General features: G+C 33.0%; 50 protein-coding genes (2 of these 50 cut by a window edge). 28 read left to right on the forward strand and 22 right to left on the reverse strand.

Annotated features, from left to right (window positions below):
* Window positions 1-232 carry the start of a DEAD/DEAH box helicase gene (locus A5893_RS16900; RefSeq protein ID WP_068823777.1) on the reverse strand. 1079 nt of this gene lie to the left of the window's left edge, so only the first 232 of its 1311 coding nucleotides appear in the window; it begins with the start codon at window positions 230-232; its stop codon lies beyond the left edge, outside the window.
* A gap of 346 nt (window positions 233-578) precedes the next feature.
* Between A5893_RS16900 and A5893_RS16905 the strand changes: the two genes are divergently transcribed.
* Window positions 579-1067: a hypothetical protein gene (locus A5893_RS16905; RefSeq protein ID WP_068823778.1), complete on the forward strand. Its 489-nt coding sequence runs from the start codon at window positions 579-581 to the stop codon at window positions 1065-1067.
* A gap of 182 nt (window positions 1068-1249) precedes the next feature.
* Window positions 1250-4561 (forward strand): preprotein translocase subunit SecA, encoded by a 3312-nt coding sequence (secA, locus tag A5893_RS16910; protein ID WP_068823779.1) that lies wholly within the window; start codon window positions 1250-1252, stop codon window positions 4559-4561.
* Between the two features lie 84 nt (window positions 4562-4645).
* Here the strand turns inward: secA and A5893_RS17955 are convergent, their stop codons facing one another.
* A complete protein-coding gene (locus A5893_RS17955) occupies window positions 4646-5749 on the reverse strand; it encodes a hypothetical protein (protein ID WP_068823780.1) in 1104 nt (367 codons plus the stop codon).
* Window positions 5750-5756: 7 nt separating this feature from the next.
* Complete coding sequence (locus A5893_RS16920; protein ID WP_068823781.1) at window positions 5757-7103, reverse strand: T9SS type A sorting domain-containing protein; 1347 nt, start codon at window positions 7101-7103, stop codon at window positions 5757-5759.
* Between the two features lie 130 nt (window positions 7104-7233).
* Between A5893_RS16920 and A5893_RS16925 the strand changes: the two genes are divergently transcribed.
* From A5893_RS16925 to hemA, 4 genes are all read left to right on the forward strand, one after another.
* Entirely contained in the window at window positions 7234-7647 is a 414-nt protein-coding gene (locus tag A5893_RS16925; protein ID WP_094336744.1) for an SPOR domain-containing protein, read from the forward strand.
* Window positions 7640-8833 carry a M20 metallopeptidase family protein gene (locus A5893_RS16930; RefSeq protein ID WP_068823783.1) on the forward strand — a complete coding sequence of 398 codons (1194 nt, stop codon included), beginning with the start codon at window positions 7640-7642 and terminating at the stop codon, window positions 8831-8833. Before A5893_RS16925 ends, A5893_RS16930 begins: the two co-directional genes overlap by 8 nt.
* A 69-nt stretch (window positions 8834-8902) precedes the next feature.
* The gene (locus A5893_RS16935; RefSeq protein WP_317040606.1) at window positions 8903-9868 is read left to right on the forward strand and encodes a hypothetical protein; all 966 of its coding nucleotides are present in this window, start codon (window positions 8903-8905) and stop codon (window positions 9866-9868) included.
* A gap of 116 nt (window positions 9869-9984) precedes the next feature.
* Window positions 9985-11214: a glutamyl-tRNA reductase gene (gene hemA / locus A5893_RS16940; protein ID WP_068823784.1), complete on the forward strand. Its 1230-nt coding sequence runs from the start codon at window positions 9985-9987 to the stop codon at window positions 11212-11214.
* Between the two features lie 48 nt (window positions 11215-11262).
* Here hemA and A5893_RS16945 read toward each other — a convergent pair whose 3' ends face one another.
* The 3 genes from A5893_RS16945 to A5893_RS16955 all read right to left on the reverse strand — a co-directional run bounded on the left by A5893_RS16945 (window position 11263) and on the right by A5893_RS16955 (window position 14740).
* Entirely contained in the window at window positions 11263-12039 is a 777-nt protein-coding gene (locus tag A5893_RS16945) for a DUF3108 domain-containing protein (protein ID WP_068823785.1), read from the reverse strand.
* Between the two features lie 28 nt (window positions 12040-12067).
* Window positions 12068-12583 carry a DUF2480 family protein gene (locus A5893_RS16950; protein WP_068823786.1) on the reverse strand — a complete coding sequence of 172 codons (516 nt, stop codon included), beginning with the start codon at window positions 12581-12583 and terminating at the stop codon, window positions 12068-12070.
* Window positions 12584-12649: 66 nt separating this feature from the next.
* Window positions 12650-14740 carry a SurA N-terminal domain-containing protein gene (locus A5893_RS16955; RefSeq protein ID WP_317040607.1) on the reverse strand — a complete coding sequence of 697 codons (2091 nt, stop codon included), beginning with the start codon at window positions 14738-14740 and terminating at the stop codon, window positions 12650-12652.
* Window positions 14741-14913: 173 nt separating this feature from the next.
* On the opposite strand from A5893_RS16955, the gene A5893_RS16960 reads away from it, so the two are divergent.
* Complete coding sequence (locus A5893_RS16960) at window positions 14914-15630, forward strand: YqjF family protein (protein ID WP_232456885.1); 717 nt, start codon at window positions 14914-14916, stop codon at window positions 15628-15630.
* A gap of 4 nt (window positions 15631-15634) precedes the next feature.
* Here A5893_RS16960 and A5893_RS16965 read toward each other — a convergent pair whose 3' ends face one another.
* Together A5893_RS16965 and tilS are read right to left on the reverse strand one after the other, a co-directional pair.
* Window positions 15635-16117 (reverse strand): hypothetical protein, encoded by a 483-nt coding sequence (locus tag A5893_RS16965; protein WP_068823788.1) that lies wholly within the window; start codon window positions 16115-16117, stop codon window positions 15635-15637.
* Between the two features lie 2 nt (window positions 16118-16119).
* Window positions 16120-17460, reverse strand: coding sequence for a tRNA lysidine(34) synthetase TilS (gene tilS, locus A5893_RS16970; RefSeq protein ID WP_068823789.1), 1341 nt, complete (start codon window positions 17458-17460; stop codon window positions 16120-16122).
* A 50-nt stretch (window positions 17461-17510) separates the two neighbouring features.
* Between tilS and A5893_RS16975 the strand changes: the two genes are divergently transcribed.
* From A5893_RS16975 to aspS, 4 genes are all read left to right on the forward strand, one after another.
* Window positions 17511-19631, forward strand: coding sequence for an OstA-like protein (locus A5893_RS16975; protein WP_068823790.1), 2121 nt, complete (start codon window positions 17511-17513; stop codon window positions 19629-19631).
* Between the two features lie 99 nt (window positions 19632-19730).
* A complete protein-coding gene (locus A5893_RS16980) occupies window positions 19731-20192 on the forward strand; it encodes a hypothetical protein (protein WP_157687590.1) in 462 nt (153 codons plus the stop codon).
* A gap of 2 nt (window positions 20193-20194) precedes the next feature.
* On the forward strand, window positions 20195-20461 hold the full coding sequence (locus tag A5893_RS16985) for a hypothetical protein (protein ID WP_068823792.1): 267 nt from the start codon (window positions 20195-20197) through the stop codon (window positions 20459-20461).
* A gap of 223 nt (window positions 20462-20684) precedes the next feature.
* Window positions 20685-22475, forward strand: coding sequence for an aspartate--tRNA ligase (aspS, locus tag A5893_RS16990; RefSeq protein WP_068823793.1), 1791 nt, complete (start codon window positions 20685-20687; stop codon window positions 22473-22475).
* 100 nt (window positions 22476-22575) lie between these two features.
* On the opposite strand, the gene A5893_RS16995 is transcribed toward aspS, so the two are convergent.
* The 4 genes from A5893_RS16995 to A5893_RS17010 form a co-directional block, all read right to left on the reverse strand.
* Window positions 22576-24369: a DUF4153 domain-containing protein gene (locus A5893_RS16995; RefSeq protein WP_068823794.1), complete on the reverse strand. Its 1794-nt coding sequence runs from the start codon at window positions 24367-24369 to the stop codon at window positions 22576-22578.
* 190 nt (window positions 24370-24559) lie between these two features.
* A complete protein-coding gene (locus tag A5893_RS17000; RefSeq protein ID WP_068823795.1) occupies window positions 24560-26425 on the reverse strand; it encodes a M1 family metallopeptidase in 1866 nt (621 codons plus the stop codon).
* 9 nt (window positions 26426-26434) lie between these two features.
* A complete protein-coding gene (locus A5893_RS17005) occupies window positions 26435-27673 on the reverse strand; it encodes a carboxypeptidase-like regulatory domain-containing protein (RefSeq protein ID WP_068823796.1) in 1239 nt (412 codons plus the stop codon).
* Window positions 27657-28232, reverse strand: coding sequence for an RNA polymerase sigma factor (locus tag A5893_RS17010; RefSeq protein ID WP_068823797.1), 576 nt, complete (start codon window positions 28230-28232; stop codon window positions 27657-27659). The genes A5893_RS17005 and A5893_RS17010 overlap by 17 nt, the downstream gene beginning before the upstream one ends.
* A gap of 93 nt (window positions 28233-28325) precedes the next feature.
* Here A5893_RS17010 and A5893_RS17015 point away from each other — a divergent pair, with 93 nt between their 5' ends.
* From A5893_RS17015 to A5893_RS17755, 4 genes are all read left to right on the forward strand, one after another.
* A complete protein-coding gene (locus A5893_RS17015; RefSeq protein ID WP_068823798.1) occupies window positions 28326-30194 on the forward strand; it encodes a vWA domain-containing protein in 1869 nt (622 codons plus the stop codon).
* Entirely contained in the window at window positions 30187-30927 is a 741-nt protein-coding gene (locus A5893_RS17020) for a DUF4197 domain-containing protein (protein WP_068823852.1), read from the forward strand. The genes A5893_RS17015 and A5893_RS17020 overlap by 8 nt, the downstream gene beginning before the upstream one ends.
* A 91-nt stretch (window positions 30928-31018) precedes the next feature.
* Window positions 31019-31453, forward strand: coding sequence for a hypothetical protein (locus tag A5893_RS17025; RefSeq protein WP_068823799.1), 435 nt, complete (start codon window positions 31019-31021; stop codon window positions 31451-31453).
* A gap of 15 nt (window positions 31454-31468) precedes the next feature.
* A complete protein-coding gene (locus tag A5893_RS17755; RefSeq protein WP_157687591.1) occupies window positions 31469-31621 on the forward strand; it encodes a hypothetical protein in 153 nt (50 codons plus the stop codon).
* Here A5893_RS17755 and A5893_RS17030 read toward each other — a convergent pair.
* Window positions 31616-31846, reverse strand: a complete 231-nt coding sequence (locus A5893_RS17030; RefSeq protein ID WP_068823800.1) for a hypothetical protein — start codon at window positions 31844-31846, stop codon at window positions 31616-31618. The two genes, A5893_RS17755 and A5893_RS17030, sit on opposite strands and share 6 nt — an antisense overlap.
* Before the next feature lie 213 nt (window positions 31847-32059).
* Between A5893_RS17030 and A5893_RS17035 the strand changes: the two genes are divergently transcribed.
* Together A5893_RS17035 and A5893_RS17040 are read left to right on the forward strand one after the other, a co-directional pair.
* Entirely contained in the window at window positions 32060-32785 is a 726-nt protein-coding gene (locus A5893_RS17035; protein WP_068823801.1) for a DUF4197 domain-containing protein, read from the forward strand.
* 132 nt (window positions 32786-32917) lie between these two features.
* A complete protein-coding gene (locus A5893_RS17040) occupies window positions 32918-33496 on the forward strand; it encodes a hypothetical protein (RefSeq protein ID WP_068823802.1) in 579 nt (192 codons plus the stop codon).
* 89 nt (window positions 33497-33585) lie between these two features.
* On the opposite strand, the gene A5893_RS17045 is transcribed toward A5893_RS17040, so the two are convergent.
* The 7 genes from A5893_RS17045 to A5893_RS17075 all read right to left on the reverse strand — a co-directional run bounded on the left by A5893_RS17045 (window position 33586) and on the right by A5893_RS17075 (window position 42302).
* Complete coding sequence (locus A5893_RS17045; protein WP_068823803.1) at window positions 33586-34833, reverse strand: sulfate adenylyltransferase subunit 1; 1248 nt, start codon at window positions 34831-34833, stop codon at window positions 33586-33588.
* Window positions 34833-35723: a sulfate adenylyltransferase subunit CysD gene (gene cysD, locus A5893_RS17050; protein ID WP_068823804.1), complete on the reverse strand. Its 891-nt coding sequence runs from the start codon at window positions 35721-35723 to the stop codon at window positions 34833-34835. The genes A5893_RS17045 and cysD overlap by 1 nt, the downstream gene beginning before the upstream one ends.
* A 133-nt stretch (window positions 35724-35856) precedes the next feature.
* A complete protein-coding gene (locus tag A5893_RS17055; RefSeq protein WP_068823805.1) occupies window positions 35857-36579 on the reverse strand; it encodes a phosphoadenylyl-sulfate reductase in 723 nt (240 codons plus the stop codon).
* Window positions 36580-36713: 134 nt separating this feature from the next.
* Window positions 36714-38231 carry a TSUP family transporter gene (locus tag A5893_RS17060; RefSeq protein WP_068823806.1) on the reverse strand — a complete coding sequence of 506 codons (1518 nt, stop codon included), beginning with the start codon at window positions 38229-38231 and terminating at the stop codon, window positions 36714-36716.
* Window positions 38209-38976 carry a uroporphyrinogen-III C-methyltransferase gene (gene cobA / locus A5893_RS17065; protein ID WP_068823807.1) on the reverse strand — a complete coding sequence of 256 codons (768 nt, stop codon included), beginning with the start codon at window positions 38974-38976 and terminating at the stop codon, window positions 38209-38211. The genes A5893_RS17060 and cobA overlap by 23 nt, the downstream gene beginning before the upstream one ends.
* A gap of 1 nt (window position 38977) precedes the next feature.
* Window positions 38978-41074, reverse strand: coding sequence for a HEPN domain-containing protein (locus A5893_RS17070; protein ID WP_068823808.1), 2097 nt, complete (start codon window positions 41072-41074; stop codon window positions 38978-38980).
* Between the two features lie 283 nt (window positions 41075-41357).
* Window positions 41358-42302 carry an MBL fold metallo-hydrolase gene (locus A5893_RS17075; RefSeq protein ID WP_068823809.1) on the reverse strand — a complete coding sequence of 315 codons (945 nt, stop codon included), beginning with the start codon at window positions 42300-42302 and terminating at the stop codon, window positions 41358-41360.
* A 467-nt stretch (window positions 42303-42769) separates the two neighbouring features.
* Here A5893_RS17075 and rplM point away from each other — a divergent pair, with 467 nt between their 5' ends.
* The 9 genes from rplM (at window position 42770) to A5893_RS17120 (ending at window position 52654) form a co-directional block, all read left to right on the forward strand.
* Window positions 42770-43213, forward strand: a complete 444-nt coding sequence (rplM, locus tag A5893_RS17080) for a 50S ribosomal protein L13 (RefSeq protein WP_068823810.1) — start codon at window positions 42770-42772, stop codon at window positions 43211-43213.
* An 18-nt stretch (window positions 43214-43231) separates the two neighbouring features.
* Window positions 43232-43618 carry a 30S ribosomal protein S9 gene (gene rpsI / locus A5893_RS17085; RefSeq protein WP_068823811.1) on the forward strand — a complete coding sequence of 129 codons (387 nt, stop codon included), beginning with the start codon at window positions 43232-43234 and terminating at the stop codon, window positions 43616-43618.
* A gap of 18 nt (window positions 43619-43636) precedes the next feature.
* Window positions 43637-44533 carry a 30S ribosomal protein S2 gene (gene rpsB / locus A5893_RS17090; protein WP_068823812.1) on the forward strand — a complete coding sequence of 299 codons (897 nt, stop codon included), beginning with the start codon at window positions 43637-43639 and terminating at the stop codon, window positions 44531-44533.
* A 133-nt stretch (window positions 44534-44666) separates the two neighbouring features.
* Window positions 44667-45506, forward strand: coding sequence for a translation elongation factor Ts (gene tsf, locus A5893_RS17095; protein WP_068823813.1), 840 nt, complete (start codon window positions 44667-44669; stop codon window positions 45504-45506).
* A 304-nt stretch (window positions 45507-45810) separates the two neighbouring features.
* Window positions 45811-46299 carry a sigma-70 family RNA polymerase sigma factor gene (locus A5893_RS17100; protein ID WP_068823814.1) on the forward strand — a complete coding sequence of 163 codons (489 nt, stop codon included), beginning with the start codon at window positions 45811-45813 and terminating at the stop codon, window positions 46297-46299.
* A complete protein-coding gene (locus tag A5893_RS17105; RefSeq protein ID WP_068823815.1) occupies window positions 46292-47161 on the forward strand; it encodes a FecR family protein in 870 nt (289 codons plus the stop codon). The genes A5893_RS17100 and A5893_RS17105 overlap by 8 nt, the downstream gene beginning before the upstream one ends.
* The gene (locus A5893_RS17110) at window positions 47109-49667 is read left to right on the forward strand and encodes a TonB-dependent receptor (protein ID WP_068823816.1); all 2559 of its coding nucleotides are present in this window, start codon (window positions 47109-47111) and stop codon (window positions 49665-49667) included. The genes A5893_RS17105 and A5893_RS17110 overlap by 53 nt, the downstream gene beginning before the upstream one ends.
* A gap of 82 nt (window positions 49668-49749) precedes the next feature.
* Window positions 49750-50664, forward strand: coding sequence for a hypothetical protein (locus A5893_RS17115; RefSeq protein WP_068823817.1), 915 nt, complete (start codon window positions 49750-49752; stop codon window positions 50662-50664).
* Window positions 50665-50950: 286 nt separating this feature from the next.
* Complete coding sequence (locus A5893_RS17120; RefSeq protein ID WP_068823818.1) at window positions 50951-52654, forward strand: S41 family peptidase; 1704 nt, start codon at window positions 50951-50953, stop codon at window positions 52652-52654.
* Window positions 52655-52881: 227 nt separating this feature from the next.
* On the opposite strand, the gene A5893_RS17125 is transcribed toward A5893_RS17120, so the two are convergent.
* Window positions 52882-54756: a M56 family metallopeptidase gene (locus tag A5893_RS17125; protein ID WP_068823819.1), complete on the reverse strand. Its 1875-nt coding sequence runs from the start codon at window positions 54754-54756 to the stop codon at window positions 52882-52884.
* A 2-nt stretch (window positions 54757-54758) separates the two neighbouring features.
* Window positions 54759-55136: a BlaI/MecI/CopY family transcriptional regulator gene (locus A5893_RS17130; protein ID WP_068823820.1), complete on the reverse strand. Its 378-nt coding sequence runs from the start codon at window positions 55134-55136 to the stop codon at window positions 54759-54761.
* Between the two features lie 146 nt (window positions 55137-55282).
* Here A5893_RS17130 and A5893_RS17135 point away from each other — a divergent pair, with 146 nt between their 5' ends.
* Window positions 55283-56686: an MBL fold metallo-hydrolase RNA specificity domain-containing protein gene (locus A5893_RS17135; protein ID WP_068823821.1), complete on the forward strand. Its 1404-nt coding sequence runs from the start codon at window positions 55283-55285 to the stop codon at window positions 56684-56686.
* A gap of 351 nt (window positions 56687-57037) precedes the next feature.
* Window positions 57038-57671, forward strand: the 5' end (the start) of a protein-coding gene (locus tag A5893_RS17140) for a M20/M25/M40 family metallo-hydrolase (protein ID WP_068823822.1). Its footprint extends 716 nt past the window's final position; only the first 634 of its 1350 coding nucleotides appear in the window; the start codon lies at window positions 57038-57040; its stop codon lies off the right edge, out of view.

Below are 57671 nucleotides of genomic sequence, written 5' to 3' on the forward strand. Positions count from 1 at the left end.
TCTTTATTTTTCTTGATCCTTTTTGTTGAGGACCTTTTTGATGTAATAATTGTAAAATTGGGATTGCAAATGCGGCAGTTTTACCTGTACCCGTTTGTGCGCAACCTAATAAATCTCTTTCCTGTAATAATAATGGGATGGCTTGCGCTTGTATTGGAGTAGGTTTTTCGTAACCTAATAATTTTAAAGCCTTTTGTATGGGCTCAATTAATTCTAATTCTGAAAATGTCATAACTTTTTTTAATGGAGGGAAGCATGAAACATTTCAATTTAGAAAGCAAAGCAAACCTCTGTAATTTTTGCAAAGGTACGTTTATTATTTTGATGGTTTTTAATTGCTTATTAATTGTGAAACTATAAATGCTTTTGGCATTTAGCTTTAGGCTTTAATAAGTACGCTCTGCCAATTTTACCAAACACAACCCCACTTCATTTGTTTGCTGGTTTCTTTGGGATCTCCGTAACTTTTATTGGTGTAAAAAAAGCACTAACAAAAATGCACCAAGCCCTGCACATCCCTAGCGCAAAAAATCAAAATAACCCGATGATTTAAACCGATTAAATTTTTATTTTCGAGGATGAAAAAACAGCTACTTATCATTTTTGGGATATTATTATTCAGCATCAATTTCGCCAAAGCGCAAACAATAAAAGACACTATCCAAATCCGAAAAAGCACATTTGGTACTATATATTTAAAGGACGGAAAAAGCTTAAATACTGGAAGAAAACTTCATAAGCTAATAAAGTCAAATCCAGAAAACTATTCAGAAATAACAATAATAAAAACTAACTGGGTTTTCGCCACAATATTTGGCGGGGCAGCAGGATATATTTATGGCAATCAATATGCTACCAGATACAGAAGGTCATCGCCAGATTGGGTATCACTTAGTGCTGCAACTGCTTTATTCGGATTATCTATCCCATTTGAGATTGGAAGGGCTAAACACATTAAAAAAGCAGTTCTAATTTACAATAAAGGTTTAATGGAAACTAGTAAGAATAAAACCCTTTATAATTTCGGAATCTCTAATAATGGGATTGGAGTTAAAATCGCTTTTTAAGCTCAAAACAAGTTAAATAATATAAATATTTTAACTAAAATTTTTACACAATAACTCCCATTCAAAAATTACCTAAACCCCATATAAAATATTAATTTTGCAGCCCAACAATGCCAATATGACTTATAAAAGCCCATGGCTTAATTGTTGATTTTAAAACGTTTTAATACAAGAAAATAACGATGTTAAGTTTTATCAATAAAATATTTGGTAGTAAATCTGATAGAGATGTTAAAGCCGCCAAACCATTAGTAGAAAAAATTAAAGCCGAGTATGAAAAATTAAGCGGTTTAAGCAATGACGAATTAAGAGCAAAAACCGCAGATTTTAGAAATAGGATAAAAGAAGGTTTAAAAGAAATTGATGATAAAATTGCCGAAATCAAAAGCAATGTTGAAGCCTCACCAGATATGCCTTTGCATGAAAAAACAGATTTTTATGATGAGGTGGATAAATTGGAGAAGGATAGGAATAAATCTTTAGAAATTATTTTATTAGAAATTCTTCCAGAAGCTTTTGCAGTAATGAAAGACACTGCGAGAAGATTTACAGAAAACGAAACTATTGAAGTTACTGCTACGGATTTTGATCGTGAACTAGCAGCTAAAAAACCAAACGTATTGATTAAAGGCGATAAAGCCGTTCACCATAATTCTTGGTTAGCAGCCGGCACCGAAGTAAAGTGGAACATGGTGCATTACGATGTTCAGTTGATTGGTGGTATCGTATTGCATGAAGGTAAAATTGCCGAAATGGCAACTGGTGAGGGTAAAACATTGGTAGGTACGTTGCCTATTTATTTAAATGCCCTATCAGGTGAAGGTATTCATGTTGTTACTGTTAACGATTATTTAGCAAGAAGGGATAGTGAGTGGAATGGGCCAATTTTCGAGTTTCATGGTTTAGCTGTTGATTGTATTGATAAGCATCAACCAAATTCGCCACAAAGAAGAAAAGCTTACCAAGCAGATGTAGTTTACGGAACTAATAATGAGTTTGGTTTTGATTACCTGCGTGACAATATGACACGCTCACCAGAAGAATTGGTGCAAGGCAAATTGCATTATGCAATTGTGGATGAGGTGGATTCTGTTTTAATTGATGATGCCCGTACCCCCTTAATTATATCTGGGCCAATTCCTAAAGGTGATGAACATGAATTTTATGATTTAAAACCACGAATAGAACGTTTGGTAAATGCACAAAAAAATTATGTTCAAGGTGCGTTAAATGAAGCAAAAAAATCTATCGCTGATGGTAAAAACGGACCTGGTGAGGGCGAAGGTGGGTTAGCTTTATTTAGAGCTTATCGTGGTTTACCAAAAAATAAGGCATTAATTAAGTTTTTGAGTGAGCCAGGAATGAAAGGTATCCTTAATAAAACCGAAAACTATTATATGCAGGATCAAAACAAAGAAATGCCTTATGCAGATCAAGAGCTTTTCTTTGTTATCGATGAAAAAAACAACCAGGTAGAACTTTCTGAAAAAGGAATTGAATTAATTACAACTTCTGGCGAAGATCCTCACTTTTTTGTGATGCCAGATGTGGGAACAGAAATTTCTGATATTGAAAAATCAGCGTTAAGCGTAGAAGAAAAAGCGATTAAGAAGGATGAATTAATCAGAGATTTCTCTATAAAATCAGAACGTATTCACTCTGTAAATCAATTGTTAAAAGCTTATACTTTATTTGAAAAAGATACAGAATATATTATTGATGAAGGTAAGGTCAAAATTGTAGATGAGCAAACAGGTCGTATTATGGATGGCCGTCGTTATTCTGATGGTTTGCACCAGGCGATTGAAGCTAAAGAGAATGTAAAAGTGGAGGATGCTACTCAAACTTACGCCACCATTACCTTACAAAATTACTTTAGGATGTACCACAAATTAGCTGGTATGACGGGTACAGCGGTAACAGAAGCGGGAGAGCTTTGGCAAATCTATAAATTGGATGTGGTTGAAATTCCTACCAACCGTCCAATTGTGCGTGATGACAGACAGGATAAGGTTTATCGTACCATGCGAGAGAAATATAATGCTGTTGCAGAAGAGATTGTGGAATTGACAGAAGCTGGTCGCCCGGTTTTAGTGGGTACAACATCTGTAGAGATTTCTGAATTATTAAGCCGTATGCTAAAGATGAAAGGAATTAAGCATAATGTATTAAACGCAAAACTTCATCAAAGAGAAGCTGATATTGTTGCCGAAGCAGGTAAGCCAGGTCAGGTAACTATCGCTACAAACATGGCCGGACGTGGTACGGATATTAAATTAGGAGAAGGTGTAAAAGCTTCTGGCGGTTTGGCCATTGTGGGTACAGAGCGTCACGAATCTCGCCGTGTGGATAGACAGTTGAGAGGTCGTTCTGGTCGTCAGGGAGATCCTGGTTCTACTCAATTCTTCGTTTCTTTAGAAGATAACTTAATGCGTCTTTTTGGATCAGAACGTATTGCCGGTTTAATGGTGAGAATGGGAATTGAAGAAGGAGAAGTGATTCAACATTCTATGATTACCAACTCTATTGAAAGAGCGCAAAAGAAAGTAGAAGAAAACAACTTTGGTATTCGTAAGCGATTATTAGAGTATGATGATGTGATGAATTCGCAACGAAGCGTTATTTACACCAAACGTAAAAATGCACTTTTCGGAAACCGTTTAGATGTGGATATCGAGAATATGATTTTAGATGTTGCCGATGATGTTGTTGTAGAATATAAAGAAGAAAATAATTACGAAGGCTTAAAATTAGAACTTTTAAGATTATTCGCCTTTGATACTGAAGTTACTGAGGATGAATTTACAAGTTTAAATGTAGATAAATTGTCTGATCAGGTTTTTGCGGAAGCCATGGCTTTTTATAGACGTAAGTCAGAAGCAATTGCAAATCAGGCTTATCCGGTTTTAAAAGAAATCTATGATACCAGAGGTCAAAATATTGAAAGTATCATTGTTCCTTTTACTGATGGTTCACATGGTATCCAGGTTGCAGCACCATTAAAAAAATCTATCGAAAGTAAGGGTAAAGAAGTTGTAAAATCATTTGAAAAAACAATTACGCTTTCGCTGATAGATGATACCTGGAAAGAACATTTACGTGAAATGGACGATTTGAAACAATCAGTTCAAAATGCAGTTTATGAGCAAAAAGATCCATTAGTAATTTATAAAGTGGAAGCTTTTAATTTATTTAAAGGAATGCTTTCTGTAGTAAATAAAGATGTAGTGAGTTTCTTATTTAAAGGTGGAATTCCGGTACAACAAAACGAATCTTCTTTGAAGGAAGCTCGTCCACAACCAAAAACAGATATGAGTAAATTAAAAGTTTCTAAAGCAGAAACAGCTCAAGAAAGCAATGGTGTATTAATGGAAGATACTCGTGAATTACAAAAACCACAACCTGTAAAGGCAGAGGTTAAAATTGGAAGAAACGACCCTTGCCCTTGTGGTAGTGGTAAAAAGTATAAAAGTTGTCACGGCTTAAATGCATAAACTATTTAAATAAATTTTTGATAACAAAAAAGCCCCAAGTTTTAAAACTTAGGGCTTTTTTTATAAGATATTATTTTCTGAAACTTATTGTAAAATGAGGGCTGAGAAAACAAGGGCAGAGGTATTTGCTTTTGAGTTTACCTTGTAACTAATAAAACTACCTGCCGGTATATAAATATTTGAAGTAGATGACCCTGTCGAATTAGCAGCAATAGTAACGGCTAGAGCGGTATCGTTCATTGAAGTGGGGCTTGTACCAACCCTTAATGTTAAGGTTAAACTTTGTGAAGTACCATTAAAGACAGTTAGTTTTTTTGCCTTACACGCTACAGGAATTAATGATGAAACATAAGAATTTTCAGTTGCAGCATTCGAATTTGAAGAAGTTACAGATGTAAATCTACTGCTATTATTTAAATTTCTGCTTGTTGTAAATAATGTTGGGATACCTAGAGTAAATTCGCTTATTGCATCTTCTCTTAAATAATTGTTAGAATTTGCTGCTTCAGAATTGATATTATTTGCACTAAAAGTTGTAGGACTTGTTAAACTTGTACCTACTGGTCCAGTAGTTCCGGTAGCTCCTGTAGCCCCAGTAGAACCAGCAACTCCTCCAGTTGCACCAGTTGCACCAGTTGCTCCAGTAGCGCCCGTTGCTCCAGGAGTACCTACTATACCTGTAGCGCCGGTTGCGCCTATAGCGCCAGTAATACCAGTTGCACCAGTTGCTCCGGTAGTTCCTGTAACACCAGTTGCTCCCGTTGCTCCCGTTGCTCCTGTAGTGCCGGTAGCGCCAGTAGTTCCAATTGCTCCAGTAATACCAGTAGCACCTTGTGCTCCAGTTGCTCCCGTTGTTCCTATAGTTCCAGTAGCACCTTGTGCTCCAGTAGCGCCAGGAATGCCTTGAAGCCCTTGTGCTCCAAACAAAATCCAAGCTGATCCATTATAATAATAAAATCCAGAAGTTCCGTCTGTTTGATATATTAATAATGCTAATGCAGGATTTGTTATCGCATTTTTTTGAGCTGCTGTCATTCGTGGAATTAACATTCCTTTTGTTGTACTCTTTATATCTAAAATTGAACTATTATCTGCAGTAGAACCATCAGCATTGATGGCAATACTTTGCGCTTTTATAGTAAGTGAAGCACATAAAATGATGGCTAAGTAGAAAATTTTTATTTTCATTTGGTATTTAATTTTTAATGAATTTAAATGTTTTATTTAAGGAGTTATTAGATGCTTTTAAGAAATAAGTTCCACTTGGAATTTGTGAAACATCTAGAGAAAAATTGTTCAATCCAGCTTCAGCAGAAAAAGATTTTGAAATTTCTATTTTACCTATGCTAGATATGATTTGAAATGTTGTCAACTGTTTGTCTACTAAATAAAATGAACAAGATAGATGATGAGTGGTGGGATTGGGATAAATAACAACCGAATTATCTATTGATAAATCATAATTTATAGCAATAGGAGAAGAGGTGTAATTGCCGCCATCATAATCAATGGATTTAATTTGATAGTAGTTTAAACCTTTAAAAGGATTTCTATCCTCAAATTCATAATTATTATCTCTTCTTATACTGCTTAATGAAGTGGTTTTATTGATATCAATAAATGTTTTACCATCAGTACTTTTCTGTAATATAAAATGGCTCACATTATTTTCACCTAAAGTTGCCCATTTTAATATTATGCTATTGATATTTTGTTTAGCTGATAATTGAAGCGAAGTAATTGGTAAAGTAGTAAAGTTATTTGCTAATGACAATAAGTTCAGATTTGAAAGCCCTGAAGCTTCAACATAATTATTAGTTGTATTTAAAGTTTGAAAATTTATATTATTCCAGGTGATTCCTCCATTAGCTGAGGATATCAATTTCAATTGATTTTCATCTAAAGAACCAATTTCAGCATCCAGATAATTGAATCTTACAGTTGCATTTATGTTTGAATTATTAGTTGGAGTGATATCAAAAAATCTTTTTAAAGTGAAGTTTGTTCCATCTGAAAGTGAATAGTTGCCTCTCTTTATAGTTGTTAAACCCAAATTTGAAGAAGAAGTAATACTTAAACCTAAATTACCAGGATTGGTTGACGATGGTGCATTTAAGGTGGCCTGTCTGATTATAAATCCTGAACTCCCAGTTATAAAACTAGTTTCTGTTTCTCCTAATAGTTGACCATTTGTCCCTAAATCTAAATTATAACCGTTTAAATCTAATTTACCGCTAACTAGTTCTATAGTGCCATTTAAATCTACAGAGCTCAGTAATTTTACGCTAACACCCCCAGATTTATTAATGCTTAAATTTTTTATTGAACCATTTGTCATAATGGTATTATCTGGGGATAATCCGGAAAGTATTAATTTTCCGTCTCCAGATATAGCTGTGGTGCCATTTATTAATGATAAATTATCGATAACCAAATTAGCACCATTGCTAATAACTAGGTTGGTATTATTTGCTATTTTGATTTGTCCTTTTGTAAAAAAAGGTGATAGAATGATTAGAATTAAGCCAATATAATATTTCATAGATAGGGATGTAATACAAAAGTAAGCTAAAAAATTAAATTTTAATATTTTTAGCTTGTACTATAAAATAGAATGCCGATTTTTGTGGTGGCTGCAAATTTGTATCAATTCAGCAAAATTGCTGTAAATAATGAAAAAAACTCTATACATATTTTTTATTTTTTTTAGTTCTTATGCATTTGCACAAAATGATGCTAAAGTTACTGTAGTAAAAGATCCATTGATTGATAGTTTAATCGCTAGAAGAATTGCGTTAACAAAAGGGGTTTCTAAAGATGGTACATTAATAACAGTATACGGTTTTAGAATTCAGATTTACTATGGCCCGGATAGAAAGGAGGCTTATAATGAACAAGCAAAATTTAAATCTTATTATCCAGAATATGAGACCTACTTATCATACATGCAGCCTAATTACAGCGTTAAAGTGGGCGATTTTAGGAGTAAGTCTGAAGCTCAAAATTTATTAAATAATTTAAGATCAACTTTTCCAACTGTTTTTATATTTAACCAACCTATTAATCCGCTTAAAGCCGATGAATAACTCCTTAAAAGAAAAGATTTCTGCTCTTGCCCATCAAATTCATAACGAAGTAACACAAAACAGAAGGCATCTTCATTCGCATCCCGAACTTTCATTTGAGGAATACAATACGGCTGCATTTGTAAAAAACGAACTGGAGAAATTGGGGATTTCTTTTACTGAAATGGCTGGAACAGGAGTAGTAGGCGTTATAAAAGGTGGAAAAATATCAGATAAGGTTATCGCTTTAAGAGCAGATATGGATGCTTTGCCCATATTTGAAGCTAATGAAGTAGAATACAAATCGAAAAACGAAGGCGTGATGCATGCTTGTGGGCATGATGTGCACACTTCTTCTCTTTTGGGTACAGCAAAAATTTTAAATGAGCTTAAATCAGAGTTTGGAGGAATAGTTAAGTTGATCTTTCAGCCAGGAGAAGAAAGATTACCAGGCGGAGCAAATTTGATGATTAAGGAAGGCGTGTTAGAAAACCCAAAGCCAAATGCAGTAATGGGGCAACACGTGATGCCTTTAATAGAAGCAGGGAAAATTGGAATGCGTTCTGGTAAATATATGGCCTCTACTGATGAAATTTATGTCACCATCAAAGGTAAAGGTGGGCATGGCGCACAACCTCAGCAGAATATAGATCCGGTGGTAATAATGGCGCAAATGATAACCGCTTTGCAAACCATTATCAGCAGAAGTTCTGATCCACGTTTTCCTTCTGTCTTATCTTTCGGGAAAGTGATTGCCCAAGGTGCAACAAATGTTATCCCTAACGAAGTATATTTAGAAGGAACTTTTAGGACTTTAAACGAAAAATGGAGAGCTGAAGCGCATATAAAAATGAAAAAATTGGCAGAAAGTATTGCCGAAGGAATGGGCGGAAGTGTTGATTTTAGGATTGAAAAGGGTTATCCATTTTTAGTTAACGAGGAACATTTAACCGCCAGGACCAAGGAAGCTGCCATAGAATATCTAGGTGAAGAAAACGTTTTAGATTTAGATATTTGGATGGCTGCTGAAGATTTTGCTTATTTCTCGCAAGCTGCTGATGCTTGTTTCTATAGATTAGGAACCAGAAACGAAGCAAAAGGAATTACCTCTTCTGTTCACACACCTACATTTGATATAGATGAAAAAGCCTTAGGTTTAAGTACTGGCTTAATGGCTTATTTAGCGATTAAAGAATTAGGGAACTAAATCCCTTTAAATTTGTTTAAAATATTAAACTCCTTTTAGTAGAGGATTCACTTGTCTTAATTTATTATTTTGAAAATTTCCTCCATTAAAATTATTCTTCTTTCTGCCTTTAGTTTTATATTTTTTTACTCAAATGCTTATTCTCAAGCAATTCCTCGCTTTAATCCTGATACCGTCCTAACCATGAAAATGGATAAAGATGCTGTTGTAAAAGTTGGTAAGGCAGGTTTAGACATAGAAGATTTTATCCAAGAGATTTTAATAGACACTAGCTTTTACCAAGCTTTTAGAAATATGAAAAAGTATGCTTTTACAGCAGAAAATAGAGTGTACACCTATGATAAAAAAGATAAAGTAACTGGTAAGATTTACAGAAAATTATACCACAGCAACAATAGTACTGGCCATAATATTAAAACCTTAGTAAAAGAAGATACCGGAGACCTTTTAAAGAAAAACGGAAAGTATGAGTTATATACGGTAGAAATGTTCGATTATATTTTCATGAACGCCTATAATTCTGATTTTGTACCAAATAGTAGTTCTTCTGCGCCAGGTAAAGGGGGCAGTAACGAATCTTATAAAGACAAACTGAAAACATTGATATTTACGCCAGGAAGACCCATAAAAGGAGTTCCTTTTATCTCTAATAAAACAGAAATTTTTACGGCAAATAGCCGTGAAAACTATAACTATCAATTTTTTAGGGGAACATATTTAGATTCTATTCCGGTTTATCGTTTTAAAGTTACGGTAAAACCTGATTTAAGCAATTGGACAAAAGATGGCATTATGATTAAAGAATTGACTACCATTTTTGATCAGCGCAATTTCCAAATTTTAGGTAGATATATAGATATGAAGTTGGATAATTTAGCATTTGATTTTGATGTGCAGATGAACATTGAAATGAGTTATTTTGGCGAAGATTTATTACCTACTAAAATCAGCTATCAAGGCAATTGGGATATCCCATTTAAAAAAGAAGAAAAAGCAAGCTTTTTAGTGCTTCATAAAAACTATAAATTAGAATAAAACAATCCTGTCAAATAGCTTGTAATTTATACTCCTTCTAAATAACCTCAATTGACAAAGGATTGACACATGCTAGCCCTCGCTATTATACTTTTGTGGAGTCTAAAAAAATCTAATTGAAGTATTTAAAAGTTATAGCATTCACTCACAAACTCATCGATTTGAAAGAGTTGGGATGTTTGGTTTTATGTGAAGAGGCTATAGATAATAGACTTCAATTATTAAAATCTATCTACGATATTCCCGAAATTTTTTATTTAGCTACTTGTAACCGTGTAGAATTTGTTTTTACTGCTGAAGAAAAATTAGATAAATCGTTTGTTAAATCTTTCCTTCAAACATTACATGCAGATAGTTTAAGCGAATCTCAATTAGAAAGTATCACTGATAATAGTGAGCTTTTTGAGCAGGAAGATGCTTTAAATCACTTGATGAGGGTTTCTAGTTCTTTAGAAAGTTTAGTGGTTGGAGAGAAAGAGATTTTAGCACAAGTAAGAAAATCATATGAAAATTGCCGTTCTAAGCAATTCACAGGTGATTATTTGCGAATGATTATGAATACTGTTGTAAAAACAGCAAAAGAGGTTTATACTTTTACAAATATTTCTAAAAATCCTATTTCAATAGTTTCTTTAGCTTACCGTAGATTGAGGGATTTACAAGTTTGCTCTAACTCTCGTATTTTAATAATTGGAGCAGGCGAAACCAATCACAATATTGCGAAATATTTAAAAAAACACACTTATACTAACTTTTCTATATTTAATAGAACCTTAAGCAAAGCACAAGATTTAGCAAACGAACTTGGGGGTTTTGCTTATCCTTTAGAAGATTTAAAAACCTTTGATAAAGGTTTTGATGTCATCATCACCTGTACTTCATCAACCGAGCCTATTATCACACAGGAAGTTTATCAACATTTACTAGCTGGGGAAACTACTTCTAAAGTTATTGTTGATTTGGCCGTTCCTGGCGATGTTGCTCCCGATGTGATCGAAAATAATAATATCCAATATATTGAGATTAACTCTTTAAAGGAAGTTGCCAATAACAATCTTAACGAGCGATATCAAGAACTTATAAAAGGGGAAGCTATTATTGCTGATAACATTGTTCAGTTTAGACCTGTTTTGCAACAGAGAAGAGTAGAATTGGCGATGAGAGAAGTTCCTCAAAGGATTAAGGAAATTAAAGAAAGAGCTTTAAACTCAGTTTTTGCAAATGAGATTGAAGGTTTGGATGAAAACTCACGTCAGGTTTTAGAAAAGGTAATGACTTATATGGAGAAAAAATACATCAGCGTTCCCATGGTGATGGCAAAAGATATTCTTATCAATTGCAAATAGATTTGCTTCTAGTTTAAAACTAAAATTTATAGAATAATAAAGCCTATTTTATAATTTTTTTAAAGTTGATTTTAAACCCTCTGCCGTATTAATTTCTAGAATAATAGAACCTACTAAAACTTCAGCTTTAGCCCTAACTGGGATCCTGTTCGCATCATCACTAATCCATAAATAAAGTTTGCTTTCTCGTTTAAAAATTCTTCCAGGCCTAATTGATGGGCTAAATTTTAAACAAGCAATTTTACCTAAACTGGTTCTGATCGTTTCTTTTCCAACATATTGTATAGTTAATGGAGTAATCTCATCATCTAAAAAATAATTGACACTAAACTTATCGCCAATTTTTGCTCCTGTTAAATCTAAATTACGAGCAAAATAATAAGCTGAAACTAAATCGAATGTTTGTGTAACTGGAGATTTAAAAGTGCCTTTAGATGCCACAACTTTTTTTTGATCTTGATAAAAACGAGCCTTATCATTTCTTGTATATTTATCTTCCCTAACATTTTCGGTATATAAATAAGGAGTAAAATCTTTTTGGTCAATATAAGAATCGTACCTATTTCTTACTTTATAAAAAACATCAAAGCTACCAGAAGTGCTTCCATCTACCATTAAATGATAGGTTGGTTTATTATCAAATTTTATATCGGTTGGTAATACTTGTATGGTTGCTTCTGCTGCAGTAAAAAAACCGTATTTAAGTTTGTAAGTGATTTTTTCGCCAGCTTTAAAAGACGAACGGCTTAAAAAATCTAACTCCTGAGCAGATGATAGATTTGAAATAAATAATGACAAAAAAAAGATTGAAAAAAGCTTCTTCATAATTGGGATAAAAAATAAACGAACCAAACTAGTCTTTTCTTTTATAGATTGGGACAGTAGAACAAGGTTCGCCATACATAATACTTTTAGCTACATTGTTTAATTTATTTGTTATTGCCATAAACGCCGTGATGGGTACATATATTTCTCCGCATCCTTTAATTACAATACGCTGATCTTTAAAATGTGATACATCCATAGCATCTATAGCCTTTAAATATAACGCAGTTTCTAAAACTTCTAAATCGCCAAAAACAAATAAGTTGGCAAAAGGACTAAGTTTAGAAGCGATCAGCATATAAGCCCATGTTGGTACAATTGCATCTGCAGAACAAATTACACTTACATTTTTATCCTGATATTGCGCCCAATTATGTTGCTTAATAAACTCTCTAAAATCTTTTTCCCTTAACATTAATCCGTGAAAAAGATTATCCTTAATATCATAAACAACAAGTTCTCCACTGGATTTTAGTGTTGCTAAATCAAATGAAATCAATCCACTTTGTGCAACCTTATTAACTATATTTTCTTGAATGTCCATTTTCTCTAAAATAAAAAACCCGAAGATAGCTGTATATCTTCGGGTTTAAATTTAAGCAATTTACTATTAATAGAAATTTGCTCTATTGTCTTTAACTTTTGCTTTTTGTTTTAAAACTTCAAATACAGCACCGTCAACTTGTTGTGCTATAGCCTGTTCCATTTGTTCTTTCACTTTTAAAACGTTTGCTAAAGGTGCAGGGTTGGTAAAACTTTTTACAGTATAAACATAAATCCCTCTATCACCCTCTATTGGCTTAGAAACTTTATTAGGTTGTGATCCAAAAATGCTACCAATCACTTTGTTTTCCTGGGCAACACCTGGTATTACAGGGTTTGCAAAAACAACGTTTTCTACAGGTGTAACCTGAACACCTATTTTTTGAGCTATTTGCGCAAGGCTTGTTGCACCACTAACATTTTTCTCGAATTGAGCTTTTAAAACTTTTCCTTGGGCCAATCTTTTAACATCAGGCTCAATTTGTTTTTTAACATCTTCTAAAGATAAAGTACCTTCAGGTTTGATAGCTGTTAATACTGCCACTACGTATTTATCACCAATGTCAAAAATTTCGTTAGAAACATCCCCCTTATCTGCTTTATATGCCCAACGCACCAAATTTCTAGCGTCTTCTAATCCTAGTAAAGATCCTTGAATTGGAGTTACATTTTCTCCTACCAATTTGTTTAAGCCTTCTTTTTTAGCGTTTTCATCAAACTGTTTTGCATTACTTGCATTGCTTAAAAAGCTTTGCGCTTTTTGATAAGCACCTTGCTCTGTTACAGAACTTGGTGCCAAAGCTTTATCTACAATTGCTAATTTAACTACCTGAGAAGATCCAATTTGTTTTTCAATTTCTATTACGTGAACACCAAATTGAGTAGCTACAGTAATAATTTGACCCGTTGTTCCTGCAAAAACAGCATCTTCGAATGCTGGAATCATTGCTCCTCTTCCAAATGTTCCTAAATCGCCACCTTTATCTTTAGAAGCGTCGGTGCCAAACTTAGCGGCTAATGCGGCAAAGTCAGCCCCATTTTGTATTAAATTTTTCAAAGAATCTGCAGTAGCTTTTGCTTTATCTAATCCTCCAGAAGATGCTGGATTAATTAAGATATGACGAGCCTTTACAGAATCTGGACTAATACGTGAATCTATCAATTTGGCGATTTTATAAGTGCCATTAGAGAAAAACGGACCATATATAAAACCTTTACTAGCTCCAAACATAACTGAGTCTAATGCTGGTTCTAATTGTCCTTTCTTTTGATAAACAATTGGAGATTTTGTGTCAGAATTAATAGCAACAAATAATGAATCATTTGTTGAAGTTCTTAAACCTTCTGCAATCTTATCAATTTTAACTTTTGCATCTAAGGTATCTTGTTTAGATGGGGCGGCATTAAAAGCTACATATTCAAAAGTTCTAGTTTCTGTAGCATTTTTGAATTTATATTTATTTTGCTCGTAATATTCTTTATAATCCGCATCGGTAACAATTACGTCTTTTTCTGGTACGCTTGCATATTCTTTAAAAACATACTCAAAATTCACTAATTTATTACGGTTTGTATAATCGTCTTTAGCGTCTAAAGAATTTACATAAATACCATTTTTTACTAAATTGATGTACTTCTCGTTTACACGTTGTTGTTGAACGTTATCTTCTAAAGCAACCCATTGTGCTTTTAATTGACCACTTGGATCTGTATCTGCACTTTTTCTTGAACTTAAAGCACTTGCTCTATCAAACTCACCAGTTTGTTGGTTAGTGAAAATCTGCTTTACTTGTTGAGTAGGATTATTGAATAACAAATCAACAATCTCATCTCCGCCTACTACCAAACCTAATTTTTCTGTTTGTTTTTTTAATATAATTCCAGAAACAGTTTGGTTCCAAGTGTTTTCTACTACATAGCTCGTCATTTGGCTATTCAAACTTCCCATTTGTTGCTTAAACTGCTGAGAGTTTTGGTCTACACGTTGGTTAAAATCTTTGTAGGAAACAGATTCTCCTGCTACTTCTCCAACTTCTGTTCTAGAATCAGAAATAAAACCCTGTCCGCTTCTAATCGCATCACTTAACAAGAATGCCACAATCGCAAAACCGATAGCAATCACAATGATTACTCCTGCTCGGTTACGCAAAAAACCCATTATACCCATATTGTATTGTATATTTTATTTTTAGAGGGCGCAAGATACAAATTTACTTAGTAAAGTGTAAAATTTCTAAAGCCTTATATGTACAAGTAAATTAAGTACTTAGGGATTTAATATTTTTAAGTGATTATTTAAAAACAAATATCCTCTTAAATTGCTTTTTAATTGTGAAAAAACCTGTTTTCTTAACGGCACAATGGCGTAAATTAGTAATGGCAAACTATAAAGTTAACGCCGAAATTTTAGAGAAATACGTCCCTCCAAATACTCAATTAGACAGTTATAATGGCAATTATTATGTGAGTTTAATTGGTTTTATGTTTCTAGATACCCGCATAAAAGGAATTAAAATTCCTTTTCACGTCAATTTTGAGGAAGTTAATTTGCGGTTTTATGTAAAATATAATGATAGAGAAGTATGGAAAAGAGGAGCTGTTTTTATTAGTGAGGTAGTAAGTAAACCAATGATTGCTTTGGTAGCAAATACTTTATTTCATGAGCATTATGAAGTATTAAAAACCAAACATTGTTGGGAAAAGCATAGCGATTATCAAAAAGTAAGCTACCAATGGAAAAAGAAAAACTGGTACGAACTTTCTGTTTTGGCAGATATTAACGCTAAGAAAATCATCAGCGGAAGCGAAGAAGAATTTATTACCGAACATTATTTTGGGTATACGAAAACAGGAAAGAATAAATCTTTAGAATATGATGTGGAGCATAAAAAATGGGAGATTTATAACGTAAAAGAATTTAATGTTAAAACTGATTTTGAAGATTTATATGGAAAGGATTTTGCTTTTTTAAACGAAGCCAAACCAAATTCTGTGTTTTTGGTAGAAGGGTCAGAGATTTTAATTAGGGACGGAAAAAAAGTTTATTAAATCGCTATTTTGCCATTTCTTCTTTTACAGCATTAAAAAGTTCTGATTGTTTTTGTGTACCTATAATATATACCAAACCGTCTCTATCTACTAATTTTACGGCGTCTTTTCCGCCGGCATAAAATCTGATGGTTCCATTTCGATGTAAATTATAAACTGGGTTATTTAAAAAATAGGTGCTATAATTTGTTTTTTCTACGTTAACAATGCTATTCAAATCTATCTTAACAAGTCTGGTTGTCCATAATCCGTCTAATATCAATGCTTTGTTTTTGATAACCGTTTTATAATGGATCATAAAAAGCATTAGAATACTAACTACCAAAATGCCACAACCTACAACTAACAATAAATCGCCATTGCGCTCACGGTTTTCTGTCCAATAATAAGCTAAAAAACAAAAAGTAGCCATCACCATTCTTATGCTGATGTAATTATAATCGCGACCTAAATATTGTTTTTCGTGAAATGGATGTTGGTTTGGCATTTTTAATATTTCTCTACTGTGAAGATAATTATTTTTTTGGTTTTTGGTTTAATTTTAAATCTATCGTCGCTACGTAAGCCACAAACCCAAATAATTTTGCCATCTCCGTTAATTAAAATTGGGATGTTATTTTTCTGTTGGATATTGATTTTTTGGTTAATAAAAAAATCACTCAATTTTTTTACGCCATTCATCCCGAAAGGTTTGAAAGAATCACCTTGTTTCCAAAATCTTAATGTTAACGGATAAATCAGCAAATCAGAATCTACATAAATATTGTTTGTATCTACTTTAAATGATGACGGGAAAGTTTTTAGAAGTGTTTTTTTAAAATTAAATCCAGCGAAATATAATTGATTTTCATCTTCTGAAATAGTAATCTCTTCAATGCGATTTTCTTCTATTACATGAATCAGGATATTTTCTCTATCGATAATGATTGAATGCGTATTAGAAAAAAACTGCTTCCCAGAAATTCCATTTAATGTATCTATGATGTCTTTAACAACAGATTCTTTAAAATTGAAAGGTTTTAAAATCTCGAATAATAAAAGATTTTGAGGTTTTAAATTTTGGATGTCAGCGATTTTAATTAAAAATCCAGCATCGGTTTTAACCAAAATAATGGATCTTAATTTTTCTACTTCTAAATTTAAAAATTCTTCTAATTCATTAAAATGATAAAGGTTCCTGGTAAATGTCTGCTCTAAAGAAGGATTGATTTTTTTCATCTCTGGGATGATATCTAACCTAATTTTGTTACGGATATATTTGTTTGAAGCATTAGAACTATCTTCCACAAAAGCCAAATTATTTTCTTTAACGATGTTTACAATATCATCGCTGTTAAAGCAAAGCATTGGTCTGATAATATTCTCTCTTAGTGCTTTTATGCCATGCAAACCCGCAATTCCGGTTCCTCTAATTAGGTTTTGCAAAACGGTTTCAATAGCATCATTTTGATGTTGTGCAATGGCGATTTTCTGATAATGAAATTGAGTTCTAATTTCGTCGAAATAAGCATATCTTAAATCTCTTGCTGCCATTTGGGTGCTGATTTTATTTTCCTCAGCAAATTTTTGGGTCTCAAAAGAAGTAAGGTGAAATGGGGCATTAAACTGCTCGGATAAATTTTTTACAAAATCTTCGTCACGTTTAGACTCCTCTCCCCGTAAATTGAAGTTACAATGAGCTATCGCAAATTTGAAATCGAGAGAAAAAAACAAGTGTGCCATGGCAACAGAGTCTTTTCCACCGCTAACCGCTAACAGAATTTTATCTGTTGGGTTAAACAGGGCATTAGATTTGATAAAATCTTGTAGTTGTTTTGCTGCCAATAACATCAATCAAAATTAACCGTTTAAAATCGATAGCAAAAAACTAATTTTGCCAAGTGAAAAAATCATTGCTGTTTTTCTTCTTTATTTGCATTTCTGCATTGGCTTTTGCTCAACAAGTTACGCAAGTACAACTATTACGTTCTGACTCTTTTATCGGCTTAAAACGTAATGGGGAGAACACCAACAAAGTAATTAACCCGGTTTTTCAGCAAGATAATGCTACTTTAACCTGCGATAGCGCTTACTTTTATCTTACCAAAAATAGTTTTGAAGCTTTTGGAAATGTCCATATAAACCAAGCTGATACCATAAATATCTATTCGGATAAGCTGAATTATGATGGTAATACCAAAATTGCCATCTTAAAAAACAACGTAAAATTAACTGATAACGACGCCGTTTTAACCACAAACGATTTAGATTATAACCTTGGGACAAAAATTGGCCAATATTACAATGGTGGTAAAATTGTAAACGATAAAAATACGCTTACCAGTAGAAACGGTTATTATTTCACCAATAATAAGGATGCTTATTTTAGGTATAACGTAATCGTTAAATCGCCGGATGTACTTATAAAATCAGATACTTTAAAATATAATACACAGTCGAAAATTGCATATTTCTTTGGTCCTACAAATATTTATGGCAAAACCGATACACTTTATACGGAGAACGGACAATATAATACAAGTAACGACCGAGCTGCTTTCGGGAAAAATAATTTGTACACCCAAAAAGCAAAAAGCCTAAAAGGAGATAGTTTATTTTATGATGGTGTTGCTGGCTATGGACGAGCGGTAAAAAATATCTTGTTTATAGATACCGCACAAAAAATAGAGCTCCGAGGTAATCTAGGAATTTATAAAAAAGGCGATGAAAGTATCACGGTTTCTAATAATGCTTACATGACTTTTATCACCGAAAAAGATTCAGTTACGAAAGATAGTGTTTGGCTTACCGCTGATACTTTAAAGAGCAGAGTGTTAAGGAAGTTGGATTTGTATGCGATGCAACAAGCTAAAATTGAAAAGGAAAAAATAGCTAAAGCCGATAGTACAGAAACAGGTGAAGTCGCAAAAAAAATAGATAATAATGTTACCATAATTACCGATAGTCTAACTAAGGATAGCTCAAAAAATAAGCAGATTATAATCGATAAAAGTAAAATTGATTCGGTTAAAAAAGTTGCAATAGAAAAGCCAAAGAAAGTATCTGAAAAACCCAAAAATAGCAGGACCGAAGCAATTGCTATTGAGATTGCAACTCGAGCACCAAACAAAACCTTTAATTATCAAAATATAAAGGCAGTGAATGAGAATAAGTTAGGCTTGTATAGAGTAAAGCCAAAAGTAATTGCTGTGCCTAAAATATTTGATATAGAGTTACCGCCAGAAGCTACCGATACCGCAAAAATCAGGATTGTTTTGGCTTATCATAAAGTAAAAATCTTTAAATCAGATTTTCAGGCTAAAGCCGATTCTGCCTTTTTTAGCTATGGCGATAGCATCATGAGGATTTACAAAAACCCTTTGGTTTGGGCTCAAGGAAGTCAGTTAGGAGCAGATACCATGTATGTGCAAATGAAGAATAAAAAGATTGATAATATGGATTTAATTAGAAAATCTATAATTGTGAATTCCGATAAAGATTCTGTTAAATTTAATCAGGTTGCAGGGAAAAATATGAAAGCGTTTTTCAAGAACGAAAAACTAGATGTTGTTTTTGTAAATGGCAATGCCGAAAGTATTTATTTCCCTACGGATAGCGCTAGCAGTAATGGAATGATGCGTTCCATTACCTCAAGAATGAGGATTAATTTTGATAAAGATAGTGTGATGAGCATTGCATTTTTAAGAAAACCAGAACACAATTATTATCCTTTTGAACAGTTAACGGAGGAATTAAAAACGCTGCCCAATTTTAGTTGGAAACCAAAAGAAAGACCAAAATCCAAAGAAGATATTATCCCAAGTTTAGCGGTTAAAAAAACAAAACCAACTGTTAAAAAACCTTTTAAAGAAGTGCCAAAAGTAGAAAAACCACTTTATAACGATAAGGTGAAGCAAGCCAAACCAGCTTTCGAACCGCCAAAAGAAGAAAAGCCTTTATATAATGATAAACTGAAGCAGGCGAAGCCTGCTTATGAGCCGAAGAAGGAAGGTATGGAGTAGCGATTAAAGATATTCTAATGTTTATCAAGGATTTATTTCCACTTTAGAATTATTAGTTTGACAAAAAATGTATTATACTTACAAAGTTTTATTATAATTTTGAATTTAGAAAATAACTTAATCGTAATTAAAGTGAAAATCGATAACGAAAAACAACCAACTTACATCAATATTACAACAAAAAATAATGGTGTTAATATAACTTACGCTTATCATGTCCTTCAAAGTGATAAGAATGAATTTGGAAATATCAATTGTTATATCCCGGCTTTTGACATTTATTTCTTTGCAAAATCAGAAGAGGAAGGTGTATTAATTGGAAAAGCTTTAACTAAAACTTTTTTTAGCTATTGGTTTTCGAATCAAGGGATGGAAAAATTTGCATTGGAAATTAATAGATTGGGGTTTACTTCTAAAAACCATCAAACTGCTATGTTCCAGCTTGTGAAAGAGAAAAAAATTAAGAATTCTATAAGATTTAATTCTATTAGAGAAAATATACCAGCTGGTTTTGAAACTGCAAGAAAAAAGATTCAAACAGGAGAATTAAATGCTGCTTAGTAATGCAAGAAATATCTTTAGACCTTTTTTTAAATACATTACAAGATGCAGGTGTAGATGTTAAATTTTCCGAAACAATTGAAGGGTTTTTAATCCACATATTGAGAGGTCCAAATCAAGTTTCAATTGAATTATTAGCTCATTATGAAGATTTAGACCCTTATTATGCTGCTAATTGTTTGTCACAGTTAGGAGTGCTGCATCTTTTGCCAATATTAATTCCAAACCATCCAGCGGCTAAACAAGCGTCAAAATTAATAGCGCCTTAAAAATATTTTAAATTCCTATTCCTTTTATATAAATATTGAATTTATCTAATTATTGATGAGTTCAACATTTATTTCTTTTAATCACCATTTGAGGAATGGATTTATTGTAAACTAAAGTAACCCTTGCTTTGCCAATAACCCTTCTACAACATTCCCATCAATTAAAATTGAGTAAAATTATTTTTAAACTTATATTCGCAACTCTTACAAAAAAGGAAACGAAATGCACAGAACACACACCTGCGGGGAATTGAACCTCTCAAATTTAAACCAAGAAGTAGTTTTAAGTGGTTGGGTACAAAAATCTCGTGATTTAGGCGGGACCACTTTTATTGATGTTAGGGACAGATATGGTTTAACGCAATTGGTGGTTAATACGGATGATGCTGATGATTTGCGCACTAAAGTGAAAGATTTAGGTCGTGAGTTTGTGATAAAAGTAACCGGAACTGTGGTAGAACGTTCTAACAAAAATCCAAAAATGTCGACAGGCGATATTGAAATCAAGGTTTCTGACTTGGAAATTTTGAACATTGCTAAATTGCCTCCGTTTATGATTGAAGATGAAACCGATGGTGGCGATGAACTGAGAATGAAATATCGTTATTTGGATTTGCGTCGTAATCCTGTTCGTAATAATTTGATTTTGCGCCATAAAATGGCGCAAGAAATCCGTAAATATTTAGATGCGGAAGGATTTTTAGAAGTAGAAACACCTGTATTAATAAAATCTACACCAGAAGGCGCAAGGGATTTTGTGGTACCAAGTCGGATGAATCCAGGTGAGTTTTATGCTTTGCCACAATCGCCACAAACATTTAAGCAGTTGTTAATGGTCTCTGGTTTCGATCGTTATTTCCAGATTGTAAAATGTTTTAGGGATGAAGATTTAAGGGCGGATAGACAGCCAGAATTTACACAAATTGACTGTGAAATGGCTTTTATTGAGCAAGAAGATATTTTAAATATGTTTGAGGGTTTAACCCGACATATGTTTAAAAACGTAAAAGGTATTGAGTTTGATGCTTTCCCAAGAATGCATTATGCCGATGCGATGCGTTTATATGGTTCTGATAAGCCTGATATCCGTTTCGGGATGGAGTTTGTTAGCCTCACCCCAACCCTCTCCAAAGGAGAGGGAGAAACAGGAGAGGGAGCTGAAGACTTGGTAAAGGGTTTTGGATTTCCCGTTTTTGATAATGCGGAATTTGTGGTGGGTATAAATGCAAAAGGTGCCGCTTCTTACACTCGTAAACAATTAGACGAGTTAACAGACTTTATAAAAAGACCGCAAATTGGCGCCACAGGCTTAATTTATATGCGCCATAATGAAGATGGTTCTTTAAAATCTTCGGTAGATAAATTTTATAACGAAGAGCAATTGCAAAAATGGTCGGTAGCGTTTAAAACAGAGCCGGGCGATTTAGTTTTAATTTTATCAGGGGTAAAAGAAAAAGCCAGAAAACAATTAAACGAATTGCGTTTAGAAATGGGTAACCGTTTAGGTTTACGCGATAAAAATAGGTTTGCACCACTTTGGGTCATCGATTTTCCTTTATTGGAGTGGGATGAAGAAACAGAGCGTTATCACGCCATGCACCATCCATTTACTTCGCCAAAGCCAGAAGATATTGAAATGTTAGATACCGACCCAGGAAATGTGAGAGCAAACGCATACGATTTGGTGATTAACGGAACTGAAATTGGTGGTGGTTCTATCCGTATCCACGATAAAAAACTGCAATCTTTAATGTTTAAGCATTTAGGATTTTCGCCCGAAGAAGCTCAAAAACAATTTGGTTTCTTATTAGAAGCTTTTGAGTATGGCGCACCTCCGCATGGTGGTATTGCTTTTGGATTTGATAGATTGGTTTCTATTTTGGCTGGTTTAGATAGTATTAGAGATGTAATTGCTTTCCCTAAAAATAATTCTGGTCGTGATGTGATGATTGATTCTCCATCTACCATTGATGATAAGCAGAAAAAGGAGTTGAGTATTGAAACTACGGTTTAGGCTTTAAATAAGATCAAGGAATAAGGTTATAAAGAATAAAGATTAAGATATTTTTGATTTAAAACCGGTTTTTAAACCGGTTTTTTTATGGATTAGAAATTCAGTTTTTAGTGACAATTATATTTCCACTATAGGTAACATTATCTTTATTTCCGCTTAAATTATGGATGTAAAAAGTAAAGGTTAAATCATCTAAAGTATTAGAAACAATCATTTCTTTATTGCTCATTAAAAAAGCGCCATTGTTGTTTTTAGTTCGGATTTTATTATCATTAATCAGTTTATTTAATAAGCTTTCTATATTTAAAATAATAGCTGATTTTGAATTTGAAATTTTGATTAATTTTTTAGTTGTCACAGAGAACTTGAAATTTTGACTAATAATGTAAACATTAAAAACTGAGTCTTGGTAGTAATCATTGCCATTAATTGGGATTAGTTTAACGGCATTTTGTAGATCAACGCTTTTATCTTTTGTAGTGAAGTTATAATAGTTAAATGCTTGTGAATCAAATTCTGTCTTAAAATTGGGATTGATTTTCATCAAACTGATAACGGTATCTTTCAATTTACGATTAACATCCCATTTACTCCAATTTGCTTTAACCATTTCCGCAGAAAGTTTGGTTTCAATATTTGATAAATTTGGTTTCACAAATTGCTGTAAGCTTTTGATACCGTGATAATCTGCCAAATAATTTACAATGCTGTAAGCATCATTATCTTTTTTATTGGTTGGTTTGCCAGCTAAAATTTTTTCTAGTCTATTTTGTTGAGATCGCTTAGAAACGTTTTTAATTCCCCAAGGTCCAAATACAATCAATATCGATAAAATGAAAAGACTGATTGGGATTAACCTGATTTGTTTTCTGCCTTTTATCAAAAAATAAATAGAGATAAAAGCGAGCCATAAAGCCATCACAATCAATAAATACCTACTTTCTGTAATGCCATAATCAGCAACTCTTTTGTAAATGGATGCTGCTAAAAGAATTAATAATGGCAACATCAAGAAATAAAAACTCTTGCTAAAAAGATTAATCCATTTATTGCCATCGTCGTTTCTTATTGGATGAACCAACAAATTTGATAATATCCCAAAAACGGCATAACCTAAAATAAGTATCGCAACAGAACTTTGCGGCAAACTCCATTGGATAATAATTTTAACTTCATAAGCTAATAATATGGCTAAGTAGATTGTTGCTAAAGGAATTAAAACATATTGGGTAAAAACCTTTAATCCTTTTGGATAAGCTGTTTCTGTTTCCAGGTTTTTTAAGGGTTGGCTTACGCCCGATAAAAAGAAAATGGTATTAAAAACACCAACTATAAAAATCCATAAACGGATATAAATTTGTTCCTTAAAATCTAAATTGAATAGAATTTTAGTGCTTAAAATAGCAATGCTTAAACCAATAAATAGCACAGCACTATACAATGCAGAAGTAGCAAATTGCAAAAAGAAAGTTTTATTGATTTGCCAAAAACCATTGTTTTCTTCTTTTGATGTAAACGCAGAAAACGCAACCAATAAATGAAAAGCAAAACCTAAAATCAGCAGTAAAATAATATCGGAATCATATAAATAAGGGTCTATTGAAAAATAGATTAAAGCTAAAACTAAAATGATGAGACCGTTAAAAAGATAAAATTTGGCCTTAGAGAGCAAATTTATTTCTGTGTAAAGCGTTAATGCTAAAGAGAGCGCTAAACCAAAATTTCCCAAATAAATTCCTTTAATGTAATATTCAATCCACGTATTATTATTGTAATTATCGGTAATGATAATAGCACAAACTGTTGCGATAATTGCGTACAGAATAGGAAAAGGAAACCTGTTACAAACCTTTAAGAACGAATTATAAAGTTGGATTATAGATGGGAATTTCATGTTTGTTTTAATCTATCTAGAATTATCATTTATACATAATTAAAATTATTAACCCAAGATTATTCTACAGAAAACTAGTCTTTCTTTCGGGTCATGAGCACACAATTCGAGGTGAAGATTGGAGTGTATAAAAAGAACGACAAAAATCAGATTTACAAAGTTTTTAAAAATCGTAAATCTTAAAATTAGACTACTTCAACATTTCATCTAAAGTATTGTAAGCAACAGAATGATAGTTTGGTCTTGCTTCTTTATAAATATCTTTGGCCATTTTTTTACCTTCTGGAGTTTTAATTAAGGCTTTATAAATTGGAGTTAAAAATTTTCTTCTTCCCACATTAATTAAGAAATTTTTCATTGCTGGATAAGCAACGGTATAATTTTTATTTACAGCTAAAGTATACCAAGCGCATTGAATTTCTGAATTTCCACTATTTGTAAAACCAAATTCCTGGTCAATTGATGCTATCAATTTTAAATCTACTGAGGCAGGAACGGTTCTGATAAAATATAATTTTTCGTTGGTAGATTTGATTACTTTGTTTAACCCTTTCGGATTTTTACTTGCCATCAATTGTTTTTGCAGGCTATCGATTTTATTAAAAGTTTCGCTTATTGGAGGTTTAAATTCTTTTGGTAAACCAGGTTGATAAACCCAGGCATAAGAGTTGATTTTATCTTTTAGGGCTTCGTCATTTTTAATGAGGTTATCATTTAAATAAGCTAAAAAGCCATCATTATCCATACTTGTAAAAGCATGGCTATTAAAATATTCCTTTAAAAAGGCATCAAATTTTTCTCGGCCAACAGCATTTTCAATATTTTTAAGAAAGGAAAATCCTTTTTCATAAGCAATATCTGTTACGCCTAAATCAGGATCACGTTTAGTGAAATCTACTTTTAAACGTGTATCAGGATTTGTTTCTCCCATTTCATCAATGCTTCCTTTTAAATCTTTATAACCTAAAACTTCTTGCATCTGGGCTTCTTCTTTTCCATAAAGCTGCTCAACAATTCGGCGTTCAAAATACACAGTAAAACCTTCATTAAGCCAGAAATCATTCCATGTCGCATTTGTAACCAAGTTTCCACTCCAACTATGCGCTAATTCATGTGCAATTAAACTCACCAAAGATCGATCGCCGGCAATAACCGTTGGTGTAGCAAATGTTAACATCGGATTTTCCATGCCTCCAAAAGGAAAACTTGGTGGTAAAACCAAAACATCATAACGTCCCCAACGGTAATCTCCGTAAATTTTTTCTGCAGCAGAAACCATTTTACCCATATCGGCAAACTCGTAAGCTGCTTTTACTAAAACAGCCGGTTCTGCATAAACACCAGTTCTTTTATCAATCGCTTTAAAAGAAATATCGCCAACGGCCAAAGCCATTAAATATGATGGAATTGCTTGTTTCTGTTCAAAATGATAAACCCCTGTTTCATTTTTTTGTTGAGGATTTTCGGCACTCATTAAAGCTAAAAGCTCTTTCGGAACGGTGATATCCGCATTGTAAGTAAACCTTATCGAAGGGCTATCCTGACAAGGAATCCAAGTTCTGGCTAAAATTGCTTCTGATTGGGTAAATAAATAAGGGAACTTTTTACCAGCCGTTTGTTGCGGATTTAACCATTGTAATGCCGGAGCATTTTTAGTTGTAGAATAAAAAATATGGATTTTCTTTGTGTCAGATTGTATTTGTACACTCAATGGCTGACCCAAAAATTCATCTTTATCGCCTAAAGCAAAAAAAGCATTTTTGGTATCTTCATCTAATGTTACTTTTTCAATATTTAATCCTTTTGCATCAAAAATAACTTCATCAATTTTACCAATTTTATTGATGGTCCAGGTGGCCTCGCCTTTTAAAAGTTGAGTTGTAAAATCTACATTCAGTTTCAAATCGAGATGGGTAACTACACAATTGTCAGGTTCAGAAAAGGAATGTGGATCTTTTCTTTCTATTGGTTTTACCGTTTCTACACTGCTAGTTTTCTTTTTATCTTGATTACAGGCAAAAAGTATAATTGGGATAAACAACAATAGTTTTTTCATGATTTTGTACTAAAATTTAACAGTTACTTTTGCTATTTGAGGGATTTTATCTGTAGAACCATTCCATCCTCCAGGATAGTCAATTACTAAATTTACAGCTTTTTCATCGGCGACAGCATTAAAACTTTTTAAAACTTTAAAATCCGTTAGTTTTCCATCTGCTTGTATCACAAATGTTAAAGTTACTTTACCGTGTTTGTTGTTTGGTAGTTTTGCTTGTTCATCTAAATATTTCCTAAAATTTGACCATCCATTTTTAGGTCCCGCAATTATATTTTGAGATTTTTTTAATTTGCCGTAACCAATAACAACTACTTCTGATAGTGAAGATTGGGCTTGATTTAAAGCTATTTTTAAACTATCATTTCCATTTATGGGAATATTTTTTGTTTCATATCCAATATAGCTAGCCACCAAATCACTAGTTTTGGAAGCCGAAATATTAAACTCTCCATTCGCATCAGATTGTGTGATTAAACCAGAAATTGGATCTTTTATTGATACACCAGGAAGTGACGAACCATCTTTTTCGTCAACTACCTTCCCTTTAATGTTATTGAATGGCGCTGCATTATTTATTTTTGATGAACGGGCAGCCATCAGATTTTCTTGCTTTACAGAAGAAATAGAACCTACAATGTCTTTTTTATATTGGGTGGCATAACCAACTACGGCAACTTCATTTAAATTTCTTGATTTAATAGAATCTGCTGAAATTTTTTGAGGCTCTAAATAAATATCCTTTTCAGGATTAATTACTTTCGATTGGTTAGGCGCTAAATTATCATCCAATAAAGCAATTTGCTCTTCGTTTTTTGATTCAGCCAAAGGCGAACTATAAATCTTATTTTCAATTGAATCTGAAGAATCTAGTTTTATTTTCTCAGCTTGTGGAATTTGTTTGCTCTTCTGCAAATCCGCAAGTTTAAAGTTTTTATCATCTGGTATTTGGTTAAAATAGATTCCCGCTATAGTAATACAAAATATTATAGAAGCGGCAATTCCCCATTGTTTTATCCCCCAACTTAGGCTTAAAATTTTTCCTTTATCTTTTATTCTTTCATTAAGGCGGCTTTCTAAATCACTCAAATCTGAATTTTTAATATCAAATTCTGTAAAACCGTCCAAAGCATCTTGTAAAAATGGGTCGTCCAAAGCCCTAGCCTCTAAACTGTTCATTTCAGTTGGGCTAAGTTCTCCATTTAAATATTGGCGAATCAGTTCTATATCTTTATCCTGCTTGTTCAATTTTTGCCTCTATGCAAAGTTTTAAATTTCTTTTTCCGTTTTGAATGTAGCTTTTCACTTTTTTTAAATCATAACCAGTTTCCTCTGCAACTTGGGTATAACATTTTTGTTGAAGATAAAATAGTTTAACGCTCAATTGCTGTTCGGTATTTAGCGTTTCAATGCAGTCTTCCATTAAAAGCAAAGATTTCTCTTTTTCATAAACATCTTCATGATGCAATAAAACGTTTGATTCCATAAATTGCTCATCAATAGCTACCATATTAACTTTTGATGTTTTTCGTAATTCCATCAAACAAAAATTACGACTTAAAACGTAAAGCCAGCTTTTAAAATTTTTTACCTCGTGTTGTTTCACTTTTGATATCAGCTCTTCAAATATTTGCATAACAGCATCTTTACTACGCTCTTCATCTTTAAAATATTTAAGACAAACACCGTAAACTAAAGCCATATAATCTTGATATAAAACGCCCAAAAGCTTTAAATCGCCCGATATTTTATATTGGGCAATCAGTTGCTCCTCATATAAAGAGCGTTCTTTTGGTTCAACAATCATCGACATCTAATATCAATAATAAAAAAAATATTTGGGCTCTTTATGGAAAGTGGTTTTTAAGTGCATCATTATGATGAATTTAAAACAAAAATTATGAAAAGGATATGCACTTTAATTATTGCCGCCACAATATTGATGGCTTTTAAAACCGATGATTTAAAACTAGTAACAGGTTATGTTTATGATATTAACCAACAAGCTTTGCCAGGAGTGAACATCAGCGCTAAGCAAAACGCTAATAATAGAACTTTAACAGATATTAATGGCTACTTCAAATTAAAAGTTTCGCAAAGCGAGAAAAAAATTATTGTTTCTTATATCGGTTATGAAACAAAAGAAATAGCAATTAAAAATGAAGTATTAAAAATCAATTTAACTTCTTCTAAAACAGCTTTAAATGAAGTAGTTATTGTTGGTTACGCCCCTCAATACAAAAAAGATGTTTCTGGTTCGGTTACACAAATGAATACAATGGCAGTAAGAGGATTTGCTTCATCGCCTTCAATTATACAGCAAGATTTTAATACAGAATCTTACAACGCCATCAATGAAAATGGTTTTAAGAATGCAATTGATAATAGCCTTTCTACTTTTTCTATAGATGTTGATGCCGCTTCTTATAGTAATATGAGAAGGTTTATAAAAATGGGACAAATGCCGCCAAAAGATGCGGTTAGGGTAGAGGAAATGATCAACTATTTTGGATATGATTATCCAGAGCCTAAAACAAATGAACCAGTAAGTATTACTGCTGATGTTGCCGATGCGCCTTGGAATAAAAACCACAGATTGGTAAGGATTGGTTTAAAGGCGAAAAGTATCAAAACAGAAAATTTACCCGCTTCCAATCTTGTTTTTTTAATTGATGTTTCAGGATCTATGCAAGGGCCAGATAGATTGGAGTTATTGAAAACTTCCATGAAATTATTAACTGACCAATTAAGGTCAAACGATAAAGTTGCCATTGTAGTTTATGCCGGTGCTGCCGGTTTAGTTTTACCAAGCACAAACGGCAACGATAAAAATAAAATTAAAGATGCGTTAACCAATCTTTCTGCAGGCGGCTCAACTGCTGGTGGAGGAGGGATAAAATTAGCTTATGAAACCGCAAAGAACAACTTTATCAAGGGCGGCAACAACCGTGTGATTTTAGCTACCGATGGAGATTTTAATGTTGGCGCAAATAGTGATGCAGAAATGCAAAGGCTGATTGAAAGTTACAAAAACGATGGCGTTTTCTTGAGTGTTTTAGGTTTTGGAAGTGGAAATTTAAAAGACAGTAAAATGGAAGCTATCGCCGATAAGGGAAATGGAAATTATGCCTATATAGATGGAATTAATGAAGCCAAAAAAGTATTGATCAATGAATTTGGTGGAACGCTTTTTACAATTGCAAAAGATGTAAAAATACAGGTGGAATTTAATCCAGCAAAAGTAGCGGCTTACCGTTTGGTAGGATATGAAAACAGGTTATTAAACAACGAGGATTTTAAAGATGATAAAAAAGATGCTGGAGAAATGGGAGCTGGGCATACGGTTACAGCACTTTATGAGATTATTCCAGTTGGTGTCAAAGATGAGTTTACTAAAAAGTTAACAGATTTAAAATATCAAAAACCTATAGAAACCAAAAAATCCGATGAATTACTGACCGTTAAAATAAGATATAAAAATCCCGACGAAAATAAGAGTAAGGAGTTAAGCGTTTCATTAATTGATAATAATCAAAAGCTAGAAAATGCTCCAATAGATTTTAAATTTGTTGCCGCTGTCGCCGAGTTTGGATTGCTAATTAGAGATTCTGAATTTAAACAAAATGCTGATTTTAATCAGACAGTTAATTTAGCAAAAAGCGGAAAAGGAAAGGATGATAATGGTTACCGAGCAGAGTTTATTCAATTGGTAGAAAACGCTAAATTATTATCCAAAAAAGATGTAATTTCAAAAAATGATGATGAATAAAACACTCAATAAAATAACGCTTTCGCTGATGCTTTTAATGGCAAGCAGCGGAGCGTTTGCACAATTTGGTAAATTGATAGATAAAGCAAAAAGCGCTGCAGCAGGAAACGGAATTTCTGCAAGTCCGACGGATATTGCAACCGCTTTAAAACAAGCTTTAGAGTTAGGCGCAACAAAAAGCGCAGATTTACTTTCAACACAAAATGGTTTTTTTGCTAATCCTTCGGTTAAAATTTTGTTTCCGCCAGAGGCGATTAAAGCTGAAGCAACTTTAAGAAAATTGGGATTAAATAAAATGTGTGATGATGCCATTTTAAGTTTTAACAGAGCTGCCGAAGATGCCGCCAAAACCGCAAAACCTATTTTTGTAAATGCAGTAAAACAAATGACCATCAAAGATGCAACCAATATTTTAATGGGCGCTAATGATGCGGCAACTACCTATTTTAAAAACAATACAACTGATTCTTTATCTAAAGTTTTTGAGCCTATTGTAGGTAACAGCATTGAAAAAGTTGGTGCAACAAGATTATACAGCGATGTTGCAGAACGCTATAATAAAGTTCCATTTGCCAATAAAATAAACCCAGATTTAAAACAATACGTCACCCAAAAAGCCATTGAAGGTTTATTTAAACAAATAGCTGCCGAAGAACTCAAAATTAGAGAAAACAGTGCTTTCAGAACTACAGATTTAATGAAGAAAGTTTTTGCTCAGGCAGAGAAGAAGTAGGATTTTTTATGCTGAAAGTTATTTTAATTAAAATATAGAATTTTATATTCAAACAACTTGATAAAAATAAAAGACACCAATTGAATAGAGGATGAAAATAAAAATCATAAGCCAATATCAATATCGTAATTTTTGTGGGGTGTTGCTTTTTTTATTGATTTTAATAAGTTCTTGTTATTCTGTAGATGACAGTCAGTACCTTAATATTTCTTTTGATAATAGTAAAGTCAGTTCTCAATCTTTAAGAGAGTATATTGATAAAACTTCAGATAGAATTCCTGATTCGATTGTTACATTTTTTTATGAAGATGAAAATATCCCTCAAAATGAACGGGTTGTCCATTTTAAAAATAAACCAGAAGAGTGGTATCTTATTGATTTTTCAATAACACCATGTTGGATATTAGCAATTTATAATCCTGATTTATCGGATAGCGCTTTCACAAATTATAATCAGCTTAGTGATAAAGAACTGATTAGGATTAAGAAAAGATTTGAATTAGAAATATTAAATAAAGTTAAGTAGTTACATTATTTATCAATGGCCCACCCATCTGTCCGTAGTCTGTCGGGTAAAGGCAAAAGAGGGAAAGGGGACTACGGATTAGTAATAAAAAAGAGTTTCCAAACTCAAGAAAGTCAAAACAGAGCTGAAAGAGAAAAACAGGATTATCCTAAACCAACGGTTTTATAAACCATTCTTGCTTTTCAATTGGTCATAAATTTCATGAGCATCAGTAAATTGATTTAATGCTAAATTTTCCTGACTATCTAAAATTCTTTTTTGATCTTCTGATAAAACATAATCTTGTACATCACTATCTAATAGAGCATCCACATAACCAGACACTCTCTCTAAAACATTTTGTGGTGCATTTTTAAGTTTATCTGTCAGAGAATTATAAGTGATTGAATCCATAACCTTTTTACGTTATCTTATTATTTATCCACATTCTTGTTTTGCTATTCTAAAATAGAGAACTATTAAATTGTTTTGTAAATATAACCAAATGGAAATCAATTTTAAAAAGACAAATTAGGACTGAAAAAAAAACGATTTTAAGATAATTCATAAATTTATATTACAATTTTCTCTTGGCAACATTATTGCCTTTAATGCTTCAAAAAACAAATGAAAAAACTTATCCTAATATCCATCCTATCAACAACTTTATTGTTTTCTAGTTGTGATACTTTAAATCAATATGCTGGGGTTATTAATCAGGCAACTGGCATTCCTACTAATACAGAAATTAACTTGGGCTTAAAACAAGCTTTAGAGTTTGGCACAAATTATAGCGCCGAAAGATTATCTGCAAAAGATGGATACTTAGGAAATTTGGCAGTTAAAATTTTGATGCCGCCAGAAGCGCAAAAAGTCGAGAAAACTTTACGTTCGCTTGGGTTAAATTCTTTATGCGATAATGTAATCACAAGTTTAAACAGAGCAGCAGAAGATGCGGCAATTCAGGCTAAACCTATTTTTGTTAATGCCATTAAACAAATGAGTTTTCAGGATGTGAGCAACATTTTATTAGGGCAACAAGATGCAGCTACTATGTATTTTAAACGAACCACTAGTATTGCATTAGCAGATAAATTTAGACCAAGTATAAATACTAGTTTGAGTAAAGTTGGCGCAACAAAATATTGGGGAGATTTAACCAGCACCTATAATAAGATTCCCTTAGTAAAACCCATAAATACAGATTTGGCTGGTTATGTAACTGATAGAGCAATAGACGGTTTATTTATAGAAGTTGCCCAGGAAGAGTTAAAAATTCGCCAGAATTTAGTGGCAAGGAGCACTTCATTATTACAAAAAGTTTTTGGCTACGCCGATAGAAACAGACAATAGAATGATTTTTTGAGTGAAAATAGGCATAGATTATGTCTGTTATTATGTGATTGAAAATTTAAGAACGATTAACCATAAATCTTAGATTTTTATGATATATAATAATTTATTAACATCAAAACACAAAAAATCATGAAAAAAGTATTATTAACAATCGCAATGGCAGTTGTTGCTTTTACAATCACTCAAGCCCAAATCCAAAAAGGAAATGTATTAATGGGCGCTAACATTTCTAACATTAATTTCGGTTTAGATAAACCAAATGTATTTTCTTTTAATCTAAATCCTAAAGTAGCCTGGTTTGTAGCAGATGGTGTTGCATTAGGAACAGACCTTAATTTCGGTTTACAAACTGCAAAAAATGCTGGTACTGATATCAATTATGGAATTGGTGCTTTAGGTCGTTATTATTCTGGTGAAACTTCTGGAGAAGTAGTAAAAAACTCTATGCTTTTCGGAGAAGCTACAGTAGGAATTTCAGGAGTTAATCCTTCTATTGGTGGTTCTACCAATGGTTTAGGTTTTAGCTTTGGTCCTGGTTTTACTTATTTTATTACCAACTCTATTGGTTTAGAAGCTTTATTAAAATATAATGGAGTTGTAGGTTTTGGAAGTAGCGCTTATGCACATAGCTTAAGTTTGGGCTTTGGTTTCCAAGTTTATTTACCTGGACAAGCAACCGCTAGAAAAGTTAAAAACGATATGAACTAATTAGTTCATTATTCATTAAAAAAGGCTTATCAATTAAATTTGATAAGCCTTTTTTGGTTAAGCTTTTTGTTCGTTAATGGAGTTTTAACTTATAATGCTGCTCTCAGCATCAAAGCACCAACAGTAACATTAGTTCTGCTATCTATAATTATGGCACCACCATTTCTTTTGTTACTTTCATAAGGATCAAAAGCTAATTCATCGGCAGTTTTAATTTCTACTCTGCCAATATCGTTTAAACCAAAAGTATCGGCATTCACTTTTTCTAAAGTATTGATATTTACTTTGTACAAAACCTCTTTAATTTTACAACGTGTAACTTTACTTTGGTGTTGGATAAAATAGGTGGCAGTAGTATCCAATTCCCTGGTATCCATCCAACAAATATCAGCTTCAATTTGGTTGGAAACTAAAGGCGAGCGTTCTATTTCTCCAATCATATCTCCTCGGCTAATGTCAATTTCGTCTTCTAAATGCAGAGTGATTGATTTTCCTTCCTCAGCAATTTGTAAATCACCATCAAAAGTTTCAATTCTTTTTATTTTCGATTTATTTCCAGAAGGATAAACTTTAATTTCTTCGCCAACACTTAAGGCTCCACTTAGCACCCTTCCCGCATATCCGCGATAATCATGTAATTCATCAGTTTGTGGCCTAACTACCCATTGAACTGCCATTCTTGCCGGTAACAAATGATCTACCTGATGTACAGGAACTGTTTCTAAATGTGCTAACAAACTTTTTCCTTTGTACCAAGGCATATTTATCGAATCATTCACAATATTATCACCTTTTAAAGCACTTACAGGAATAAAAGTAACTTCTTTAATCCCTAATTTAATTGCTAATTGATGATAATCTGCATGAATTTTCTCAAAAACTTCCTCGCTATAATCCACCATGTCCATTTTGTTTACACAAACCACCACATGTTCTAAAGCCAATAAAGAAACCAAATAAGAATGACGAATAGTTTGCTCTATCACGCCTTTTCTCGCATCCACTAAAATAATAGCTAAATCCGCATTTGAAGCACCAGTAACCATATTTCTGGTATACTGAATATGCCCTGGAGTATCTGCAATAATGAACTTTCTTTTTTCTGTTTGAAAGTATTTATAAGCAACATCAATCGTAATTCCTTGCTCACGTTCTGCCTTTAAACCATCCGTTAAAATGGCTAAATCAACCGTTCCGTCGTCATTTTTTCTGTTCGATTTTTGGATAGCTTCCAGTTGGTCGGCTAAAACAGAATCAGTATCGTACAAAAGCCTTCCAATCAAAGTGCTTTTTCCATCATCCACACTTCCTGCGGTTAAAAATTTTAATATATCCATTAAAAATATCCTCCTTTTTTACGGTCTTCCATGGCTGCTTCAGAAACTTTATCATCCATTCTAGCACCACGCTCACTTATTTTTGATTGCGAAATCTCCAAAATAATATCATCTATTTCTGTTTTTTCCGATTCTACAGCTGCAGTACAAGTCATATCACCAACGGTACGGAAACGCACACTTTTTGTATAGATTTTATCATCAGCATCCATATTTAAAAACTCATGAGCCGCCATCCAAACCCCATTTCGCTCAATAACTTCACGATGATGAGAATAATAAATAGAAGGAATTTCTATATTTTCTCTTTTGATATAGTTCCAAACATCCAACTCCGTCCAGTTGCTAATCGGGAAAACCCTTACATTTTCTCCTTTATGGATTTTTCCATTAAAGGTGTTCCAAAGTTCTGGACGTTGGCGCTTTGGATCCCATTGTCCAAATTCATCACGAACAGAAAATATCCTTTCTTTTGCCCTTGCTTTTTCCTCGTCTCTTCTTGCGCCGCCAATACAGGCATCAAACTGATTTTTTTCAATGACTTCTAAAAGAGAAACAGTTTGCAAAGCATTTCTGCTGGCATTTTTACCTTTTTGCTCTATCGCTCTTCCACTATCAATAGCATCTTGTACATGCCCAATAATTAATTTCTCGCCAAGTTTTTGAACCAGTTGATCTCTAAATTCAATCACTTCAGGGAAATTATGGCCAGTATCAACATGTACCAACGGAAAAGGAAACTTTCCCGGACGAAAGGCTTTTTCTGCCAAACGAACCAATGTGATAGAATCTTTTCCTCCCGAAAAAAGCAAAGCTGGCTTCTCAAACTGTCCTGCTACCTCCCTTAAAATCGCTATGGCTTCCGCCTCTAGTTGATCTAAATAATCCATTTTTTTTATAATAGTATCAAGTATTTAGTGTCAAGTATCAAGATTTTGCAATCTGATAAGCACTATAATACTTTTATAAATTTATTTTAAAACATCCAATCTTAAGACTCCAGTCCTCAGACTCCCGACTCTCTTAAGGTTTAAAAACTTCCTCATGTGCGCTGGTTTCATGTAATCCACACTCTTTTTTACTCGCATCTTCCCACCACCAGCGTCCTGCTCTAAAATCTTCGCCAGGTTGCACCGCTCTTGTGCAAGGTTGGCAACCAATACTTGGAAAGCCTTTGTCATGCAACGGATTATATGGCACATTTTTCTCTTTCACATAAGCCTTCACGTCTTCTAAAGTCCAGTTAAAAATAGGATGAACTTTTATCAATTGATGCGCTTCATCCCATTCTACCCAATCCATATCTTCACGGTTTGCAGATTGCTCTGCTCTAATTCCGGTAATCCAAACTTTTTGCCCAGCCAAAGCTCTATTTAAAGGCTCAACTTTTCTAATTCCACAACATTCTTTTCTATTCTCTACAGATTCATAAAAGCTACTTGGTCCTTTTTTAGTCACTATCGCTTCCAGCTTTTCTTTATCGGGATAAAAGGCATGAATTGGCTTTTTATACCTTTCTAAAGTACGGTTCCAAGTGTAATAAGTTTCTGTAAACAACCTGCCGGTTTCTAAAGTGAAGACTTTGATGTTTAAATCGGCAGTAAAAATCATATCAGATAATACTTGGTCTTCCCATCCAAAACTGGTAGAAAAAATCAAATCTTCTTTAAAATATGAAACAATAAAAGCCAAAACCTCTTGAGGTGATTTATCTTTTAATGCGTCTTTTAATTGTTTTATATCCATTTTTATTTTAATGATTTGGGCGTTTTAACACGCTATCCGCTATATCTTTTTTTGCTATTTGCTAAATGGTTAGTGCAAAAAAAGGATGCCACTTCTATCGTTAACGCAAAACCTTTTATCCTCAAGTATAATAATTAAAAAGCCATTAAAAACTTACCAATGCTGCGCAAACTTACTAAAATAACAATGATCGAAACTGCTACCATAATGGTTTTTGCTGATATTTTATTCGATATTCTTGCAGCGATTGGTGATGCAATTGCACTTCCCAAAACCAAACCAGCAACGGCGTACCAATGTAATCCGTTTAGCATCGTCACAAAAGTTAAAGAACTCATTAGCGCAATAAAAAAACGACTTAATTTTACAGTTCCTAAGGAGTAACGGGCATTTCTTCCTCCGGCAATTAATGAAGACAAAACAATCGATCCCCAGCCGCCACCACCAACTGCGTCTATAAAACCTCCTGTAAAACCCAAAACACCTATTTTTTTAATTTTTGGACCAGCTTTGGCATTTTTTAATTTTAAAACGCCAGATTTTTTTAAAATCACGAAACCTAAAATTAAAGTATAAAGCGAAATTAAAGGTTTAGTATAATGTGCGTATTCTTCTAATGATGATAATAAAAAAGCTCCTAAAACAGCTCCGATAATTCCGGGAATCAGCAATAGTTTTAATAATTTTTTGTTGATGTTTCCCATTCTATAATGCATCCAACCGGCAATTCCATTACTTAAAATTTCTGAAATATGAACCGCTGTACTTGCAGAAGCGGGTGGAATTCCCATTGATAGAGAAAATGTGGTAGAGGTTACTCCATAAGACATTCCTATTGCTCCATCTATCATTGCGAAGATAAATCCTGCTATTAAAAACCAATAAAATTGTGGATTAACACCAGCAACATAATTACGGAAAACAGGTTCTTCTTTCCATAATACATAAAAGATGATAGCCGCAAAAACCACCACAAAACTCCAAATGATATAACTTAAGGTTGCTGGCTTTAAATTTTTATCTGGTTGTTTTTCAGAAACTAAACTTGCAGTCGCCTGGTTTAACGCTTTTACTTTATCGCTAAAATCGCCTTTAAGGGTTAATCTTAATTTATTGATTTGTTCTAAAGTATCATCAATTTCATTAGGAATGTTTTCGTTTAAAACTTCTTTAATGCGTTTTGCAACCGTGGGCGATTTTCCGTTGGTTGAAATAGCGATTTTTAAATTTCCCTTTTTTACGATGGAACCTAAATAAAAATCACAAAGTTCTGGAGTATCTGCTACATTTAAAAGCAAGCCTTTTTCTTTTGCTATTTTTCTGATATATTCATGAAGTTCACGGTTATCAGTAGCTAAAATTACGAGTTCAATATCGTTTAAATCCTCATCCTGAAATTTGCGTTCTATTATATTAACCGATGGATGGTGGATGACTAATTCCTTCAACTCCGGTAAAAAACGATCAGCAACTACATTTACTTTGGCTTTTGGAGAATTGCCCAATAAAGCACTTAATTTCTCTAAACCTACATTTCCACCACCAACTAATAAAGTTTGAAAGTTTTGTAGCTTTAAGAAAACGGGAAATAATTCGTTTCCATTTCCTTCATCTATGATTTTATCATCGTTATTCTGTGTCAACAAACTCATAAGATGATAAAATAGGTTGAAAAGTTGGATGCAGACTAACTACTTCTCCAATTACGATTATCGCAGGAGCACCAATTTTGTTCTCCTCAATTTGTTCTACAATGGTATTCATTACTCCAACTGCAGCCTTTTCTTTTGGGGTCGAACCATTTTGTATGATAGCAACAGGCAATCGGCCTAAGCCATTATTTTTATAAATCTCAACAATTTCTTTAATTTTATTTACGCCCATTAAAATTACAACCGTTGCTTTTGTTTTTACGGCAACCTTTAAATCGTTAGAGATTTCTCCGTTTGCTTTTGTACCGGTAATTACCCAAAAACTCTCGCTTAAACCACGATGTGTTAAAGGAATGCCTTGCAAAGCAGGAACGGAAATTGAGCTAGAGATTCCAGGAATTACTTCTGTTTGGATGTTGTAAGAATGCGCAAAATCAATCTCTTCATAACCTCTTCCAAAAACGAAAGGGTCGCCACCTTTTAAACGGACAACGTATCCATATCTTAAAGCACTATCCACTAAAAGTTGGTTAATTTCTTGTTGTTTTAAAGAATGTTGTCCAGCTCTTTTACCTACAAATATTTTGATGGAATTTTCTGGAGCCATTTCTAACAAGGCTTCATTTACCAAAGCATCGTACAATACAACCTCGGCTTTAGCCAAAGCTTTTGCACCTTTTATGCTAATTAATTCTGCATCGCCGGGACCGGCACCAATTAAAGTTATTTTAGGTTCTAGTACCATTTTATGCTAATTCTTGGTTTGGCCTAAAAGCTTTTACCTTGTTTAAAAAATCATTTGCTTCTGCTAAATAAGCTTCAGCGAAAGCGGGAGAAGGCTCATTTTTATTGATTTGTAGCACTAAATCACTAAAACTTTTAATGCCAAACTCTTCAGCAAATTCTTCATCAAACTTGTTTATAACACCTGTTTGTGTACTTTGGTTAATGCCTTTATCTAATAATAATGCTTTTGCTCCGCTAACCATTGTGTTGTAAGTGTGATAAATTGCATCTGCCCAAGCTTTATTATCGTAAGCTTCATTAGCCCAACCAAATTTCTCTTCTGCTTCGTAAATTAATGTGGCTACTAAATCAATTACAACTCCGGCACATTCGCCCACACCAATTGCGGTAACAAAGGTTTCTTCATGTCCCCAATCCACAAATTCATCATCTTTAACATCCGACTGGTCTGCGATTGGTTTTAATAATTGATAGAAATAATCTTTCCCTAATTCATCGTAATAAGCATGAAAATTTTGATAGAAATTACCTTTAATTTTATAATCATCCAAAATAGCTCTCAAAACGTGAGGTGCTCTTTTAGAGGGAACTTTTAAAACTTTATCAGCAGCCCTGCCAATACCATCGCCAACAATTCCTCCTCCTAATAAAACCTGAACAGAAGGCATTACTTTACCGTCAACTTTCATAGAACTTCCATGGAAACCAATGTGGGCTAAACCATGTTGACCACAACTATTCATGCAGCCACTAATTTTTATTTTTATTTCTTTGTCTGCTACAAAATCAGGATATTCCTCGTAGATAACTGATTCTAAAACTCTTGATAGTTCCATAGAATTAGAAATTCCCAAATTACAAGTATCTGTTCCGGGGCAAGTGGTTACATCGGCAACGCCATCAAAACCTGGTGCAGCTAATTTTAATTCATCCAAAGCCAAGAAAAGATTTGGTAAAACTTCTGGTCTAACAAACTTCAATAGTAAACCTTGGTTAATAGTTATCCTGATTTCATCAGCAACCAAATCTTTAATAGCAGCCACAAAAGCTCTAGCCTGATTAGTTGGAATATCTCCGGTTTGCACTTTTATATAAACACCAAAAAAACCAGCTTGCTTTTGCTCAAAAATATTAGTTGCTTTCCATAAATCATAAGCCAATTGCTTTTCTTTAGGAATGGCTAAAGTTTCAACTTTAATTTCTGAAGCTTGAGGTTGAATAATTGAATCACGATTGATTTTAAATGTTTTTGATTTGTTGGCAATTTGTTCCTCGGCAACCAATCTAATCACTTCTTCAATCCCCAACTTGTTCACTAAAAACTTTAACCGAGCTTTATTTCTGTTGTTTCTTTCACCGTATCGGTCAAAAACCCTTAACACAGATTCTGAAAATGGAATTATTAAATCTTCATGCAAAAATTCATGAACAACATGTGCTAATGAAGGCTGCGCTCCCAAACCACCGCCTAAAACAACCTTAAATCCTCTCACTTCTTCACCGTTTTCTTGTTTGATTTTTGGGATAAAACCTAAATCATGAATAAAAGAAAAAGCTGTATCTGCTTCGCTAGAAGAAAAAGCAATTTTAATTTTTCTGCCCATTTCTTGGCAGATTGGATTTCTTAAAAAATACTCGAAAAAAGCCTGAGCATAAGGCGAAACATCAAAGGGTTCTGTAGGGTCAATTCCTGCAGTTGGGGAAGCGGTTACGTTTCTTACGGTATTGCCGCAAGCTTCGCGTAAAGTAATATCATCTTTTTCAAGCTCCGACCAAAGTTGAGGTGTTCTATCTAAACTTACGTAATGGATTTGTATATCCTGACGGGTAGTTAAATGCAGATTTGAAGATGCATATTCATCAGAAACGTCAGCTATTTTAAGGATTTGCTTAAAAGTTATTTTTCCATAAGGCAATTTAATACGCACCATTTGAACCCCAGCCTGGCGTTGGCCATAAACGCCACGAGCCAAACGTAGACTTCTAAACTTTTCTTCGTGGATTTTACCTTCATGAAAAGCCCTAATCTTTTTTTCAAGATCAATGATATCTTGCTCTACTAATGGATTTTCTAATTCTGTTCTAAAACTTTGCATACATTTTTAATAAAAAAACCCCTTCTAAATTTTGAAGAGGCTTAATTAACACACATTAAAATAGGTTTATTTTGGTGCAACACTCCCCGTATTATCTTTGTTTAACTGCATACAGCAGCAACTTTTTGTTTTGCTTTTAAATGAAAATGAAATTCTCATGCGACAAATATATATAAAGTCTATGTATTTAGTAGATTTAATTTAAAAAAGTTTAAAAAAGATATAATCAATTGTTATTTACAATATTAATGAGGTTTTATTGAGTGAAATAATATTTAAATATTTACAAGATGACTTCTTTTCCCTGTTCAGGAAAAACAATATTTAAATGAAGAAGATTATTGGCTTTAACTTCTTTCTTAATTTCTTCGATATGATTACCAAATGGTTTGATATGAGTAATCACAACATTCAAATTTTTTAAGGCGTTTGCTCCTGTATACTTGCTCAAATGTTGCATTTCTTCCATCAATAAATTAGGAGTTAAATGTCCAAAAAGTTGTTTTTCTGATTGTGAATTAGGAAAAGAAACTTCTATCATTATCGCTTTTAGCTGATGGCTTTTAATGAGCGGTGCAACAGTTTTCCAGAGACTATCCAATTTTTGGGATTGCTCAATTCTATCAGCTCCGGTATCTCCTAAATAAAGCAGATAACTTTCCTTTGAGCGAACTAAAAAAGCAGTGCTTTCATAAGGTTTTCCATGACTTAAAGGAAAAGGCTTCATAAACATTTGCGTGTTTTCTAAAGGGATTTCTTTCCCTTTTTCTAACGTTACATAATGATATTTGCTTAATGCGGGTTTCTCTCCTTGGTTGGCAAAATTTGCCCAACTTTCCCAACTAAAATAATGCTTTTTAAAAACATCAATTATATAGGGCATCGCATAAATTGGTTTTGGGCTATCATCAGGGGCATTTAAAACAAGCCCAGCTAGATGATCTAAATGGCCATGAGAAATAAGATAACCTTTTATGCTATCTCTTAAAATTTGTTCGGCATCTCCTTTAAAAACATGATTATCGATTGCTTTTTGGATAGCGAAATGAAGCGTTCCTGCATCCAAGCAAACATATTGGTTTTGTCCGTCAGGAGCAACCATATAGGCAGAAAGATTATCTTCATGACTGCCGCCCATAACACCTAATGGAATTATTTTAAAGTTTTGAGCAAAAATTAGTTCAGATGAACTGCTTAAAATAAATAATAAAAATAATCGCTTAATCATTTTCGGAAATTGGATTAATGAGTTTGAATTCTGGAACAAGCTTAATGTTTACTACTTTGCCATCAATATAATGACGAGTAAATTCTGCCTTATCTCCAAAGGTATATTTTCTAGTATCGGGTACTACAGATTCTTCTGTAATAAAATAGGCATGTTTATAAAAAAATTAATATGCCAATAAATGCTTTTTTCATCGATAAAGAAATGATTTAAAACAAATTTAGCAATTTGCTGCAATTAGATGATTGCCAAAAGTGTTTATAAAAAATTATAATTTCCTATTTAACTGTTTTTCCATTGCTTTAATGGCTCTTGGCCTATTTCTAAAAACTAAATTAAAAATGCTTGTCTTTTATGCTTGATAAATAATTATACACCCAACCCTTTGATATTTAAATTGATAGTTCTATCTTTGCAGTCCCTAAAATTTGGGGATATTATATAATTAATCATTTAAATTAAAGCAAGTGAATACGTTAAGTTACAAAACTGTCTCTGCAAATAATAAAACCGTTGACAAACAATGGGTTGTTGTTGACGCTGAAGGAGAGATTTTGGGGCGCTTGTCTTCTAACATCGCTAAGGTGATCAGAGGAAAAAACAAGCCATCGTTTACCCCACACGTAGACTGCGGCGATAATGTAATCGTTATCAATGCAGACAAGGTTAAATTGACAGGAGATAAGATGTCTGACAAGGTTTATGTTAGATATACTGGTTATCCAGGTGGTCAGCGTTTCATTACTCCAAAAGAGTTGATGCAAAAACACCCAACTCGTATTATTGAGAAGGCTGTACGTGGGATGTTACCTAAGAACAGGTTAGGAAGAGCAATCTTCAAAAACTTGTATATCTACGCAGGAAACGAACATCCGCATGTTGCACAAAACCCTAAAGAACTTAAATTTTAAATTTAAAGGAGAAAAGAAATGTCAGTTACTAATACTTCTGGAAGAAGAAAAACTGCAGTTGCCCGTATCTATTTAAAAGACGGCAACGGTACCATTACCGTAAACGGTAAAGATCATAAAGAATATTTCCCTACGTTGCCTTTGCAATACATTGTTAACCAAGCTTTTATTGTTGCGGAAGTAACAGGACAGTTTGATGTTAAAGTAAATGTTGCTGGTGGTGGGGTTAAAGGACAGGCTGAGGCCGTTCGTTTAGGTATTGCTAAAGCTATTGTTGAATTAGACCCAATTAGAAAACCTTCACTTAGAGCTAAAGGTATCATGACACGTGACAGCCGTATGGTTGAGCGTAAGAAACCAGGTAGAGCTAAGGCTAGAAAGAAATTCCAATTCAGTAAACGTTAAAATTCGGAGGACAAGACAATGGCAAGAACAACTTATCAGGACTTATTGGATGCAGGTGTACATTTTGGTCACCTTACCCGCAAATGGAATCCGAAAATGGCTCAATATATTTTTATGGAGCGTAACGGAATTCACATAATCGACTTAAATAAAACTTTAACAAGAGTTGAAGAAGCAGCATCTGCTATCAAACAAATTGTTAAATCTGGTCGTAAAGTATTATTTGTTTCTACTAAGAAACAAGCTAAAGACATCGTTGCAGAATATGCAAAATCTGTAAACATGCCCTTCGTAACCGAAAGATGGTTAGGTGGTATGTTAACTAACTTTGCTACTGTTAGAAAGTCGATCAAGAAGATGACAAACATCGACAAGATGACCAAAGATGGTACTTATGATGTACTTTCTAAAAAAGAAAAATTGATGATACAACGTGAGCGTATTAAATTAGAAAGCCTTTTAGGAGGTATTGCTGATTTAAACCGTTTACCAGCTGCATTATTTTTAATTGATGTAAAGAAAGAGCATATCGCTGTTACTGAAGCTTTAAAGTTAAATATCCCAACTTTTGCAATGGTGGATACTAACTCTGATCCTTCTAACATTGATTTCCCAATCCCAGCTAACGATGATGCTACTAAATCTATCGCTTTAATTTCAGGAATCATTATTGATGCCATTAAAGAAGGTTTAGAAGAACGTAAGCATGAGAAGGATGCTGAAAGCGATAAGGAAGCTGCTGCTGAAAAAGCAAAAATTGATGCGCCAGAAGCTAAAGAAGCAAAAACAGAAAGAGCACCTTCTGAAGGTGGCAAAAGAATCCGTAAAGGAGCTGATGCCTCTGAGCCAGTTGCTGTAGCTGAGCCTGTTGCTCAAGAAGCTACTGCTCCTGCTGAAGAATCAAAGGGAGAATAAACCCCTCTTTCCCCTAAAGGGGATGCCTATTATGGTGCTTTGCTATTCTAATTATTAATTCACAAAATATTCACACCCAGTTCCTTTCTCCGCAGCTGGCGGAGGAGTTGGAAGGGTTCTAAAAATTCATAAAATGTCTACAGTACAAATTTCTGCAGCAGATGTAAACAAACTTCGTCAGCAAACTGGCGCAGGCATGATGGATTGCAAAAAAGCTTTAATGGAAGCTAACGGCGATTTTGAAGCTGCAACTGATTATTTACGTAAAAAAGGTGCTAAAGTAGCTGCTTCTCGTTCAGATAGAGATTCTAACGAAGGTGTTGTAATTGCTAAAACTACCACTGACGGTAAAAAAGGGATTATAATTGAAGTTAATTGCGAAACTGATTTCGTTGCTAAAAATGCCGATTTCGTTGCTTTTGCTCAAGCTATTGCTGATAAAGCAGTTGCGACAAGTCCTACAACTATTGAAGAATTAGTTTCGTTAGAAATGGATGGTGCAAAAATCTCTGATTTAATCATTGATCAAACTGGTAAAATTGGCGAAAAAATTGGTGTCTCTAAATTCGAGATTGTTGAAGCTGAAAAAGTTATTGCTTACATTCATGGCAATTACCGTTTAGCTGTTTTGGTTGGTTTTAACCAAGATGGTGAGGGCTTAGACGAAGCTGGAAAAGATGTTGCTATGCAAATTGCAGCAATGAGTCCAGTTGGGGTTGATAAAGAAGATGTTGATTCTAGAATTATCGAAAAGGAATTAGAAATTGCTAAAGAGCAAATTAGAGCAGAAGGTAAGCCTGAAGCGATGATTGAAAAAATTGCTGCTGGTAAACTAAACAAATTCTACAAAGAACAAACTTTATTAAATCAAGAATTTGTTAAGGATTCTTCTAAAGATATCCGTAAATTTTTGGACGATACTAACAAAGGCTTAACAGTTACAGCTTTTAAAAGAGTTGTTTTAGGAGCTTAGTTTCTAGATTTAAGAAATAAGAAGCAAGAGTTAAGACCTTGCAAACTTTATATAAATCCTCACCTTTTAGGTGGGGATTTTTTGTTTATAATTTTCGCCACTAATTTCACTAATCTATATCGATTTTAATCCAAACGCAGCAATCAAGAAAATCCTAGAATTCTGTAAATCAAGATTCAGACAATTTTACTAGAAATGAATTAAGAATAATAAGTTTATTTTGTTCTCAATTTATATCTCACTCTAAATTAGGGTAAGCTAATAGTAGTTCGGTATATAGTTGTACTTGTAATATTTCAATTGATTGGAAAAAGAAGATTTCAAATTCTTATTTGACAGCTATTTTGATAGTATAAAGAACTATGTTTTTTATAGAGTTGGTGACATGGATATTGCAACTGATATCACCCAGGATGTATTTGTTAAAATTTGGGAAAAGCAGATGATACTCGATTTAAAAAATGCTAAATATCTTCTATATAAAATAGCTAAGGATATGTTGATTAGTAAATATAGAAGGTTAGAAGTGGAAGCAAAATATACAAATAGAATGCAAATGCAACTTACTGAGCTAGTTATTGATACATCTTATGACTATAAACAACTACAAAATAATTATCAGATAGCATTAGTACAATTGCCAGAAAAACAACGTACTGTTTTTATGATGAGCAGGATGGAAGAATTAAAGTATGCTGAAATTGCCGAAAGGCTAGATATAAGCATTAAGACAGTTGAAAAAAGAATGTCTAATGCATTAATTTATTTAAGAAAAGTATTAAAACATGAGTAGTTTAAACGATAAGGGTTTTAATGAAGACCCTGTAAACTTCATCAATAAGCTTAAACCAATTGAAGCTAAAAGGAGTAAAGAAGCAGTATGGTCAACGCTTGAATTGATGCTTGATAAACCTCTAAAAAAACAAGGTAATGTTATTTCTAAGAATAGTAGAAAATGGCAAATTGCGGCAAGCTTAATTTTTGTAATGCTTTTTGCATCGGTATTTGGCAGCAAATTTTATAAAAAATCGGTAAGAGCAATTGCTGGAAAACAAGAAATAGCGTTTTTACCAGATGGTTCTGAGGTGCATTTAAATTCTAAGTCTGAAATTTCTTATAACCCAATTTGGTGGAAAGTTAATAGAGAAGTTGATTTAAAAGGTGAAGCTTTTTTCAAAGTAAAAAAAGGAAAGAAATTTACAGTGGTTTCTAATATTGGCATCACTACGGTTGTTGGTACAAGTTTTAATATTTTTGCCAGAAACAATCATTATGTAGTTACTTGCTTAACAGGAAAGGTAAAGGTGGTTTCTGTAAAAACAAAACAGGAAACATTAATTACTCCTAATCAAATGGTTAGGTTTTCTGATGATGGAAAAATCCAATTAAATTCAAACGTTAATGCTAAATTAGCAACTTATTGGAGCGTAGGAAAGTTTGTTTTTACACAAGTTGCCTTGGATGAAGTTTTATCTGAAATTGAATTACGTTACGGTGTAAAAATAGAAAACTTAAGTAATTCTAAAGAGTTATACACTGGAAACTTCAATAAAGAAAACGATATAGAATTAGCCCTAAACCTAGTTTGCAAACCTTTTGGACTTGAATATAAAAAATTGCCTTCTGGGGCATACCTTATACAAAGAACACTTTAAACTAAAGGCGTTTGCCTTTATCATAATTACACTATTATTAGCTAACGTATCTGCCTTTTCTCAAGAAAAGATACAGGTAACGGCATATAATATTGGTTTAAATAAAGTAATTACGAATCTTAGGGATAAATATAATATTGATGTTTCTTTTAATGATGATAAATTAAATGCCTATAAAATAAATTTGCAAAAGGAATTTAGTTCATCAGATAAGGCATTAAGATATATTTTAAAGGGATTGCCTCTTAAATTAGAATTGATAAACAACGTTTATGTTATCAGTGATTTAAAGCAAGTAAAGCAATTAAATTATATCTTAAGCGGCAATATTTCCGATGATATTAGTAACGAAACACTGCCTTTTTCTACCGTAGTCATTAATGGTTTATCCTTAATTTCCGATCAAAAGGGAAATTTTTCTTTCTCTTCTAAAACAGATAGCATTTTTAAACTGCAAGTATCTTATTTGGGATTTATGAAACTAGATACTTTGGTTGATGCCAAAAATTATTTAGTTATAAAACTAAAAAATAATAATATCCAATTAACAGAAGTGATATTAAGTTCTGCTCAAAAAGATATTGAAAGCAATACATTTTATAGTGCTGGTAATTTAAAAATTAACCATAGTGTTGGCGAAAATTTACCTGGAGGAAGTGACAACTCCGTTTATAATCTATTGCGTTTACAGCCCGGTATTTTAGCGTCTGGCGAGCAAGCTAATGATCTATTGATTTGGGGAAGTTATAAAGGGCAAACTAAAGTATCCTTTGATGGCTTTACTTTATTTGGAGTAAGGAATTTTAATGATAATATTGGAGCAATTAACCCTCTTATCGCTAAGGATTTAAACATACAGAAAGGAGGTTATGGCGTTTCTCAAGGAGATAGGGTTGGGGGAATTGTTGATATTACTGGTATAGAAGGAAACACCATTAAACCTTCGCTTAAAATCGGGCTAAATAATTTAACCCTTAACGGAATTATAACTACTCCTCTTTTTAAAAATACCGCTTTAGTTATCGCCGCAAGGCAAACTTATTATAACGTATACAATCCATATCAATTAAGTGTTAATGTGCAAAACAGACAAAGAACATCTGATGTTATAGATTTTAATGTTGTTCCAAATTATGATTTTAATGATCTGAACCTTAAGTTTTCTGGAAAATCTATAACAGGAGACAATTATTATATAAGCTTATACAAAGGCAACGATGATTTTTCTTCCTTATTTAATACTATACAGGGGCGGTTTAAAATTAATGGTGATGATGAAGAGAAAAACAACCAATATGGAGGGGCGGCCAACTACAGTAAGATTTGGCAAAAGGGCTCAATATCAAATATTACACTTTCGTCATCAAGATTAAAAAACCAAAGTGATAACAACACTATTATAAATTTTAATAATAATAATCAAAATTTTAGTACGCTTATAGATTTGCTAAACAATAATATAACAGAACAATCTGTTAAGTTAACTCATCTATTACCCATAGTTACAAATAACAATTTTTTGCTCGGTGCAGGTTATATATATGATCAAACCTTATTAACAAGGGATTCTTTAAACTTTAGAAAACTGTATGAGCAAAATAGTAGTAATAGACTATATGCATTTATAGAAAACAATTATTTTATAAGCCCTAAACTTAAGATTACTCCAGGATTAAGAGTTGATTATGCCGGTAATTTAAACAAAGCTTATTTGCAACCAAGATTGGCAATAAAGTATCAAGTAAATAATCAATTTAAACTTTCTGGGTCTTGGGGAGTTTATAATCAATTTATTGCGTACAACGCTACTGTTGATGAACAAGGTAACCTTAAATATAATTGGACCGTTTGTGACAATAAAAAAACGCCCATATATGATGCCCAACATTGGGTTTTAGGAGCTAATTATCAAAAAAATAATTGGTCGGTTGATGGCGATTTTTATTACAGAACAACAACTGGTATTACAAAATACATTCAAACAAAAACTACTAGAACTAACTTAATAGGAAATGGTAGGGCAATAGGACTAGATGTTTTAATCAAAAAAAATTATAAAGGAAGTACAGCCTGGGTTGGTTACACATTAAGTCAAACAACAGAACAATATCCCATTAAAATCAACAATAAAACAATAAATAATCAGTATCAAAGGGCGCCACAAGATCAACGTCATGAAGTTAAAATTGCCACTATTATAAATTTTGCGCCATTTTATTTATCTGCTAATTATGTTTACGGTTCAGGTTTTCCAAGTACTAATCCTCTTGATAATCAAAATGATAATGTTTTGCCTTATAGCCGATTTGATACTGCTTTAAATTATAAGTTTTATAAAAAACGGTATGGCTTAGAAACAGGGATATCTATCTTAAATCTATTCAATACACAAAATCTTAAAATCAATAATTTAGAAAGAATACCTACCGAGCAAACAAGCACATTAAATATCTACAATCAGGCGGTTCCCTTTACGCCAACCTTATTTCTAAATATTTCATTATAAAATTAGGGTATTCATTATTCTACACGGTTTAAATATAACCAGCAACAAGCTGGTAGCAATTATAAATTTAAACCCAGTAAATATGAAATCGTTAATTAAAAGAAATTTTCTTTTTTTAGCCTGTATGGCTTTGGCTTTTACGGCTTGTAAAAAAACTGACAGTATTGATAATTTGGATAATGCGCTTTTAGAAAATGGAGCAGTAGCAATTGCTGCAACTGAAAGTGTAATTGGCAATTTTAATCCTCCAAAAGATTCTCTTTATGCAATTGGTGCTTGCCAAAGAGATCACAAAAGAGTGATGATTTTAGCAGCAGATTTACGGCCTAATATAACAGCATATTTAAATGCTAATTATGCAGGTTATACTTTTATAAAAGCATTTAGTACCGCAATAAAGGGAAGCACAACAATTGATGGCTATGTTGTTGGTTTTATTTTTAATGGAAAACCTGTAGCACTAAGATTTACAGCTGAGGGAGTTTTTGTTAAAGTTTTAGAACTAAGAGAAGGTTCCGATTTGAGAAAAAACCGTGATCATCATGATGGAGGATGTTTTGACAATAGAGATGGTAAACAAAGGGATAGTTTGGCGATCGCTAATTTATCTGCAAGTATTAAATCATATATGACTACCAATTATCCTAAAGATACTTTAAAAGGAGCTTGGTTAAATAAGGATTTAAGCATTGTTTTAGTGAGTAAAAATGTTACTTTTTTTGCTAATATTTTTAAAGTAGACGGAACTTTTATCGTTAGAAATGCAATTCCAAGTCATGGGGGACAAGATAAAGAAATACAACAAAGCGCACTTCCTGCAAATACTTTAAGTTACTTAAATACAACTTATCCAAACTACGTATTTAAAAAAGCATTTTCTGCATCAGAGAGAGGGGTTATAAAAGGTTATTTGGTAATTATTGATGCCAACTTAACCAAATATGCTATTCTTTTTGATTCTAGTGGTGTGTTTGTTAGTGCCAAGTCGGTAAGATAATTTCAGCAATAAATTGAGTTATAAAATCCTCGTCTTTAGACGGGGATTTTAAGTTTACAACTTTTTTTGTCACTAATTTGTCTAATAATCACAAATCTGTTTGGATATACATGGTTTAGATTTCACTGATCTATATCGTTATTAATCGAAGTGCAGCAAATCAAGAAAATCCTAGAATCCTGTAAATCAAGATTCAGACAAAAAGATTCAAACATTTTTTCTCCCTCTCTTATCCTATCAATATAAATATTCCGTTCTAATTTGTAATTTAGAACATCGTATAGTTATGGGAATTATAAAAAATAATATTAAACTGAGCTTAAGCATTGGTTTAATTGCAATAGCAGCACTCACCTTTTCTTTTAAAGAAGACCTTTTCCAAATATCCAAAAACCTGGATATTTTCGCTTCTGTTTATAAAGAGCTAAATATCAATTACGTAGATGAATTAAGTTCTGCTAAATTGATGCGAAATGGGATTGATGCCATGTTGGATAATTTAGATCCTTATACTGAGTTTGTACCAGAATCTGAGATTGAGGATTACAAAATGAAATATGTAAGCACTCAATATGGAGGTATTGGGGCAGGTGTAATCCATAGAGATGGCAGGGTTTTTATCTCTGATCCTTTTGAAGGTTATCCAGCTCAAAAAGCAGATATAAGAGCAGGGGACGAAGTGATTTCTATCGATAATGAAAAAGTTTTAAACAAAAGTAACGATCAAATTAGCCAGCTTTTAAAAGGCCCAAAAGAAACTCCTCTTAAAATGGTTATTTTAAGGGATGGTAAAACAATTGATAAACTTTTAAATAGAGCAGAAATTAGTCAACCTAATGTGAGTTATTCTGGAATGCTAGATGGCAATATTGGCTATATTAAATTGGATAAATTTTTAGAAAATTCTGGTCAAGAAGTTAAAGATGCGCTGGTAAATATAAATAAGAATAACCCAAAAGGGTTGATATTGGATTTGAGATATAATGGTGGCGGAATTTTGCAAGAAGCCGTAAAAATTGTTAATCTTTTTGTAGATAGAGATGTAGAAGTTGTGGTACAAAAAGGTAAAAATCCCGAAAAAACAATTGCGTATAAAACGTACATCAACCCTTTAGATCCTCAAATTCCTTTAGTGGTTTTGGTGAATAGTCGTTCTGCATCAGCCTCTGAGATTGTGGCCGGTTCTTTACAAGATTTAGATAGAGCGGTAATAATTGGTCAGCGTAGTTTTGGAAAAGGTTTGGTACAACAAACATTTAACTTGCCTTATAACAGCCTGGTTAAAATTACTGTTGCCAAATATTATACGCCTTCCGGCAGATGTATTCAGGCTTTAGATTACACCCATAGAAATGAAGATGGATCGGTAGATAAAATTCCTGATTCTTTAATTACAGCCTATAAAACAAAAATTGGTCGCTCTGTATATAACGGAAGCGGTATTTATCCCGATGTTTATGTAGAGCCTTATAAATTCCATCAAATTACACAGGTTTTAGTGAGCAAGTATTACGTTTTTGATTATGCTACAGAATTTGTAAAAAAGCATCCTTCAATTGCGCCAGCCATTAATTTTCAGTTGAGTGATGCTGATTATCAAAATTTTGTTTCTTATTTAGAAGGTAAAGATTACAACTATCAAACACCAACAGAACAAACCTTAGCCAGTTTAAAAGATGATGCAATAAGTGACAAAAAGTGGGAAGAAATTAAAACAGAATACGATAACCTAAAAGCTAAAGTTTCATACAGTAAGAAAAAAGATTTAACTGAATTTAAACCAGAAATAAAACGTGTATTAGAAAGTGAGATTACACAACGTTATTACTTTGAGAACGGAAAAGCACAACAAGCATTTCAATATGATTTAGAGCTAAAAAAGGCAAAAGATTTGTTAATTAATAATACTTTAATGGCAGCTGTTTTAAAAGGGGATGGAAATTATAAAACGATTGGTAAACCTGGAACTGTGAGTGCGCAAGCGGAGTAATAAAATATTTGTATAAAGGGAAAGATAAAGAATAATATATTTTGGGCGTTTTAACACGCTATCCACTATATCTTTTTTGCCAATGTGCATAGTGGTTAATTGCAAAAAAGGATGCCGTTTCTATCGTTAACGCAAAAAACCAAATCAGATAATGCTTGGTGATTTTAATTAACTCCGTTTAAAAACAAAAAAGGTGGGTAAAACCCACCTCATTCAATTCACACTATTTAATCTTTCTTTTTTGTGGTGATTTCAATCACTCCATTTTTACCTTTTTCTCCGTATTTTATTGTAGCAGCTTCGCCTTTTAAAATATTTGAAACCTCATTTTTTACAATGTTTATTCTTTCACTACCATGATATTCCACACCATCTATAAGAAATAGAGATTTTTCAATAAAGTCATTGCTTATCGGAGGAGGAAAATTTACTTTTTTATTTATCTGAAAGAAAATAGGAACAGTATAAATTACCCTAACTTTCTCCCCGTTTTGGACTCCAGGATTCCATTTTGGAGATAATTCTAAAACTCTTTTTGCCTCTTCATCACAACCATACCCAATGCGTCTTACAATTTTAACTTCAGTTAAACTACCATCTTTTTCTACCACAAATTGAGCATAAACTCTTCCCTCAATTTTGGCATCTTTTGCTGCTTTTGGATAATTTAAATTTCCACCTAAGAATTTTCCAAAGGCTTGTAAACCTCCAGGGAATGATGGTAAAACTTCTACGTTTTGAAAAATCGGATCTTTGCTAGATTGAGGATTTAATATTATTGCTTTCTTGTCTTCTGCCTTTGGCAAATAACCTACAATCATTACCTCGCCTATATAATTCTTAATTATTCCTAAATCAGTTTCATTGTCTACAATCATTTTATCTCCTTGTAAAGCATAGTTCAAAATTATAGAATAATTGCTGGGTGCAACATTAAGTTTATCTTTAAAAAGTTCTAATGCTCTTATCCCTTCTTTTTCGAAATCAAATCCAGAAAAAGTGTTTGCCTTCACGTTATCAATGTTTCCGTCTTCGTTTACATCAAATGTTAAAGAAACTTTGGCTACATTACTATTGCTTCTTTCTATTGGCGGATATCTCAAATTTCTCCCAAGATGTTTCCTTAAATCTTTAAATACACTAGTATCTATAACTATTTCTACTATTGGTTTTTTAACTAATCCCGTAATCATTTTTTTAATATTTTTCGGTATAGACACATTTATAATCTCTTGTTTTGGCTGAACCGTTTTTGCAACTTTATCAATCATTTTATTCTCGCTTATTTTTGCAGATGAAAGTATAATTGCCAATAAAAATAATGGGGCAGATAGACCATATTTTAGGATGGCTGCTTTTCTTGATTTTTGTTTATTTAACATTTTTATCCTCCTTTTCAATAATGATTGGTTAAAGAAATTATTGGTTAACTGATTCGGTTTTACGCCAAAACTTTTACTAAATAATAGAATGGCATATTCTTTTTTATCGCTCAATTTTACTGCTTCTTCATCGGCAATAAACTCATGGATATGTTTAATGGATTTTTTGTAGAGATAACAAACAGGATTAAACCAGTTGATAATTGCTAAGATTTCAAAAAAGATCACATCTGCAGAATGCAACTGTTTAGCATGTGTTAATTCATGTTTTTCTATCTCTTTTAGGTTTGTTAAATTGGGATTGATCCTGATCTTTCCAAAAAATGAAAATGCTTCTGATGAGTTTTCACTTTTAAAAAGCTGTTTTACTTTTATCAGTTTATAAATTAATCTTAGCATTAAAACCGTAAAAACAAAAAGATAAACCAAGGTCAAATAATCGCCTAATGCCCAAGTATTATTATTAACCAGCGGACTAGCAAAACCTTGCATTATCCTCACGTTTACATTTGTCCAACCAGTTTGCACTTGCTCGGTAATAAATAAAGATTTTACCCATTGCACCCTCGCCACTGGTATCATCATCGAAAAAAATGCGGCGCCTAATAAATACGTTCTGTTTAAATTAAAAAAGGTTTCATCCTTTAAAAAGAGCTGGTAAAAAATGTAAAATACCGCTAGGTAAAGATTGATCTGTATCAGATAATTGGCCCAATTCATAGCTATTTGTTTTTGAGTTTTTCAATCATTTTTAAAATTTCATCAGCTTCTGCCAAGTCAATTTTTTCTTTTTTAACAAAGTAAGAGAACATGCTTTCTACTGAGTTTTCAAAATAGCCGTTCATCAATTTATCGGTTGCAAAACTTTTATATTCCTCTTTACTTACAATCGGGTAATATTGGTGGCTTTTGCCAAAAGCGATGTGATCTATAAAACCTTTTGTCTCCAAAATCCTAATAAACGTAGAAACGGTGTTATAAGCCGGTTTGGGAATGGGCAATTGATCAATAATTTCTTTTACAAATGCTTTCTCCAAATCCCAAAGTATTTGCATCAGCTGCTCTTCTGCCTTTGTTAATTCTTTTATCTCTTTATCCATTATTTTTAAAATTGCTATAATCAAATATAAAACTAATATTTTAGTTTACAAACTATTTCTTTAGTTTATTTTTTTGGTTGAGTATTTGTCTGCTTAAATCGATAATTAAATAATTATCTTATTACATATAGCCGATTATAAATTTTATGAAAATAACCTTTCATGGTGCTGCGCAAACCGTTACCGGCAGTAAACATTTGTTAGAAACTGACAACGGAAAAAAAATTTTATTGGATTGCGGTTTGTTTCAAGGGCATGGATCCGAAACCAATAACATGAACGAAGACTTTGGTTTTGATCCAAAAACTATTGATTTTTTAGTCCTGTCCCATGCACATATAGATCATTCTGGTTTAATCCCAAGATTAGTGGCTCAGGGTTTTAAAGGTGATATCATCTGTACACCGGCAACTTACAGATTGTGTAAAATCTTATTATTAGATTCTGCAAAAATCCAGGAAAACGATATTCGTTACACTAACAAAAGAAGAGAAAAACAAGGTAAACCTTTATTTGAACCACTTTACACTACAAAAGATGCAATAACAGCCCTAACTTTTTTTAAGAGCGTAAAATATGGCATAGTTTATCAATTATTTGATGGTACAACGGTTTCTTTTGAAGATGCCGGACATATTATAGGAAGTGCCTCGGTTCATTTAAACATCAAAGAAAACGGTAAGGAGCCAGTAAAAATTTCTTTTAGTGGCGATGTTGGTAGGTATAAAGATTTAATCTTAAAAGCGCCAAATCCATTTAGACAGGCAGATTATATTTTATTAGAATCTACTTATGGCGATAGCTTTCATGAGGATGCAAACCCAGCGGAAGATAGACTTTTGCAGATTATTGAAGAAACCTGTATAAATAGAAAAGGGAAAGTAATTATCCCGGCTTTTAGCGTTGGCAGAACACAAGAAATTTTATACTCCTTAAATAATTTAGAATTAAAAGGAAAATTACCCGATGTTAAATATTTTGTGGATAGCCCGCTATCAGAAAAAGCGACCATAGTGGTAAAATCTTTCCCTCATAATTTTAACGATAATGTACAAGAAGTTTTAAAAGTAGATGATGATCCGTTTGATTTTAAAGGCTTGCATTTTATAGAAGATACAGAAGAATCTATTGCATTAAATAGTGATCATTCGCCAATGGTTATTATTTCTTCAAGTGGCATGGCCGAAGCTGGAAGGGTAAAACATCATATAAAAAATAACATTGAAAACCCAAATTGTACTATTTTGATGGTGGGTTATGCAGAACCTTCTTCCCTTGCGGGGAGATTGAAAAACGGTGTTAATCCTGTCGGGATTTTTGGAGATGATTATCCTGTTAACGCCAAAATAGAATCTTTACAATCTATGAGCGCACATGGAGATCAGCATGATTTATTGCATTTTTTAGCTTGTCAGGATAAAAAGCAGATTAAGAAAATATTTTTAGTTCATGGCGATCCAAAAGTGCAATTCAATTTTAAGAAAAAACTACAAGAAGAAGGTTATGATGAGGTAGAAGTTCCATATAGACATCAGAGTTTTGAGATTTGATTTTGTTTGTTTTACCACAACGGACACCGAGGAAATAGCATAGAGGAAACAGAGGGGTTTTGAAAGTTAATTATTTGTCTGAATCTTGATTATTAGGATTTCAGGATGATTGACGTTTATGAAGCTTATTCAGCGTAAATCAGCGAAATTTGCGGGAGAAATTTAAAGTTTTTTTGCCACTAATGCACTAATTTAACTAATCAAAATTTAACTAATCTGAATTAACCAAATCAATCAAAAGAATCACGGTTCCTATAATTAAATTTAAGACAAATTATTTCTTCTATAAATTTGTTACTTTATAAATCATTCTAAATTAAGATATTGAACTTTCTTTAAACTCAATTTTATATGAAATATATCAAACTCTTACTTCTACTTTTCGTTACTAATATTTGTTTTGCGCAAACGGCAATCATTAAACAAGACATCAATATCAAAAATATGGTGAATGATGTTTCTGCAAAAAATGTGGAGGCAACCGTCAGGAAGCTGGTAAGTTTTGGCACTCGCCATACTTTAAGTGATACTACGAGCAAAACTACAGGAATTGGTGCTGCAAGAAATTGGATTAAAAGTGAGTTTGAAAAATACAGCACAGAAAGCGGGGGAAGATTAAAAGTTTCTTTCGATACTTTTATACAACCTGCAGATGGTAACAGAGTTCCTAAGGACGCAACTTTAAAAAATGTGTTGGCAACATTACCTGGCACTGATCCAACCGATGATAGGATATTTATAGTTTCAGGGCATTATGATTCCAGGGTTTCACAAGCTAACGATGCGGTTTCGAAAGCACCCGGAGCAGTAGATGATGCATCAGGAACAGCAACTGTGATGGAATTGGCAAGGGTAATGAGCAAGCAAAAATATAGTGCAACTATTATTTTTATGGCCGCTGTTGGCGAAGAACAAGGTTTATATGGTGCAACTCATTTAGCTAAAAAAGCAAAAGCAGAAGGTTGGAATGTGGTAGCCATGATTA

It is taken from the genome of Pedobacter psychrophilus, assembly GCF_001652725.1.
GTDB classification, from domain to species: Bacteria; Bacteroidota; Bacteroidia; order Sphingobacteriales; family Sphingobacteriaceae; genus Pseudopedobacter; species Pseudopedobacter psychrophilus.

Coding starts and splice junctions, on each gene's coding strand:
- aspS (WP_068823793.1), top strand. CDS start 20,685: ATGCACAGAACACACACCTGCGGGGAATTGAACCTCTCAAATTTAAAC.
- cobA (WP_068823807.1), bottom strand. CDS start 38,976: ATGGTACTAGAACCTAAAATAACTTTAATTGGTGCCGGTCCCGGCGAT.
- A5893_RS17955 (WP_068823780.1), bottom strand. CDS start 5,749: ATGAAAATAAAAATTTTCTACTTAGCCATCATTTTATGTGCTTCACTT.
- A5893_RS17045 (WP_068823803.1), bottom strand. CDS start 34,833: ATGGATATATTAAAATTTTTAACCGCAGGAAGTGTGGATGATGGAAAA.
- A5893_RS17070 (WP_068823808.1), bottom strand. CDS start 41,074: ATGCAAAGTTTTAGAACAGAATTAGAAAATCCATTAGTAGAGCAAGAT.
- A5893_RS16905 (WP_068823778.1), top strand. CDS start 579: ATGAAAAAACAGCTACTTATCATTTTTGGGATATTATTATTCAGCATC.
- A5893_RS17120 (WP_068823818.1), top strand. CDS start 50,951: ATGGGAATTATAAAAAATAATATTAAACTGAGCTTAAGCATTGGTTTA.
- A5893_RS16920 (WP_068823781.1), bottom strand. CDS start 7,103: ATGAAATATTATATTGGCTTAATTCTAATCATTCTATCACCTTTTTTT.
- A5893_RS17015 (WP_068823798.1), top strand. CDS start 28,326: ATGAAAAGGATATGCACTTTAATTATTGCCGCCACAATATTGATGGCT.
- A5893_RS17115 (WP_068823817.1), top strand. CDS start 49,750: ATGAAATCGTTAATTAAAAGAAATTTTCTTTTTTTAGCCTGTATGGCT.
- A5893_RS16995 (WP_068823794.1), bottom strand. CDS start 24,369: ATGAAATTCCCATCTATAATCCAACTTTATAATTCGTTCTTAAAGGTT.
- A5893_RS17035 (WP_068823801.1), top strand. CDS start 32,060: ATGAAAAAACTTATCCTAATATCCATCCTATCAACAACTTTATTGTTT.
- A5893_RS16965 (WP_068823788.1), bottom strand. CDS start 16,117: ATGCCAAACCAACATCCATTTCACGAAAAACAATATTTAGGTCGCGAT.
- A5893_RS16930 (WP_068823783.1), top strand. CDS start 7,640: ATGAATAACTCCTTAAAAGAAAAGATTTCTGCTCTTGCCCATCAAATT.
- A5893_RS17020 (WP_068823852.1), top strand. CDS start 30,187: ATGAATAAAACACTCAATAAAATAACGCTTTCGCTGATGCTTTTAATG.
- A5893_RS17130 (WP_068823820.1), bottom strand. CDS start 55,136: ATGGATAAAGAGATAAAAGAATTAACAAAGGCAGAAGAGCAGCTGATG.
- cysD (WP_068823804.1), bottom strand. CDS start 35,723: ATGGATTATTTAGATCAACTAGAGGCGGAAGCCATAGCGATTTTAAGG.
- rpsB (WP_068823812.1), top strand. CDS start 43,637: ATGGCAAGAACAACTTATCAGGACTTATTGGATGCAGGTGTACATTTT.
- A5893_RS16945 (WP_068823785.1), bottom strand. CDS start 12,039: ATGAAGAAGCTTTTTTCAATCTTTTTTTTGTCATTATTTATTTCAAAT.
- A5893_RS17025 (WP_068823799.1), top strand. CDS start 31,019: ATGAAAATAAAAATCATAAGCCAATATCAATATCGTAATTTTTGTGGG.
- tilS (WP_068823789.1), bottom strand. CDS start 17,460: ATGTTATTGGCAGCAAAACAACTACAAGATTTTATCAAATCTAATGCC.
- A5893_RS17135 (WP_068823821.1), top strand. CDS start 55,283: ATGAAAATAACCTTTCATGGTGCTGCGCAAACCGTTACCGGCAGTAAA.
- tsf (WP_068823813.1), top strand. CDS start 44,667: ATGTCTACAGTACAAATTTCTGCAGCAGATGTAAACAAACTTCGTCAG.
- A5893_RS17055 (WP_068823805.1), bottom strand. CDS start 36,579: ATGGATATAAAACAATTAAAAGACGCATTAAAAGATAAATCACCTCAA.
- A5893_RS17010 (WP_068823797.1), bottom strand. CDS start 28,232: ATGATTGTTGAACCAAAAGAACGCTCTTTATATGAGGAGCAACTGATT.
- rpsI (WP_068823811.1), top strand. CDS start 43,232: ATGTCAGTTACTAATACTTCTGGAAGAAGAAAAACTGCAGTTGCCCGT.
- A5893_RS17125 (WP_068823819.1), bottom strand. CDS start 54,756: ATGAATTGGGCCAATTATCTGATACAGATCAATCTTTACCTAGCGGTA.
- A5893_RS17105 (WP_068823815.1), top strand. CDS start 46,292: ATGAGTAGTTTAAACGATAAGGGTTTTAATGAAGACCCTGTAAACTTC.
- A5893_RS16925 (WP_094336744.1), top strand. CDS start 7,234: ATGAAAAAAACTCTATACATATTTTTTATTTTTTTTAGTTCTTATGCA.
- A5893_RS16955 (WP_317040607.1), bottom strand. CDS start 14,740: ATGGGTTTTTTGCGTAACCGAGCAGGAGTAATCATTGTGATTGCTATC.
- A5893_RS17030 (WP_068823800.1), bottom strand. CDS start 31,846: ATGGATTCAATCACTTATAATTCTCTGACAGATAAACTTAAAAATGCA.
- A5893_RS16985 (WP_068823792.1), top strand. CDS start 20,195: ATGCAAGAAATATCTTTAGACCTTTTTTTAAATACATTACAAGATGCA.
- A5893_RS17075 (WP_068823809.1), bottom strand. CDS start 42,302: ATGATTAAGCGATTATTTTTATTATTTATTTTAAGCAGTTCATCTGAA.
- A5893_RS16950 (WP_068823786.1), bottom strand. CDS start 12,583: ATGGACATTCAAGAAAATATAGTTAATAAGGTTGCACAAAGTGGATTG.
- A5893_RS17000 (WP_068823795.1), bottom strand. CDS start 26,425: ATGAAAAAACTATTGTTGTTTATCCCAATTATACTTTTTGCCTGTAAT.
- secA (WP_068823779.1), top strand. CDS start 1,250: ATGTTAAGTTTTATCAATAAAATATTTGGTAGTAAATCTGATAGAGAT.
- A5893_RS17755 (WP_157687591.1), top strand. CDS start 31,469: ATGGCCCACCCATCTGTCCGTAGTCTGTCGGGTAAAGGCAAAAGAGGG.
- A5893_RS17060 (WP_068823806.1), bottom strand. CDS start 38,231: ATGAGTTTGTTGACACAGAATAACGATGATAAAATCATAGATGAAGGA.
- A5893_RS17040 (WP_068823802.1), top strand. CDS start 32,918: ATGAAAAAAGTATTATTAACAATCGCAATGGCAGTTGTTGCTTTTACA.